The following is a 56,898-nucleotide window of genomic DNA, read 5'->3' on the forward strand; positions in this document are numbered from 1 at the left end:
GATAACCGTCTTGACTGACTGAATAGAGAGAATCGAGACTCTATTCGGCTGGATATTGTGGATACGTTCTCGGGCCGAACTGTGATTCGACGCGGCGGGGTCACTTGCTCAAAATACTTCTGCCGCGCAGACCCCTAGAGCTGGAACACCCCAGATAACCACTGTTCTCAGTGCCCGATAAACCCACGTTCGGTAAAGGCTTCCTGATAGAGGGAGTTGTCTGATCAACATGACTGCCGCCCCCTAGCCTTCGCTAAGCGGTGGCACGGTAATCTATCCACATCGATCTTCCCCAGTTCCAGTTTTCTGAAATCTTTAAATCGCGCCAAACCAGACAGCTTACCCAAGGCTGACGCAATACCAAGATTTGAAACCAGACTGGTTGCAACGATGCCATCAATCGAATCCTCAATGCGCGCGGGGGAACCCGCATTCCAGCTTTCGGTGAGGAGCGTATTTGTGCTGCTGCTCGAAATAGCTTGCCAGCCGAAATCCAGTGCAGGAATCCAATCATGCTTCCAGGTTAATGTGGATGTCTGGAGCCCTTTTTCATTGAGATCCAAACCGAAGGCGACAACTTTGCCGAGTGCCCCTGCGACGCCACCACTGGCAGCTTTGGCGTCACTGAACGAAAAAGCCTGTAGAGCGCCAGACTCCTCCTTGAAGACCGGTCGCCGAATGCCTGCCCCCATATTTACACTCAACATAGGGTCAAGTTGACGGCCGCTTGGGGCAACCGTTCGGCCATCTTCACGACTATCGATGGGGCGTTCGGGCTCGCCCAAAACTCGCGCAACCGTCTCGTTCAGAACAACAGTGTTCACTTTTTGATGTGGGCTATTTCCAGCCGGCGACCATACTGTACGCTCCCAGGCAGCGTATCGAGCCGCTTCCTGCATCTCGTGCTGGGTATTGCCGATTTTCATCAGGAAAACGGTTCCAAGGGCCAGGGGCACTAGTACAAAACCTGCCACAACAAGAAACTCGGCCAAGGCCTGCCCTGATTGATCCCTATGCCCTCGGCATTCTGTTGTTTTCATCGATGTCACTCCCTGACATTGAAGATTCTCAAAAACTATAGAAGGGTTGCCGCCAGCCGTAACATCCGGTTCTTATCCTCAAGCTTAGACAGGCGTGGCTGCCAAAACGGATTGTAGAGGTTGCCGTATTCCCTCAAACGATCTGATCGGCGAAAAACGTTTATGCCATTCGGCCGAGAAAAGTAAGGGACGGCCTGACTCAATGCAGACAATCTGTTTTTATGCAATCCACCAGCGCCCTCAACATCGAGATTGCTGGAGCCGCTGCCAAAGTCGGTGTACTTGGACGTCCTGACGCCACTGTTTCCGTGAGGTTTCGTCAATAGTACTGCGACGCCTGGTGCTTCACTGATCAGACCGTCCTCTTTGATATCGTAGAAAGCACGCAAGCCATTAAAGACACCAGTCGATCCATTTCGATTGAACTCCAATGCCGCCAAACGAGAGGCCCAACGGTTCACTCTATAGGAGTTCGCGTAGCGGTTTCGGCCACCCAATCCCCTGAAAAAATCAAATGGTCGCTCCCCACCAGTGGCCGCAGCCCCCCAGGCGACAGGCAAGAATTCTCGCCAGGAGCGCCAACCGCATCCACTTGTCCAACTGCAACGATAATAGCTTCCATGAAAAGCCATAGTATCCATCGCTGACCAAGTGTAATAGTTGCCGTGTTCATCCGGCTTCCTGGAGCTCCCGGTCAGTTCACTGCCACCGGTTTTCTGTATCTTGACTCGGAAATCAAACGGAATGTAGACCGTTCCCATCCAATTGTAGGTTCTGTTTCTGGAGAACCCGTCCCTTGAACGCAAAGTCACCGAACGAAACTCATCCATACGGTTTTTATTTTCGGTGTACTTCTGCCGGCTGCGAGATCTCAATGTCCTTGTGACTTTTTCCGGGCTGTACCTCTGAGTGAAAGACTCATGGTTCTTAAGATATCTTTGAATAAACAATGAGTGCTGAAGGGTAATTGACCGATCAACATCGGGATCATTTTTTTTAACAACATTAGTAAATATTTCTCGCGCCATTAGTACTGTGCCGAGATGATGTATTTGTTGAGCGTTGCTGAGTTGTTGCTCTAGAAAATTGATACCGAAAATAACTACGTTGATCGCGCTATCCAACCCTCGAACTGCCGATGAAACAGCGCTTGAGATCCCCGCGAAAACTGCCCGAAGAGGCGGGAAAAAACTTGTTATATGAGACAGGTTGCTCACAAATCGATCAATAAACCTGGCCCAAGAAACTATGCTGATCGATTGCGCGATGGCGACCTGATTGGCAACCATAGCCCTATTGGTGTAAGCCTTAAAGTTAAGATCTCTGGACTCAACCGTTGCCACACTGAATGCCGCAGCATCGGATGTATTTTGCAACCGAGTCTTCTCTGAAGAAATACGACTAGCATTGAACGAGTAACTAATAATGAGCGCCAATAAAGCCAACAACGAGAGATAATAAACGAGGATACTCCCGCGTTGTTTCAAAGAATTTATGTTAGCTAAAGATCGGTTCTTGAGGCTTTTTTTTTCACATAACAACACATCAGACATCGCATGCTTTTCCATCTTCTGATTGATAGTTCACATGGATCAAAGTGCTGCCATTAATAACAAAAAGTGGATCTGTACTCTCGAAAACCCAGACTCCGGCACCATTTTTTACATCCCCGTGTTCATAAATGGCACAACTGGGATGCCCTTCGATCTCCAGATCTTCAACTCTCTGATAGATTGATGAATCTAATACTGAGCGATAGAAAGTACATACTTGTTCAACTGATTGCTTGCTTCTGATTCCGATCGTGCAGTCGGAATCTCCACCACCGCCAACAAATACGCCACCTGGTGCGAGTGGGATCGGAACATCCGAGGCTGAGGGCATTTTAACGCTCGCATCGATTTCCGAGAGTGGCGTGCCATCAGCAAAAACACCCCACTGCGCATACGGCTCTGCCACAGCAGATGATGAAACCAAGATGCCAATGGCGATCAGTAATCGCGCAGCCTTCATAATAAATCCCCGAAGAAGTTTTATGATGGTCGGGGACTGCCTTGACAGCCCCGAATATATCGCAGCAGCCTCTACTTTTGATTCCCGTCGTAGTAATTGGACAGATCTTTTTTGGTCTTGGCTGCCGTCTCCGCATTATCTGCAGAGGTTTTTGCCGCGTCCCTGGCACTCTTACCAGATTCGCCCGAAAGCTCATTGGCCAAACCGGCCATTTGCTGACGGACGGTATCGCCGAACAGACGATAAACGCCGATAGCCGCAACAGCGATGAGTGCCACGATGATGATGTATTCAGTCATGCCTTGACCGCGAATGCGGCGAATTCTTACCGATTGCATAAAAATCTCCCTGAAAAACCATTAGTCCATTAGGCAGCCAGTCAGTAGCAGCGGTATTACGGATCCATTGCCAAGGCTTTGCGGCCGACATAATCCGTGACACACGAGGGGCTATTGGGGGAACAGTGCGAAGAGAAAACCGTAAGGTAAGATACCCTAATCCGTAAGGGCAAAACTCGACTCACTTCCATGTGTTAGCCTGCTGACGTCCTGATCAGCTTGGAAGAAGACTACTCTGCCATCTCTAAACCGTCAATATTCCGTTCACGTTTATTAAAAAACCGAGAACTTAACCACATTAGCCAGTTCTTCGGCGTGCTTGCTGTTTTGGCCCGAGGGCGCAACATCATTAAAGCCTGCGAACCAGCTCGACACGCCGATTAAGACGTTTCCCTTCTTTCGACTCATTACCAGCCACCGGAGCATAAGGCCCAACGCCGGCCGCGGCCAGTCGTCCACTCTCTACCGAGTACTGGGCGGTGAGCACCTCGGCAACCGAAGCCGCCCGTCGGCCGGAAAGGCTCAGGTTATAGTCGCTTTCTCCAGTGTCATCCGTGTGCCCCACTACGTATAGATCCAGCTCGGGGTGGGAAGTCATCAGTTCCGAAATAGCCTCCAGGGCCTCAGCGGAGTTTTCCTTTACTTCAGCTGAATCCGTATCGAAATAGATTCCATAAACAAGCGCTTTACCTGATCGCTCGATTTCCTGGTAGAGCTGATCCGCATTGACCTCAATCAGGTCGTTCTCAGTGCCCGTCTCTTCAATGACAACCTGCTGCAGCCAGACTTCGCCTTCAAACCCACCCGCGTATATTCCGACCACAACGCGCCCTTCCGCAACCTCACGGCTGGCAATCAGGTAGTGAGGGTCTCGAAAATAATTCTCAACATCGCCGGTGACTGCAAGACGCTCGCCCAACGCTTCCGAAGCATCGTCTCCACCACATTCAGCCTTTTCACAGGCATACTCCAACGTAAAACCGAGCTTTTCGATCGCCTCGAGATAATTTTGAAACACCTTCAGCGTTGAAACGTTCTCTATCTGATAAGAGTGTTGAGTGATATCGCCAGTCAGGTCCAGGTTTTCAGACGCGACCCCCTCGGAGTTCAGAACGGTGAGAGGAAGCGACATTTTCTCGTACTCAACCGTTCGGGATCGGTAAAGTCGGGCGCCTGGGTATCGCGCCATCATGGGGTGATCCTGCTTCTTCTCTTCGGCTGTTCGCTGATCTCCAGTGGCCGCATCCTTGTGCGCGCGAGACAGGTACTCTTCGGAAACGGAAATCAGGGTGTTCTGGCGGGGCACCTCTTCTACAACGACCTGCTGCACCCTCACGTCACCGTCAAAACCTCCCACGAAAAGGCCGACATGCACCATGCCCTGCGCGCCAGAGAGGCTTGCCCGGAGGAAATACGGTTTACGATAAAAGTTACTGCCGAAGTAGCTGACACCAGCCACGCTCGCGGCAAGCTCATGCAGGCCTGAATCCTTATCTCCACACTCATCCAATTCACAAACCGATACCAACTGTGCACCCGATTCCTTGAGTGCACCTCTGTAGTTTTCGAATACCTTCAGCGTGGAAACACTCTCAATTTCGTAAACTATTCTTGTGAGATCACCAACCAGGGTATCGATGTGCAAATTGCCTCCAGCGTCTAGGGGCCCCGTTGGCAGGTCGACTTTCTCGTATTCGGTATAAAGCCACTCATCGATTTCTGCACCTGGATAGCGAGTCAGGAGCGGATGGTCTGGCTCTTCGGCGATCACTAATGGAGCAAAAAGAGAAAACGTCAGTAGGAAAAGCACTCTCAGAAACATGAACATTCCTTATTCAGCGTCAAGAAAGGCTGCCGATCCGGGCAGCGGCACGGCACATCATGTCACCACGCTCCCATTCGAGCAAAGCAGTGATCTGGCTGGAGCAGAGTTCTGAGACATGGGGCGTGTTTAAGGAAGGGCCAGCTTTCTGGCGATGGGGAAATATTGTAGATTATCCTCTCGCGCCGGTTTTGCTCTCCGGCTCGTAAAGGACGAGAACTACACATCCACAGAAAGAAGGAACTTTCGATGCACACCCATGCACCTCGCACGGATATCCACCGCCGTTGCCTTCAACTTTCAATGGTATTTACGCTGTGGCTGCTGGTCATGCCAGCCATGGCCGACAGCCTCAAAAGCTCTACCATTAAATCGTTTATGGCCAGCCAGCAAGAAGTCACTAATCTTCTTGACCAAATTGCGGGAAACCAGGCAACAGACTTCTCAGACGATGATGAAGACTGGAATATGGATTTCACCAGCGTATATTCGGGTTTCGTAGACGAACTCAGCAACCATCCACCCACTCTCAAAAAGGTCAGTAACGTGGTTGAGAGTCACGGCTTCGAGAACCTCGAACAGTGGAGCCGGATTGGCGACCGTATTTTCACGGCGTACATGGCAATCGACATGGAAGGCCAGCCAGCAGTTGATACAGGAGCAATGGAAAGCTACATGGCTTCACTTGAAGAGGGTCTGCCTGAAGCCGACATGCGAAACATCCGTACAATGATGGAAGGTGCCATCAGCTCCAGTGAAATGGCTCGCAACGCCCCCGTCAGGGATATTGAGGCAGTGCGGCCCCACATCGCTGAGGTGAGGGCACTTTATGAAACAGAAGCCAGATAGAGGAATCGGATATGAGTGACCTGAAAACCCGCTTCGACGAAGCCGTCAACTACATCCAGACTGCCGAGGGCGATTTCAAACCCTCCAACGAGATGAAACTGGAATTCTATGCCCTCTACAAACAGGCCACCGAGGGCGATGTGTCCGGCAAGCGTCCGGGCATGATGGATTTTGTCGGCCGCGCCAAGTTTGATGCCTGGGAGAAGCTGAAAGGCATGTCCAGCGATGAGGCCATGCAGAAGTACATCGACAAACTCGAAGCCGTGAAGTAATCGTGTTTCCAGCCCAGACTCTGGTCATAAAATGACCAGAGTCAATCTTCCTGAATTTTGCTTTGCGCTCGTAAATTGCCTGTCATAAGATGCGCGCAAAATAACAATACAAATTCATCAGGAAGAGTAATTTATGGACATCACCGAGGCGCTGGAACAATCCCAGCCAGGCCTTGTGGGCCGGGTCAAGGACGCAATCCACAAGCACAAGCTCAATCACCGCTCAGAGCAAACCTACCTCCACTGGATCACCCGATTCGTGCTGTTTAGCGATCTGAAAGATCCGGATGCGCTTGCCAACGAAGACCGCCAGCGGTTTCTGGAGTACCTCACCAATGGTATGCGAGTATCCCGGGCGCGGTTTAATCAGGCCAGCCAGGCCCTGACATTTTTCTATGAGGATGTACTGGGTAAGACGTCCGCCGGGGACAACGGCTGCGCCGCAGCCTGATAATCTGCCTCAGCGCTCGTTCATATTGATGTTCAGAGCGTCGTAGGTGCGGTTCTCGGGTGGACGGATCACGTAGTTGTTGCTGTGGGTCTGCCCGGGAATGGATTTGGGATTGCTGAACCGGAACTCCACCGGAATCTGGGAACGGCCAAGGTCGGTACGGCTGTCACCGGGGCGAAGGCCCAGCGGATCCAGGTAAAAATCGTCCTCAACCCGGGGCTTCAGCGGCACACCCGCAGCCGGGGCCGTCAAACCACCTTCGATCACCGTGTTGGCCAGGGTCTCCTCTTCCATGGAACTCAGGGGGATGGTGTCGATGGTCGAGCGCTCCTCGTACTGAAACGCACTGTCCTCACCGTCGCCCTGCGCAAACGCGCCGCCCGTATAAACCGGAACCACTAGCAGCCCCGCCAACACCAGCGGTGTGCCCACCCTGCTCTGAACGCTCCTGGCGTTTCCACGCATACCCATGGCTTTTCCCCAACAGACTATCCTGTCTGCGTACAGTTTTGACAAATTTTGATCAGTCTATCGACAAATCACACAACCTGCCCGGGCACTCGCCAATTTTGTGACATTATTCACTTGTGGTCGGCCGGTGCCTGATAGCGGATACCAACCACGAACACCGACTTCCATCCTTCCGGGGTGCGAACGCTCACTTCATCGTCCAGGCGTTTGCCAATCAGGGCCCGGGCCAGGGGTGAGTTGATGCTGAGGTAGCCTTTGTTCAGATCAAACTCGTCCGCGCCGACCAGCCGATAGGTCTGCTCATCACCGTCCTCGTCTTCCACCGTCACCCAGGCGCCAAAAAACACCTTGTCCCGGTCATCCGGCAAACGGTCAACCACGGTAAGCTCTTCCAGGCGTTTGCTGAGGAAACGCACCCGCCGGTCGATTTCCCGTAACTGCTTCTTGCCGTAGATGTACTCGGCATTCTCGGACCGATCGCCAAGGGCGGCGGCTTCACGCACGGCCTGGGTGACTTTCGGGCGCTTTACCTTCCAGAGATACTGCAATTCATCACGCAAGGCCCGCTCGCCTTCCGGCGTGATGTATCGCGGGCGGGGGCCGCCATTACCGGGAACCTGGGTCATTGGTTTTGCAACGTCCTCTGCCAGATGGGAATCAGAAATGGGAAGGGCATAAAAAAACCCCGTAAAAACGGGGTAAGGCTAGCGCTGTGCTGGAGGGAGAAGCAAGCAACAAATCGTGCAGGCTTCCAAAGCTACAGTTTCCATTATGCACAGCCTGGATTACACCGGAGTGGCCGAGGAATTACCTTTTGGTCAGGGAATATGAAGACCCGCGAAGTCGGAATTAGGTTGCACACTCTAGGTCCTGAGCATAGCGTTAGCGTCATACAGATTTTTACCGCTTCCATTCACGGAGATACCAATATGAACACTCAGACCCTGCTGAACTTGGCGCTTAATGGCGTGGATGCCATAGGCTACCGGCTGGACCAGTACGGGATTACCGGCAAGATCAACCGCCACAACATTGCGGCTTTTCTGGCGGTAGAGCAGAAGCACCTGGAAGGTGAATGGGACAGCATTCAGGTACGCGTGAACCGTCGCCGCTCCCAGGTTGAAAGGATTACTCACGAAATCGAGTCGCGCAGAGATGCATTGGTTGCCCCGGTGCTGTCGAGGATCAACCGGTTTCGCGCCAGTCAGTGAGTATTTACGCCGGTTGATTGAGAGGCGGCCCGGGTTTCCCCGGCCGCTGAATCTGCCGGCTGTTCCGCCTGGGCCGCGCGAATGCGTTTGCGGGCTTCGGTAAAGGCGGGAATCTTCACAGCCACGGTCAGCCCCGGCGACGCCTCTCCGGGATGCGTATCGCTCAGGACAATCCGGCCCTGATGTATTTCCGCAACAGCGCTCACAAGGCTCAGGCCCAGACCATTACCCGGTAAAGAACGGCTCTTGCCTACCCGGTAAAACCGCTGGAAGACCTGGTCTTTCTCGGCATCGGGAATACCGATTCCACTGTCCCGGACTTCAAACACCGCATCGGCACCCTCGCGCCGAACAGATACGCCTATAACGCCATGCTCCGGCGTATATTTGATAGCGTTATCAATCAGGTTGCTGACCATCTGGAACAGAAGGTCGCGGTCGCCCTCGATCATCACTCCGCTTTCCAGGCCCTGCTCGAACGACTGGTCCTTATCCTCAGCCAAGGCCTCATAGAGCTCACAGGCATCGGTGACCAACTCATCCAGCGGCACAGGTTTCATGTCGGCGGTATTACCACGGGTTTCCAGGCGGGCGATGCGCAACAATGCGTTGAAGGTGGCCAGCAGCTGATCGGCCTCCGCCACGGCGCGGCCGGCCTGCTCCCTCGCCTCGTCGTTATCCACCGACATCAGCGTGTTTTCAAGCTGGTTGCGGAGTCGGGTCAGGGGCGTGCGCAAATCGTGGGCAATACTGTCGGAAACGTGCCGGATGCCCTCCATCAGATACACAATCCGGTCCAGCATCTGATTGAGGTTTTCCGCCAGCTGGTCGAAATCATCGTCGGTGCCACGGGTTGGTATCCGCAGGGAAAGGTGGCCGTTCATGATCCGACGTGATGTGTTGTTGATAACCTCGATACGCCGGGTCGTACTGCGGCTCATCAGGAAGCCACCAAGCAGCGCAAGGGCAAGGGTGATCCCCATACCCCAGTTGATGGCGGTTTCAATTACCCGCTTGAGGTTAGTGAGTTCGTCGACATCCCGCCCGACCAGCAGGCGCAAGCCACCCTGAACCTCAAAGATCCGGGCACGGGCGAGGCGTTCGGGCCCGGTCCAGCCGACGGATTCGTTCAGGGTGAAGTTGATCCAGCCGCTCTCTGAACGGCTGCCTTCCGGCCAGGTCTCTATGTTGCCGGCCAGCTTCAGAAAGTCGTCGGTGGTCAGCAGATAGATGGATTTGGCGTTGGGGTCGCGGGCAACACGTTCACGGATGATGGTGATGAGGCCATTTACGCCACGGCCACGATACTGCTCCGCCAGACCGGCGATTTCCGCTTCAATGGTTTCGTCGGTCTGGGCGGTCATGAAGCCCGCCGTACGCCAGTAGATAAAGGCCAGTAACAGAAATACCGAGGTGGCGAACACCACCATGTACAGCAGGGCTAGCTGGAAGGACGAGGTCCTGAGCTGGCTAAGCAGTTTCACGTAACATGTACCCTGCACCCCGGATGGTCTGCAGTAAGGGTGTATCGAATTCCTTATCGATCTTGGCTCGCAGCCGGCTGATGTGTACGTCGATAACGTTGGTCTGGGGATCGAAATGGTAATCCCAGACTTTCTCCAGCAACATGGTCCGGGTGACCACCTGGCCGGCATTACGCATCAGGTACTCCAGCAGACGGAACTCCCGCGGCTGGACATCAATATTCTGGCCGGCCCGCTTTACCGTGCGTGCAAGCAGATCCATTTCGAGATCGGCGACCCGCAGTACGGTCTCGGTTTCCGCCGACTGCCGATTTCTGCGCACCAGGGATTCGATACGGGCCAACAATTCGGTGAATGAAAACGGCTTGGTGAGGTAGTCATCGCCGCCGCCACGCAAACCTTCCACGCGGTCGTCCACATCACCCAGGGCGCTGAGAATCAGAACCGGCACCTGGTTTCCGGTCGCACGCACGGTTTTGATAATGGACAGACCGTCCATTCCCGGCAGCATGCGATCTACAATCATGATGTCGTAATCCTCGCTGGCCGCCATCATCATGCCTTCCTTGCCATCGGCTGCATGGTCGACCACGAAGTCGGATTCCTTCAGCCCTTTGACAAGATAATTTGCAACGTCCTGATCGTCTTCGATTACCAGCGCTTTCACCGGCTCTCCTCCCGATAGCGGATTACAGTAACGACAAGGGTACGAAGAAGTTGGCAACCCGGCCAGTTACGATCTTGTAAGAGGGTGTCGCCAATGGCGACGGTCAGGCTTTCCCCGGAAACCAGCCTAGACTGTCACCGGTTGCCCCGGTAGGCCGGTATTCCGCGCTTACCCAGCCGTCATATCCCATGGCATCGATGGCCGCAAAAACATTCGAAAAGTTAATCTCCCCCGTGCCGGGTTCATGTCGCCCCGGGTTGTCCGCAAACTGAATGTGGCCGATCCAGGGCAAAAGACACTCCATGGAGCGCACCAGATCCCCTTCCATGATTTGCATATGGTAAAGGTCGTACTGCAGGCGCACGTTGTCCGCGTCGATTTCCTCGATCAGTGCGAGCACCTTGCCGGAGGTATCCAGTACGAAGCCTGGCATATCCACGCGCGAGTTAATGGCTTCCAGGCACAGGGTGATACCCTCGTCAGCCAGCCTGCCCGCTGCCCAGGCGACATTACTCACCAACGTCTGCCAGGCAATGTCATCGGAAACGTTCGCCGGCTTCAGCCCCGCAAGGCAGTTCAGCTGCCGGCAGCCAAGGGCTTTGGCATAGTCGATCGCCTGATCCACGCCGGCCTGGAACTCCTCAACCCGGTCCGGCAGGCAGGCGATGCCCCGTTCACCGGCGTCCCAGTTACCGGGCGGCAGATTGAACAGCACCTGAGTCAGCTGATTATCGCTCAGCATCTGGCCGAGTCGCTCTTTGGGGTAGGCATAGGGGAACAGGTATTCCACGCCCTCAAAACCCGCGGCCCGGGCCATGGCAAAGCGCTCGGGAAAGTCCACTTCCGTGAACAGCATGGACAGATTGGCAGCAAAACGGGGCATGGCGTGTTTACTCCTTCGGTCCGCGGCCAAGGGAGCCAAGCAGGGCACCGTTCAGATGCTCCAGCTCCAGCAACAGGCCACTGTGGTCGACATCACTGTGGCCATTGGCCACCAGCGACAGGTATTCATTGTGCGTCTGTTGAGCCAGGGGCAGGGTCAACCCTTCCGCACGGGCCTCATCCAGAATCATCCGCATGTCCTTTAGCTGGATCCGAGCCGGCGCGCCGGGTGCAAATTCCCGGTCGATCATCCGCTGGCCATGGAGCTCCAGAATCCGGCTACCGGCAAACCCGCCCAGCAACGCTTCCCGCACAGCGGCAGGATCGGCACCGCCTTTCGCCGCCAGCAAAAGCGCCTCGGACACAGCACCAATGGTGATACCAACAATAGCCTGATTGGCCAGCTTCGCCAGTTGCCCCGCGCCAACAGGACCAATCCGCGTGCACTTGCCGAGCGCCTCGAACACCGGCCGGGCGCGATCCACATCCGCTTCCGAGCCACCCGCCATGATACTCAGGCGGGCTTCAGCCGCGCCCACAGTCCCCCCGGACACCGGCGCATCCACATACCCAGCGCCCTGCTCTGCAACCAACTCGCCATGCCGCCGGGCCACGGAAGGTTGAATTGAACTCATATCAATCACCAGCGCGCCCGGCTTCAGGGCATCAATCGCGCCCTGGGCGACCAGCACCTGCTCCACCACATCGCTGTTCTCCAGCATGGTGATCACCACATCGGCATTGGCAACCGCTTCCGCCGGGGATTCGGCGATCACCGCCTCAGAGGCAAACGGCTCGCACTTGCTGGACGTGCGGTTCCACAGAGTCATTGGAAAACCCGCGTTCAGGAGGTTACGGGTCATGGGCGCGCCCATCAGGCCGATGCCAAGGAATGCGATATGAAGGTGTTTATGAGTCATTTTTCAGGCCTTGTACGAAGGTTGGAGAAGGGATTGGGTGGGCCTTTCCAGAACCGTGCGGAGCCATGGATGGCGGAGCCGAGCGTACATGGATGTATTCACAGCGTGTTTTGGAAAGGCCCACCCAATCGCTTCTGCACCCAGGTCAAGTTTCCGATTATACAAACAAAAACGCCACCAACCGGAACCGGTGGTGGCGTTTTTACGACTCAAGTATTCAGTGGCTAGCCAATAACTCAGGCCACCTCTGACATCTGCATGCGAATCTTCTTCATCGCATTTTTCTCCAGCTGCCGGATACGCTCGGCCGAGACGCCGTACCTGTCGGCCAGCTCGTGCAGGGTCGACTTGCTTTCAGACAACCAGCGCTCCCGGAGAATATCCTGGCTGCGCTCATCCAATTGCCCCAGAGCCTGCATCAGCCGGCCATTGGAATCGTCCGACCAATCCGCGTTCTCAAGCTGGGTCGCCGGGTTGCTGCGAGCGTCTTCCAGATAGTACGCAGGCGCCTGATAGGCGTTGTCGTCATCGTCGTCCTGAGGACCGTCAAAGGCGGTATCCTGAGACGCCAGCCGGCCTTCCATTTCGCGGACGACCCTGGGCTCGACACCCAGATCCTCGGCAACAGCGTTCAGCTCATCATGGCTGAGCCACGCAAGCTTCTTCTTCTGGCTGCGAAGGTTAAAGAACAGCTTACGCTGGGCCTTGGTGGTGGCCACTTTAACAATCCGCCAGTTACGCAGGATAAACTCGTGAATCTCTGCCTTGATCCAGTGCACCGCAAAAGACACCAGCCGCACACCGTACTCAGGATTGAAGCGCTTGACCGCCTTCATCAGGCCAACGTTGCCTTCCTGGATCAAATCCGCCTGAGCGAGGCCATAGCCGGAATAGCTCCGGGCAATGTGAATCACGAAGCGCAGGTGGGACATAACCAGCTGACGGGCGGCTTCCACATCGCCCTCGTAATGGAGCCGTTCAGCCAGCTCCCGCTCTTCGTCAACTGTGAGCACCGGGATGCGGCTCGCAGCCTGAATATAAGACTCGAGATTCTGACCCGGAACCAGTCTGTCAACCAGTTGTAAACTCGTACCCATGCTCTAACCTCCGAACCCAACGGCCCTAAATATATCAATTACTCTTTAGACCGCCAAGAACCCTGAAAGTTCCCGAAATTCCCAGTAAAACGTTATAAAACAACTATCTGGGAAATTCACCGTGGCTTTACTATCTAACAACTTACGCCAATAGAAGCTGTCTCTTCAATACGGTTTTCCCGTTATTCGGATCATGCTCCTCCGGCAATATCACCCGGCTCCATGTCATCCAGATGACGCTTCACGGCCACCCAAGCGCCTAGCCAGCCTAGCAGCATCGAAACAATTATCAACGCCAGGGCGCCATCAATGTGCAGCCCATCCAGGGAAAAGTCGCTCCTGTACAGGCCTGCCAGCCGCTCTATGGGCCCGCTGAGCCACCAAAGTGACAATTGCAGTAATATCAGGGCAACAATCCCACCACCGAGCCCGAACCAGGCGCCGGTGTACAGAAAGGGCCTGCGAACGAAGCTGTCTGTTCCGCCCACCAGCTTCGCAACCAGAATCTCGTCCCGACGGCTCTCGATTGAAAGCCGTACGGTATTGCCGATCACCAGCACAACCGCCGCCGCAAGCAGGATCGCCAACGCCCAGACAGCACGGGCAAGAAGATCCGTCATGGCGTTCAGCCGCTGCAACCAGCCCAGGTCTACCTGAACCCGCTCTATGCCTTCCATGCCCTCGATAAACCGCACCAACCCCTCAACACCCTCAGTGGACCGGGCGCCCTCTTCCGGGGTAATCAGCAGGGTATGTGGCAGCGGATTATCCTCGAGATAGTCCAGAGCATCTTCCAGGCCCGATGAAGCGCGGAACTCCGCAAGCGCCTGGTCGCGATCCACCAGCTCAACACCTGCCACCCGGCCGTCTCCGGAAATCTCGTTACCCAGCACTCGGGCTCGTTCGAGAGGCACATCCAACTCGATATAGGCGGTCACCCGGGCGCTGCTCTCCCAGCCTGCGCTGACTCCCTGAAGACTGGTCAGCAGCAACAGCAATGCCACTGGCAGCGCCAGGGCAACCCCCATGACCGTCCACGTCATCAGACTCGCCACCGGTGTATGCAAAAGGCGGTTGGCACTGTCCCTGGCGACCTTGCGGTGATGGATGAAATAACTTTCTGCCTGCTCACGCCAGGGCGCGCGAGCCTGGTTGGCGCCGCGGGTAGGCTGTGCTTTCTTGCGGGGATCAGCGGCCATGGACACCTCCCCCGAGAACTGGCGTGCCGCCGGCCACCAGACGGCCATGATCCAGCTTCAGTGTTCGACGCCCCATCTCGTTGATCAGGGCGATGTCGTGGGTTGCGATCAACACGGTCACACCCACTTGGCTGAACTGCCCGAACAGATTCATGATGTCCGCAGACAGAGCCGGGTCCAGGTTACCCGTGGGCTCATCCGCCAGCAGCACCGGGGGTTTGTTCACCACCGCCCGGGCAATACCCACGCGCTGCTGCTCCCCGCCAGAGAGCTGCATCGGGTTCATTTTTTCCTTCTGCAGCAAACCCACCTTGTCCAGGGCCGCGCGCACGCGGCGACCCGTATCTCTGGGGGAGGCGCCCATGACTTCCAGTGGCATGGCGACGTTGTCGAACACCGTGCGATCAAACAACAGTTGGTGGTTCTGGAAGACCACGCCAATGTGACGACGAATGTAGGGAATCTGGCGTCGGGGCAAACGGTTCAGAACCTGCCCCCCAACCACCACTTCACCGGCACTGGGGCGCTCCATCACCATGATCAGCTTCAGAAGGGTACTCTTGCCGGCGCCGGAATGGCCGGTCAGGAACGCCAGCTCGCCGCGTTCCAGGCCAAAATTGACCTGTCGCAGAGCGGTGTGATCACTGTCGTAACGCTTGGTGACCTGGCGAAACTCAATCATGGGCGGCTTCCGCGCGGCTGGATTCCGGGCTATTCGTCAAACAGGGCGTCCACAAAGGTTTCGGCATCAAAACTGCGCAGGTCGTCCACCTGCTCGCCGACACCAATAAACCGGATGGGCAACTGCAACTGACGGGCGATGGCAAACACGATACCGCCTTTGGCCGTGCCGTCCAGTTTCGTTAACGTAATGCCACTGACGCCGACGGCCTGCTGGAACACCTGCGCCTGGCTCAGGGCGTTCTGGCCGGTGCCTGCATCCAGCACCAGCATGACCTCGTGGGGTGCGGATTCGTCCAGCTTCTTCATAACCCGGACCACCTTTTCCAGCTCCTGCATCAGGTTGTCCTTGTTCTGCAGGCGGCCGGCAGTATCGGCAATCACCACATCAACACCACGGGACTTGGCCGACTGGATGGCATCGAAAATCACCGAGGCACTGTCAGCGCCGGTGTGTTGCGCCACCACCGGAACCTTGTTGCGCTCGCCCCAGACCTGCAGCTGCTCAACCGCAGCGGCACGGAAGGTATCGCCGGCGGCCAGCATGACCGATTTTCCTTCGTTCTGGAATTTCTTGGTGAGCTTGCCGATGGTGGTGGTCTTGCCCACCCCATTTACGCCCACCATGAGAATCACGTAAGGCGTCTTGCCGGAGTCGATCTGCAGTGGCTTGGTGACATCCTTCAGCAGACCATGCAGTTCATCCCTCAGAGCCTTACGCAGGGCCTCGCCGTCTTTGAGCTGATTGCGCTCAAGTTTGTCGGTGAGTGAGTCGATGATTTCAGAAGTGGCGGTTACGCCGACGTCTGCCATCAGCAGCGTAGTCTCGATTTCCTCCAGCAGTTCCTCATCGATTTTCTTGCCAAGCGAGAACATGTCGGACAAGCCACCGGTCAGGCTTGCCCGGGTTTTGCCCAACCCCTTTTTGATGCGCTCGAAAACGCTGACCTGAGGCTCCGGTTCCGGTGCTTTCTGCGGTTCTTCCGCGGGCTCGGGCTCTGGGGTCGGTTCCGGCTCAGCCACCGGCTCTGGTTGTGGCTCTGCGGCAGGCGCTTCAATCTCGCCCTCTTCCGGCTCTGGTGCCGGCCCTTTGGAAACCTCGGGCTTGCGCTGCGGCACCGGCTTGGGGCGTGGTGCCCGGCTACGGTTGCCGACGATATCCAGGACAAATACGAGCACAAGAAGGGCCAGGAGGCCGATTGAAATCCACTCTGCCGTCATAAAAATCAATCCATCAGTCTGAATGGGCGGGACAAAGAAAGCCGGTATTCTAGCAGACTGTCCCGGTGAAGTGAGGGTCGCTCCGATTATCGCGACCGTAAACGTTTCCGGTAAGATGCAGGCACATATCCTGAACCGAATATTTCCGTGGAGCGGCGGCTATGGCGCGCAGACAATCCGCAAGCAGGTCTCACCAGACGAGATCCCCAGCCGGTCGCGAGGCGGCTCCGGCTGGCAAAGGCAGCGGCACAGGTGAGCTGCGAATCATTGGCGGCGACTGGCGCAGCCGGAAACTGCGCTTTCCGGACGCCGGTGGCGTTCGACCCACCCCCGCGCGCACCCGGGAAACCCTGTTCAACTGGCTTGCCTTCCACCTTGCCGGCAGTGACTGCCTCGATTTGTTCGCCGGCTCCGGCGCGCTTGGGCTAGAGGCTCTTTCCCGGGGTGCCGGGCAGGCCACCCTCGTGGACCACACGCCAGCTCTGGCCAAAGCACTGCGGGACAACCTCCGGTTGTTGAAATCCGACAACGGCGAAGTGGTGTGTTCGGACGTCGAAAGCTATCTGGCCCAGAGAAACCGGCCGCCATTCGATATCGTGTTCATGGATCCGCCGTTTCGCCAGGGCTGGCTCGAAAAGCTGTTTCCGTTGCTGGAACAACAGGCGTGGATCAAACCCGGCGGCTGGGTTTACATGGAACACGAGAGCGAGCTGCCAACGCCTTCTGTGCCCGTTTCCTGGCAGCTGCACAGGCAAAAGAGTGCGGGACAGGTCACCTACTCCCTGTTCCGGGTTGTTTCCGGGCCAGAATAAAAAAGGGCCAGATGAACGCTTTCATCTGGCCCCGGATTCCCCGCCGAAGCAGGTTTACGTCGATTCTCTACCCGGCATCAGGTTGAGGGGCGCAGCGAGTAGGCCCGGAGGTGCTCGGCGAACTCTTCCAGATAGCGGATACCGCTGGCTTCCGCCTCACGGCACCACTCCATCAGCGCGTTCAGCTTGTCCTGGGGTTTGAGCCCACGCTGGCGCCAGAGGGCCTGCAGCTCGTGGCTCTTCTCATAGATCTGGCGCAGCACCGCATTGCGCTCCAGCACAGACTCGAGGGTTTCCTTCTCCTTCGGCTGAATCAGTGTGATCTCACGGGAGAGCAGTTGCTTGAGCTTCCGGTAACGGGGACGGATCTCATCGTCCATCAGCGACTTCTGCTGGCGCAGGACCGGCTCCATGACACGTTTACGGTACTGGCGCATGATATCGAACCGGTTGTTGGCGATGGCCTGAACCGTTTCCACATCCACCTCCAGTTTACCCGGCACATGGTGGGCAATGGGTCGATAACCCTTGGGCTTGGCCAGTCCGAACAACTGGAACAGGCGGATGTAGCCCCAGCCGATATCCACCTCGAACCAGCGGCGAGACAGCTTGGAGGAGTTGGGATAGGTATGGTGGTTGTTGTGCAACTCTTCACCGCCAATCAGAAAACCCAGTGGGCTGATATTGCGGGCGTTATCGGCACATTCGTAGTTCCGGTAACCCATCCAGTGGCCGATACCGTTGACCACTCCGGCAGCCCAGACTGGAATCCACATCATCTGCACCGCCCAGATCCAGATACCGTGAACGCCAAACAGGGCCAGGTTGATTACCGCCATCAACGCGATGCCGAGCATCTTGTAGCGGCTGTAAACATTGCGCTCCACCCAGTCTTCCGGTGTCCGCTGGCCATAGCGCTCGAGCGTTTCGGGCGTCGCCGATTCCGCATAGAGTTCGGCGCCCTGGAACAGTACCTTGCGAATACCCAAGACGACCGGGCTGTGGGGATCTTCCTCGGTTTCGCACTTGGCGTGGTGTTTACGATGGATGGCGGTCCATTCCTTGGTGTTCTGCGCAGTGGTTAACCAGAGCCAGAACCGGAAGAAGTGTTTCAAGGCCGGATGCAGGTCCAGCGAGTTATGCGCCGAATGGCGATGCAGGTAGAGCGTTACACTGACAATCGTGACGTGTGTCATTCCGAGGGTGACCAGAATGACCTGCATCACCGACAGGTCAAGAAGACCATTAAACCACATAGCAAATCCTCAAAATCAATATCTTTGGCGCGAGGCCAACCTTCACACTTTAGCGTACAGCTGTAAGCCACAACAACAGCATTTGGATGCAAAATTGTTACTGATTACACTTAGTCGTTTTCCACCGGAGATTCCCGCCCGTGCCTGAACTGCCCGAAGTAGAAACGACCCGACGGGGTATAGCACCCCACTGCGAAGGCGAGACAATAACCCGAGTGACAGTCCGCAACGGCAGTCTGCGCTGGCCTGTTCCGGCCGATCTGGGCGAGAAACTGGAAGGTCAGGTGATTAAAAGTGTAGACCGCCGGGCCAAGTATTTGTTCCTGAACATGGACCGGGGCACGGTGATTGTTCACCTTGGCATGTCCGGCAGCCTGCGCATCATCACTGACAATACCCCTCCCCTGACCCATGATCATATCGACGTGGCATTACAGTCTGGCGTCATCCTTCGATTCAACGACCCACGCCGGTTCGGCTGCTGGCTGTGGGCTGATTCCGCCGAAGAGCACCCGCTGATCACCCACCTGGGTCCAGAACCCCTGGCCCCGGAATTCAATGGCGCGCACCTGTTCCGGCTCTCCCGCGGCAAAAACACACCGGTGAAATCGTTCATCATGGACAATCAGGTGGTCGTGGGTGCCGGTAACATCTATGCCAATGAAGCGCTGTTCAAATCGGGCATTCATCCCCGGCGCAAAGCCGGGAGAATCAGCCTCGACCGCTATCACAGGCTGGCCGAAGCCATCCGGGAAACGCTCAGCGCCGCCATTCTGACGGGAGGAACCACCCTCCGGGACTTCGTGAACAGCGATGGCAAGCCCGGCTATTTTGCCCAGTCCCTGCTGGTGTACGGCCGGGGCGGCCAGCCCTGCAAGGAATGCGGGGCGCCACTGAAGGAAATCCGGATGAACAATCGCTCAACGGTTTACTGTCCCCGTTGCCAGCGCTGAACGCTTACCAGATCGCACATTCTGCAACGAAAAATCGTTTGAAAATGCGCAAATATGATTCATAGTTAACAGAGGATTAACGCCCACGGTTTACAATAGGATGGTATCCGGTTGATACGATCCGGGTTTGCTTTTCTTTAAAGCAGTACCCTTTCAGGGCCACTAAAGCTCAGGAGACAGTAAGATGACCCGCAAGATTTCCCGCACCCTGGTAGCCACTGTGGCGGCCTGCCTGTTGGCATTCTCATCCCTCGGGCACGCCCAGGCCGTGGACGAAACCCCGTCGGCACTGGCAATGACCGGTGATGCGATTTTTGTTCGCCCGGCCTTGCTGGCTACCACCATCGTGGGCAGCGCTGTCTACCTGGTCTCCCTGCCCTTCTCCCTGCTGGGCGGCAACGCTGATGAAGCAGGGGAAGTTCTGGTAATGGGCCCGGCCAAGGCGACCTTCGTGCGCTGCCTGGGCTGCACCCGTACCGGCAAGAAACCCGAGACGGTCCAGACCAGCAACTGATCCGGCTCCATCGGGCGCGCCTCCGTACTATCACGGCTTGCCCCGACGAGCGAACTCCGGCAGCCTGAAGAAAATTCTTCAGGCTGTTTTTCTCTATGGTTGACTGGTCCTCGCTTAACACGGTGTTCCTGGATATGGACGGGACACTGCTGGATCTGCATTTCGATAACCACTTCTGGCTCGAGCATCTGCCGGCAAGGTACGCCGAGCACTACGACCTCCACCCCCAGGAAGCGAAAGACCGCCTGATTCCGATGATCATGGCCGAGCGCGGCTCACTGAACTGGTATTGCACCGATTACTGGAGCGAGCGGCTGTCCCTCGACATCACGGGGCTGAAAGCAGAGGTAGGTGACCGGATCGGTTACCGCCCCCACGTCACGGATTTTCTCGATGCCCTCCGACAAGTCGGGCTTCACTCGGTGATTGTCACCAACTGTCACCCCGACCCCCTGGCCCTGAAGCTGAAACGAACCGGCCTTGATACACGGGTGGATGCCATTGTTTCCAGCCACCAGTTGGGCAAGCCCAAGGAAGATCCCTCGTTCTGGCAGGACCTCCAGCGAGTAACGCCTTACCAGGCCGAAAGCACCCTGATGGTCGACGACAGTTTTCCGGTGCTGGAAAGTGCGCTGGAGGCCGGCATTGCCCAATGTCTGGCCGTATTGGCGCCGGACAGCCAGCAGGAAGCCCGGGAGCAGCACCCGGAAATACCCTGTATTCATCACTTCGATGAAATTCTCCCCGCGCTTCGCCAGCGGTCGCCCCTGCCATCCGGCCGATGACAGGGTTATAATTGGGCTACAAGCCCATCAGGTGAGGAGACATGACGGCATCAACCGCTGACGACCAACGTGTAAGACTCGATAAATGGCTCTGGGCCGCCCGATTCTACAAGACCCGCTCCCTGGCCAAGGAAGCGATCGAGGGTGGCAAGGTCCACTACAACAGCCAGAGATGCAAACCCGGCAGGCTGGTGGAAGCCGGCGCAAAGCTGACGTTGCGCCTGGGCTGGCAGGAAAAAATCATTATTGTTGATGACATCAGCGACCGGCGCCGTGGTGCACCCGAAGCTCAGAAGCTCTACCACGAAACCGAAGACAGCGTTAAGAAACGCGAGGAAATGGCCTGGCAGCGTAAAACTATGCAGGCAGCGCAGCTTCCTCCGGCCAGACGCCCCTCAAAGAAAGACCGAAGGGACATTCAGCGCTTTCGCGAACAGAACGGCCTCTGAACCCTTTATTACATCCCCGCCCTCAGTCAAACGTGCAACGACCGGCATTCAGCATTCAGGAGACACAACATGGCAGCCCGCGACCAGTTCCAGCGCTTTATCTTTGAACACAGCCAGGTGCGGGGAGCCTGGGTTCAGCTAGCGGACAGCTATCAGGAAATCGGCAGCCAGGCGCCCTACCCGGACACGGTCCGGGAACTCCTCGGAGAAGCACTGGTGGCGAGCATCCTGATGAGCAGCACCCTGAAGTTTGAGGGTACATTGTCGGTACAGGCCCAGGGGGAAGGGCCTCTGCGCACATTAATGGCCGAGTGCAGCCACGACAGACACATCCGCGGCCTGGCCCGCTTTGATGAGCATGCGGTCAGCGAAGACAGCTTCCACGATCTGCTCGGCGAGGGTCGGATGGCTATTACCATCACGCCCAACCGCGGCAACCGTTATCAGGGCGTTGTACCCCGGGATCAGGAGACACTCGCCGGCTGCCTTGAGGAATACTTTGATCGCTCGGAGCAGATTCCCACCAGCCTGTTCCTGTTTGCCGACGAAAACGGCGCCGCCGGCTTGATGCTACAGCGCCTGCCGGGCGCCACAGAGGAGGATGAAGACCTCTGGGACCGGGTAAACCATCTGGCCCGAACCGTGGAAGCCTCCGAATTACTGGAGCTGGACAGCGAAACCCTGCTTCACCGCCTGTTCCATGAGGAGACCGTACGCCTGTTTGACTCCGAACCGGTCGCCTTCCAGTGCAGCTGCTCACGGGAGCGTACCCTCGGTGCCCTGGAAGCCATCGGCCGCGAGGAGTGTTACAGCATCCTCGAGGAAGAGGGCTCTATCGAAATGGACTGCCAGTTCTGTCATGCTCACTATCGCTTCGATAGAAATGATATTGATCATCTTTTCACCGGTCATACGCTACACTAGAAACACGTTCGATTAGCCGGGAACCCGCTGATAGCAAGGCTTCCCGGGCAGTCGTTTTTTACCGGCGTCTCTGGCATAATAGCGCGCCTGAATTGACCCGATTGCTCAGATTTCCGTCAATTTTAGGAAGCGGCCTGAGCAATCACTAAGACATCCCGAGGGCGAGGTCGAAGTGAGCAACACTTATAGTGATCTGAGTACAGCACGACTGGTTGAGGTGGCACTGGCGCGTGAAGAAGGCCAGCTGGCATCCAACGGTTCCCTGGTCGTAAAAACCGGTGAGCGCACGGGCCGGTCTCCCAAGGACCGTTATATTGTCGAGGAGCCCAGCACCTCGGACGATATCCACTGGGGTCCGATCAACCGTCCTTTCGACGCTGAAAAATTCGACGCCCTCTGGGATCGTGTTGAAGCCTACATCGCCGAGAAAGACCAGTTCGTGTCTCACGTTCATGTTGGTTCCGACCCGGAGCACTACCTGCCGGTCAAAATGACGACCGAGACCGCCTGGCAGAATCTGTTCGGCCGAAACCTGTTTATCCGTCCGGACAGCTATAACCCGGCCGACAAGCAGGAATGGCAGATCCTGAACGCCGCCAACTTCGAGTGCGATCCCGAGCGCGATGGCACCAACAGCAACGGCTGCGTGATGATCAACTTTGCCAAGCGCAAGGTTCTGCTGGCTGGCATGCACTACGCCGGCGAGATGAAAAAAGCCATGTTCTCCGTGCAGAACTTCCTGCTGCCGGAAAAAGACGTGCTGCCCATGCACTGCTCGGCCAACGTCGGTGAAGACGGCGAAACCTGCCTGTTCTTCGGCCTGTCCGGCACTGGCAAGACTACCCTCTCCGCCGATCCGCACCGCTTCCTCATCGGTGACGACGAGCACGGTTGGGGCCCGGGCACCGTATTCAACATCGAAGGTGGCTGCTACGCGAAGTGCATCGACCTGACCCGGAAAAATGAACCGATCATCTGGGACGCCATCCGTTTCGGTGCCATTGTCGAGAACGTGACCATCGACCCTGAGACCCGTGAGCCGGATTACACCGACGTATCCCTCACCGAAAACTCCCGCTGCGCCTACCCGCTTGAGCACGTTGAAAAGCGCGTGATCGAGAACCGCGCCGGTGAGCCATCTCACATCGTGTTCCTGACCTGCGACATGACCGGCGTCCTGCCGCCCGTGTCCATCCTGAGCCGCGAAGGCGCCGCTTACCACTTCCTGAGTGGCTATACCGCTCTGGTTGGCTCCACCGAGATGGGCTCCTCCTCAAAGCTGAAGTCCACCTTCTCAACCTGCTTCGGTGCGCCCTTCTTCCCCCGTCCGGCCGGCGTTTACGCCGAGCTTCTGATGAAGCGGATGGACGAGTTTGGCAGCAAGGTCTTCCTGGTCAACACCGGCTGGACCGGCGGTCCTTACGGTGAAGGCCAGCGATTCAGCATTCCGACCACCCGCGCCATCATCGCCTCAATCCAGAATGGCGACCTGGACGACGTGGAAACCGAACACCTGCCAACCCTGAACCTGGACGTGCCCAAGCATGTTCCGGGCGTGGACACCGAGCTGCTGAACCCGCGCAACACATGGGTAAGCCCGGACTACTACGATGGCAAGGCCCAGGAACTGATCGCCCAGTTCGTCGAGAACTTCAAGAAGTTCGACGTGGCAGATTCGATCGTCGAAGCCGGTCCGAAGCTGAGCTGAGTCGATTACGGCAAGTAAGGAAAGCGCCCTGCGAAAGCACGGCGCTTTTTTTGTATGATAGCCCAACACACTCTAGGAAACGGCTTCATGAAACAGCGTCTACGCCAGCTCTTTTCGTTTATTCTCAAACCACTGGAATCCGGAAAGGTTGGGCCCAGCTACAAAGATTCGCACCGCACCGTGCTGAATGTGGTGGGCGTCCTGTTCCTCGTTCTGGCGACGGTGTCGACGGCGATGCTCGTTTACACCGGTAAGGCAGGCGCCTTGATTCCCGTGCTTGTTTTCTTCGGTATTGGTGGCGTGTCCCTGGTGGTCGGGACGTTGGGCTCGGATGCCGCGGTGTCGAAGATGTGGGGCAATCGGTGAGCTGAACCGGTTCCAACAAGGAGGTTATTCATGGGGAAGCATTCATGGAACTGAAGCGCAGTCTTCTCGATCAAGCCGCAGGCAAAGATATCATAACGGACGAACAGGCTGACCAACTCTGGACGTTCCTCTCAGAACAGCAGCAACAAACACCCTCTTTCCGTTTCACCCACATCCTCTATTACTTCGGCGGGCTGATTGCAATCGGGGCCATGAGCCTGTTCATGACCCTCTCGTGGGAAAGCCTTGGTGGATGGGGTCTGCTACTGATTGTCCTGATCTACGCCGGCGCAGGCCTGTGGCTCACCGAGTTTTTCCTGAAGCGGCTGAACCTGAAAATTCCTGCCGGGATCACTGCCACTTTTGTCGTTGTCCTTACTCCACTCGCGGTTTTCGGGTTTCAGGCCGGCATGGGCTGGTGGTCGGGCGGCCATGAATACCGGGACTACCACCGCTACATCGACTGGAGCTGGTTATTCATGGAACTGGCTACACTGGCCTCAGGCGCAGTCATGCTGTGGCGCTACCGATTGCCCTTCCTGGTCATGCCGGTGGCCGCCACGCTCTGGTACATGAGTATGGATCTGGCTCCCTTCCTGTTCGGTGAGGAGTACGTTGCCTGGGAACTCAGGAAATGGGTCTCCCTGTGGTTCGGACTCCTGATCGCCCTGCTGGCTTTCTGGGTGGATATCCGAAATCAGAGCAGCCGCGACTTTGCGTTCTGGTTATACATATTCGGTGTCACGGCTTTCTGGAGCGGACTTTCCCTGATGGAGTCTGAGAGCGAGTGGAGCAAGCTGCTCTACTGCATGGTGAATATTGCCATGATTTTCACCGGGGCCATTCTGGGCCGGCGGGTATTCGTGGTCTTCGGCGGTCTGGGAGTCGCCGGGTACCTTGGCTATCTTGCCTACGAGGTTTTCGAGAACAGCCTTCTGTTTCCAATTGCGCTTACGTTGATTGGTCTGGCGATCGTGTGGTTGGGCATTCTGTGGCAACGGCACGAACAGCCCGTTTCAGACCGGTTGCGACGCCTTCTTCCCACACCGCTCAGGGAACTGATCGAGCGTCGCCATTAGACAGAGAGCCAACACCAAAACCTCAGGCGTAAAAGATAAGGGGTATGAAGGCCACCAGCACCAGCGAAATCCCCATGGCAATCAGCGGCATAATGATACGCTCATGGCGTTGATAGAAAGTCCCCGTTTCCTGTTGCGCCGCCAGCACTTCCGCTTCACCAACCACCTGCCGCGTCAGCAGATGGTTCAGGGCCACCGGCGGGCTCAGGTAGCCCAGCTCGAATGCCACCAGGGTCACCATCCAGAAATGGATCGGATGAATCCCGCTGGAGTAGGCAATCGTGGCGACGGTGGCCGTCACCAGGATCACCGCACCGAACGCGTCCATGATCATGCCCAGGATCACCAGGATCACCACCATCAGCAACATTGCCGACCAGGCACTGTCAAACGACTGCGGGAAAGCCTCCATCAGGTGAGCCCGTTCGATCACCCCACCGATGCTCACCGACAGACCCAGTAACAGAAGTAGCGCGCCAATTTCCGCCGTCGTATCGTTGGTGGCGCCACGAAGACTTCGCTCCAGGCCCTGGTGATTGATCTCCCCCGAGGCTTTTCCTTTCCGGTTTTTCAGGCTGACATGCTCGTACACAAGAATTGCCAGCATGATCACTGGCAGCAATCTTGGCGCCGAAAACTCATCCATGCTCACGTCCAGTGCCAGACGATAGAACAGCACCACGGCAGCGATTACCAGAACATAGGGAATCAAGGGTTTTAACGCCTGCGTCATGGCCGGAAAGGCCTCTGCAGAAGGCGCCAGGTTGAACTGGCTCTGGCGGTTCACACTCAGGGCCACAATCGCGAACATAGTGGCGGTCAGCACGAACACCCAGATACCCCAGCCAAACAGTTCGTCTGTGGTGACCTCCCGGTTCAGGTAGGCAATCACAACGACCAGCAAACAGGGCCGCAACACCACGCCCAGGGAGCCGGACATGGCGGTGGCAGCCAGAGCCAGATGGCGGCGGGCACCGGCCGCGCGCAGTTCACTGTAGATCACTGCGCCGGCCGCGATCACAAAGATGCCGGAGGCACCGGTGTAGGCCGTGGGTACGGCAGCAACCAGAACCGCCACAACCGCCAGCATTTCCGGGGGCATGCGCCAGGGCCGGAAGACATTGAACACCAGGGTGGCCAGGCGGGTCTGCTTCAGCATCATGCCCACCCACACGTACAGACCGACATTCAGGAACATGTCGGACAGCTCCATCATCTTGCCAAGGTAGATACCAATACCGGAGGCGTGTCCGATCAGGGCGAAATAGGTGCCAGAGATCAGACACATCACGGTATAGAGCGGTACGGCCAGAAAGGCCTTGTTCAGACTGCCACCTTGCTGGAGGTCATCCGGCACCCGGAACAGACGGTACAGGCTGGCCAGCGTCAGGCAGGCGAAACCGACAATCCAGAAATTGTGCAGCAACAGCTCTTCCGATGAGACAGCAGTGTCCGAGCCCAGACTGGACTGCCGGAAGATGGCGCTTGAGCCCAGCAGCATGGCATTGGCGATGGTTTGCAGGGTATGGGAGACGGTGTAATCCAGCCGGGTCTCCATGGCACGCATGGCGATGTGGTGACGGGTCAGGGTCGCGGTCACCGCACACAGCATGACCAGGATCACCAGAATGAAACGCTGGGACTCCAGGCCAAACGCAATGAGGTCGGCAATGAACAGTTCAACGGCCCGATAGGCTTTTACACCCGGCGTCAGCTGGTCCCGGAGGTTCTCGAAATTCTGGTGGGCCTCGCGGCAGTCAGCAACGGCCCGTTCGATGGCGAGCCGAACATCGGCCGGATCTTTTTCCTCGGCCCCCAGCAGGGCCGCCATGGGGTCATCCGCCTCGTCATCGGTCGCCATTTCCGCCGCGACCGCCGCCTCAATATCCCGGTTCGGGTCGCAGGTGGGCTGAACCGGATCCATCCGTAATTTGTAGTAGCCACTCCAGAGCTGTTCGCCTCCGCGCAACATCTGGTTGTGGATGTCACTGCTCGTGGAGAAGATGACCACCGCCAGCAACAGCAGACAGGCCGGCAGCGATGAAAACCACTCCAGCCCGCTACGATGAAAACTGCCCTTCGACATAACTGATTACTCTGGGTAGGGAGTGGTTACAGCAGATCGTCCAGATCCATGGTTTCGACCTCTTCCTGCTGGTCATCCCAGAAGGTGCCGAGCTGGCCCATGGGCGTGCGATGCCCGGTATTCTCGACCCAAAGACGGTCAGACACTGCGACGATCATGTCGGTTGCCATGGCGTCCACGAATCGCCAGTCCTCATTCGCCGGAGTAGTCTCGATCGATTCAGCGTGTTCCCGAATCACGTTCCGTATCATCACCTCGTCGCCCTTGTTCAGGGCCGCGATGGCATGGAAGACGTGAGGCAGGCGAACGCCGGCAGCATCACCCTGCTCGCCGGCAATGGCCAGCCGCTCAAACGCATCCTCGCCTTCTGGCTGGGCGCCAGGGATCATGGCCCAGACCGTTGCTCTCAGAGCCATAGGCGCACCCCACCATTTCTCATTATCAAGACAGCTGGTGGCCCGGGCGGCAATGGAACCAACGTTGGCCGGCACGCCAATGGAGGAGGTGGACTGGATCTGGGCGTTCAGGGCCTGCAGACCGGACAGCAGTCCGGCCATGTAGATGAATTCGTCCATGTCGTCGTCGAAATCCGGGCACTCGCCATCGGCGGGGTTGCCGTAATGGGCATTGTGGTGCTGCCAGGCGGTGTAATAACGCCGGGCGGCAACCGTATGGGCCCGCTTCTGGCGGATCATGGCGTCTTCGGCGGCATTGCCGTTCATGGCGTTCAGGGCGGCAAGAGCCGCCAGCTCATGTTCCCGGGCCTCTTCTTCGGCACAGCCCCCGGCTGAGAGGTAGAGCATGACTGCCAGCTGGTCCGGCTCATTGGTGACCCTGCCGAAGGACATCAGCAAGGGCGCAGTTGCCTCGCTCATGGCGCAGCCCATGGCCAGGTCATTGCTCTCCATCAGAAACGGCAACGTGTGATCCCTGGAGAAGCCCTGCATTACATCCCCGGTGGTCTTGTACATCACGTGATTCACCGCGCCACAGCCACTCAGGACCACACTGGCCATAAAAGCCGCCATGAGGTTACATACACGGCACCCGGGAAAAAGCGCCTTGCGGGAGGGATTCCGGACATGGGTCATACCTTCTTCACCTTTTCGTTTTTTGTTCTGATGCAGTCCTGCTGCGATCGCACAGGCCAGACTCCGGCGGACAAACCGGTTTGTTACAGACTGTAACCAGGCACGCATTATGGCGTACGACGCCCGGTTTTTATGCGACCGATGCCGCAAATGACGCCGAATGACACACACTTCCGCCGCCCGGGGGTTTGCACAATGAGCCCGGAGCCACTATAGATTGGAGCAACCGTGAGTCGTTGTGATTCCGGCCAGGACCAGACTGAACCAATAGAAATACAAAAAAGGAGTATCCGATGCGCAAACCTGAACTCGCCGCGGCCATTGCCGACCGCACAGGCCTGACCCGGGACAAGGCCAGTGAAGTAATCAACGCGTTTACCGACCAGGTGTCGGCCGCTGCCTCCCGGGGCGAAGACATCACCCTGATCGGCTTTGGCACCTTCAACATCCGCAGCCGAGAGGCGCGGGACGGGCGTAACCCTCAAACCGGCGAGACCATTCGCATCCCTGCCAGCAAGACCGTCGGATTCAAGGCCGGCAAGGCTCTGAAAGACGAAATCCGCTAGTCAGGCACAGGCCCGCAGACGCGGGCCTGCTTCACCCCGGCCTCAGCTTCCAGCAACGGAGGCGCACTCGGAACGAGTGGCATCTACCCGGCACCGAATCGCTTTCATCAACTTGATGGCGCGCTCATCGTAAATACCGTCCTCCAGTAACGACAGGCGAACCTTGCGAAGCATCTTGTCGTATTCGGCGGTATCCTCCCGGGGCAACTGCATCCAGACATCTTCCGGAATCTCAGCCTCTGCCTGGGCGATGATTTCGTAAGCCTCGTCAATGCGCTTGATGGCCTGGTCACGCACCATCTGGCCGGCGGAATCCGGGAACCGGTCACGGTGGATGATCACCTGGAAATTCATGTAGCCGAGAGCATATTTGACCACCGCACCGTTGGGCTGAACGCCCTTGTACAGTTCCAGTGGGGTGTAGGCGACGGCCGGGGCATAGGCCAGGTCAACGCTGCCGTTGTTGAACTTGCCGGCAAAGTTCGCGGAATTGGAACCCACCACGGAGGCGCCCACATGGCGAACCATCCGCACGGACGCCTGATCGTAGTCCAGGGTGGCAATCCGTTTGCCCTGTAGCTGCTCGACTGAATCGATAGCGCGGTCACGGGTGTGCAGGTATATGGCACCCCCCGGGAACACACCGGCCACTTCGTAGGGGCCATCAATCAGGAACGGCCGGGCCTTGGGCTGGCTCAGGGTGTTGTACAACAGCCGCATTTCCTCTTCGCCAGGCACTGCGCCCATGGCTTCGAGGCTGCCCGTGAACTTGTTGAATTCCCGGGCCCGGGTGCCGGTGAGCAGAACGGCGTCGCACTGGCCCGCCTTGAAGTCCTCGGCGGCCACCTTCTCATCGGTGTAGGCGCGAAGATCCAGCTTGATGCCGTTTTTCAGGGCAACCGGCTGGAAGGTCTTGGTGATGGCAAACAGGGGACCATTGGCACCAACCGGATCAAAAACGCAAAAACTGCGTTCCAGAGGCTCGTTCTGTGCCTGTGCCTGACCCATTGAGGGCAGGATCAGACTGGCACAGAGGGCAGCCGCCATGGCTACCCGCTGGGGGAGGTTTGCTGATTTCACGGGATGACTCCTGGTTATTATTGTCGGGCGCCGGTCTCTATAAATGCACCGGCCAGGCCACGCTTTCCTTGGTCGACCATAGGGCGACGGCTACAAGAATACGTTGGCACAGGTGCCTGCCATCAAGGGTTTTTCAGCAACCGGGGGAGATTCTGTGATGGTGTCGACAGAGGTTCCGCAACCTCTGCCGCACTTTGAGACAGTATGACTGGATCAGATTGCTGACTGGGGCCAGGCCTTTCGACCCTCACTCAGGGTGAGTCGGATAACACCCGGCAGTTCGCGGTCGGTCACCGGCGCATGACGACCGGCCGAAACCAGTGTTTTCGAGTCCGGAGTCCAGAAGGCATCGGGATCGAACAGGCAGATATCGGCCGTTTCGCCCTCCGCGAGCCGGGCCGTCCGGCCAAGCACGGAGGCCGGACCGGTGGTCAGCGCCCGGATCAGGTCAGGCAGCGCCAGTCCGTTCATTTCCACCAGCTCCAGACCCAGCGACAGCACACTCTCGATGCTGGACAGGCCCGGCTCGGTGGCTGCCATGGGCGCCTGCTTGGCGGCAGTATCATGGGGTTGATGCTGGCTGACGATGGCATCAATGACGCCTTCCCGGACACCGGCAATCAGCGCCTTGCGATCGCTCTCGCCTCGCAGTGGTGGCCGGACATGGAAACGACTGTCGAACCCGGCCAGGGCATCCTCGGTGAACACCAGCTGGTGCATGGCCACATCGGCGGTTACCGCAATACCGCGGCTACGGGCATCGGCCAGCATTTCAACACTGCGACCGCAGGACAACTGGCTCAGGTGCAAACGAACCCCGGTTTCCTCCGCCAGCAACAGCATCTCCATCACCGCCGCTGTTTCCGCCACTTCCGGAATCCCCAGCAAACCCAGCCGCGAGGTCACCAGCCCGTCGTGGGCGTAGCCGTCTGCGGCCAGGGCCTGGTTCTCGGGGCTGAACATCACCGTCAAGCCAAAGGTCTGGGCGTAGGCCATGCACCGGCGCAGAATGCGGGCATTGCGCACACCCCGGGAACCATTGCCCACGGCGACACAACCCGCTGAGGCCAGACCCGCCATATCGCTGAGCAGATCGCCCTCGAGGCCCCGGGTAATGGCACCAATGGGCAAAACCCGGATGGGCGAGCGGCTGGCAGCACCATCACGGATCAGGTGGGTGACAGCACTGGAATCGTTCACTGGTGACGTCTCCGGTGACGCGCACACCGTGGTATAGCCGCCATGGGCCGCCGCCAGCGTCTCGGAGGCGATGTTTCCTTTCTGGCCATTGCCCGGCTCACGGAGGTTACAGCACAGGTCCACAAAGCCGGGTGTGATGACGCCGTTTTCGGCGCTGATGGTCTCGTCGGCCTCTTCCCGGGCGGCGGCTTCGCCGATGGCGGCAATGCGGCCGTCCCGAATCAGCAGTGCGGTATTTTCCTGTTCTGCGCCCTGACCATCGAACAGCCGGCCTCCGGTAATTTTCAGACTGCGTCCGGATGTGTTGACGCTGCTCATGCCTGGTCCCTCTCACTCAGTTTCTGCTGACGCGCGGCCACCTGACCACCCATGGCCATGGACATGACCGCCATCCGGATGGCAATGCCGTTGGTAACCTGGTTCAGAATCACCGATTGCGGCCCGTCGGCCACCGCGGATTCGATTTCAACGCCCCGGTTTATGGGCCCCGGGTGCATAACGATGCATTCCGGATGGGCCAGCGCCAGTTTCTGCTGGTTGAGGCCGTATAACCGGTAGAACTCTCGCTCACTGGGTAGCAGGGCCCCTTCCATACGCTCTTTCTGGAGTCGCAGCATGATGACCACATCCAGATCCTTCATCCCCCGGGCCATATCGTATTCAACCGTGCAGCCCAGGCTTTCCACGTCTTTGGGAAGCAGGGTACCCGGGGCAATGACCCGGACTTCCTCGGCACCCAGTTCGTTCAGAGCCCGGATCTGGGAGCGGGCTACCCGGGAGTGCAGCACATCGCCGACGATGGCGACTTTCAGCCCCTCGAACTGCCCCTTGTGCTGGCGAATGGTGAGCATATCCAGCATGGCCTGGGTCGGGTGCGCATGACGGCCGTCACCGGCGTTGATAATGGCCACCCCCGGGGTCACGCTCTCGGCGATGAAATGCGGCGCACCACTCTGGGAATGGCGGACCACGAACATGTCGCTGGCCATGGCTTCGAGGTTCAGCAGGGTGTCCGACAGGGATTCGCCCTTGGAGGTGGCCGAGGTGCTGATGTCCAGGTTAAGCACATCCGCAGACAGTCGCTTGGCCGCCAGCTCGAAGGTGCTGCGGGTGCGGGTGCTGGACTCGAAAAACAGGTTTACCACGGTCCGGCCACGAAGCAGTGGCACTTTCTTGATGGTGCGCTCACCGACCTCGATAAAGGAATCTGCTGTATCCAGAATGTCGGTCAGCAAGGCGCGATCAAGGCCGTCGAGGGTAAGAAAGTGCCGCAACTGACCATCCCGGGTCAGCTGCAAGTGGTGCGGGGAAGAGTCGTTCGCGGTCATGGGTCGCCTGTTATCTGATTCGGAGGTTTATTTTCCGGCTTCCTGAAACTCAATACGGAGCGGGTCGGGGCCACGCAACTTGACGCGCTGGTGGGATTCCAGCGCCATTGTCCTGCCAGCCACGTCAGGCTGAATGGGCAGTTCCCGGGCACCAAGGTCAATCAGGGTGGCCAGTATGATACTGGCTGGACGGCCATAATCGAAGATCTCATTCATCGCGGCCCGGATGGTCCGGCCGCTCATGATGACATCGTCAATCAGGATGATGTCCCGGCCTTCGGTATCAAAGGGCAGGCTTGAGGGTTTGACCCGGGGGTTCAGGCCGATGCGGCTGAAGTCATCGCGGTAGAAGGAGATGTCCAGTTCGCCGAACGGCTCCTCGATACCCAGGCGCTTGCTGAGCACATCCGCCAGCCAGACACCGCCGGTACGGATACCGATCAGCACCGGAAATTCCACGCCCCGCTGTTCAAGCGCCTGACGCAGCCCGCTTTCCATCTGGTCCAGCAACTGATCAATATCAAGCAATGCCGTCATTAGGTCCTCACTGTGTAAAAAACGTTTCCAGTATCAGCACCGCGGCCCGGTCATCCACCCCGTGACGGCCAAAATCCCGGCTGCCTCCGGCGGCCATGACCTCACCTTTGGCCTCGAAACTGGTGAGCCGCTCATCGACCATTTCAACCGGCACATGGTAGCGGCCATGCAGACGCTTGCCGAACTTCCGCGCCCGGGCACACATCTCGTTCTCGGTGTCGTCCATATTCAGCGGCAGGCCAACCACCACCAGGTCGGGGCGCCACTCCTGGAGCAGGGATTCAATCAGTTGCCAGTCCGGGATACCGTCCCGGGCGGGTATCAGCGCCACCGGCTGCCCGGTTCCCAGTAATTCCTGACCGACGGCAACACCAATCCGTCGGGTTCCGAAATCAAACGCCATCACACGACGGCTGGCAGCCTCAGGCATGACCGATCGATTCGCTGAGCTGGTTCAGATCAATACCGATCAGGGCGAGCACCGCCTTGTAGCGTTCTTCCCAGGGAGTGCGGAACAGAATGTCCAGGGTGGCCGGACAGGTCAGCCAGGCGTTGCTGCCCAGCTCCTCTTCCAGTTGCCCCTCACCCCAGCCGGAGTATCCGAGCGCCAGCAGATAGTCATCGGGGCCTTCGCCACGGCCAATGCCGGCCAATACGTCACGGGATGTGGTCAGCAGAACGTCTTCGGTCACCTTGGCCGTATTCTGCCAGCTGGTTCCGGGGGGATGTAGTACAAAACCCCGCTCCGGCTGCACCGGGCCACCGCTGAATACTGGCAGGTCCAGCTCACCGCCTGGCAGATCCAGTTGTTCCAGAATCTCGCCCAGATGGATGTCCAGCGGCTGATTGATCATGAGCCCCAGGGCACCGTCGTCGGAATGCTCACAGATATAGATGACGCCGCCGTGGAAACGCGGATCAGCAAGATAGGGTGATGCCACCAGGAAATGGTGACGCAAGCTATGGGGAGAGTGTTTCGATGCTGTCATCCGGATGTCAGCCCCCGACGCTGGAAGGACCAGGTACGTATGATTTCGAGTTCATCCACCTCTTGCCGCATTTCGTCCGGAAACGGTGCAAAAGGTGCGGCCATCCTGACAATGCGTATGGCCGCATCGTCCAGCACGGTACTGCCGGAAGACTGCAGGATAGCCACCTCTTTAATGGTGCCGTCTTTCTTCAGCGACACCAGCATTCTCAGTGTGCCATAGATTCCGGCATTGCGCGCCTCGGTCGGGTAATTGATATTACCCACCCGGGTTACCTTGCTCACCCAGTTCTGGACATACCAGGCGTTGGTGGACTTGAGCGTGGACGCGGCGGTAACGCGCATTACCCTGGGCTTGCGGGCATAGGCCTGCTGCTGGGCATCGAAGCGGGCTTCCAGGCTGGCAATCTCGAGGCTGCGCTCCATCAGGCTCTTTTTCTCCCGCACCGGCAAAGGCTCCTCTTCCGGTTTGGTTCGCTCCTCAGGCTGTTGAACCTTCTGAGCGGACGCACTCTCGGTCTGCACCACCTGTTTTTCCTGGCGCGGCTGGGGTTCGGTCTGGGCCGGCGGCTCGGGCTGAACCTGAGCCACCTCAGGCTGGCTGACTTCTGCCGGTTGAGGCGTGGTCATTTCCCGAACCTCTTCCTGGCTACCGCTGCCCTTCTGGCTGGTCTGGGCCAGAAAGTCCGCTTTCTCCGGGGCTTCCTCGTCGTCAAACTGGGACAGGGTGATTTCCATGGTCTGGGCCGAGGAACGGGGCGGTTCGGGCGCAAAGGTAATTCCCAGCACCACGATGGCGTGCACCGCCAGCGCCATAAAGAGGGTGAAGGAAAACCGGTCGAAGTCGCTTACCTGAACTGCCATTCCTGATACGGATCCTGTCGTTAAACCTGCCCGGTTGCCAACACCGGATTATGCCTGATCCAGGCGTTTTGCAATCGCCTCCATCAAGAGGCCACCAATATCGATCCCGAAGGCCGAATCGAGTTCCCGGATACAGGTCGGGCTGGTGACATTGATTTCGGTAAGATAGTCACCGATCACATCCAGGCCGACAAAAATGAGCCCTTTCTCTTTAATCACCGGTGCAACGCGCTCGCAGATTTCCCGATCCCGGGCGGTCAGCTCGCGGCCTTCACCCCGGCCGCCAGCAGCAAGGTTTCCCCGATTCTCGCCGTGAGAGGGTATCCTCGCAAGGGAATAGGGTACCGGCTCACCGTCGATCAGCAGGATACGCTTGTCGCCATCGCTGATTTCCGGGATGTATTTCTGGGCCATGGCCTGGTGGGTGCCATAGTTGGTGAGGGTTTCGATAATGACCCCCAGGTTGAAATCGTTTTCCCGGATGCGGAAGATCGAATGCCCGCCCATGCCGTCCACCGGCTTCATGATGACGTCGCCGTGTTTGGCATAGAACTCGCGGAACCGGCTTGCCGAACGGCTGACCAGTAGCGGTGGTGTCAGGTCCTCGAACTGGGTGGCAAACAGCTTCTCGTTACAGTCGCGAAGGGTGGACGCCGGATTGACCACCAGCGCGCCCTGCTGCTCGGCCGATTCCAGTATATAGGTGGCCATCAGGAACTCCCGGTCCACCGGCGGATCCTTGCGCATAAGGATGACATCCAGATCGCCCAGCGCCCGGTCCTGGCTCGGACCAAAGCTGTACCAGTTCTCGGGGTCCATGTGGACCGTCAGGTCGCGGGTGTGGGCCATGGCCCGGCCGCCGTCGAGATACATGTCCGGCAGCTCCATATACTCGATTTCCCAACCACGGTTCTGGGCCGCCAGCAACATGGCCAGTGAGCTGTCTTTCTTGAAGTGGATATCTTCAATCGGATCCATCACGATCCCGAGTCTGACGGTCATGGGCTTTCCTGCACTCCTGAGGGTTAAAAACACGAACCGGTCTGCAGAGCGGACCGGGCATTAAGTGCTATGCTTTGCAATCAGATGGTATTGTACCCGAGCTGCAAATGCATCCGGAGAAATCCTCAGTCCGTTACGTGACGTTGCGGGCAGAAGTACATTTGGTCACAAACTAATACTTTTTATCCGGCCATTGATAATCTATAAATGAGCGGGGTTTATAGAAGAACCTTAAGGTTTGTGTTAAAACCCCCGTTTTAAAATAACGACAGTCGCTGAGCGCAAGGCAGTTGGACAATGGATGACAACTTCGAGAACTTGAAGATCATGGTGATCGACGACAGTAAAACCATACGTCGCACCGCAGAAACCCTTCTGAAAAAGGTCGGCTGTGAGGTCATCACCGCGACTGACGGCTTTGACGCTCTTGCCAAGATTGCCGATTCCCAGCCGGACATCATTTTTGTGGATATCATGATGCCCCGCCTGGACGGCTACCAGACCTGCGCACTTATCAAGAACAATTCCTCCTTCAAAAAGACGCCGGTTATCATGCTCTCCAGCAAGGACGGGCTGTTCGACAAGGCCAAGGGCCGGATCGTCGGCTCGGACCAGTACCTGACCAAACCGTTCAGTAAGGATGAGCTGCTCAACACCATCCGCCAGTATGTCCCACAGGCGGAACAGTAAACCTGCTGACCCCAAGAACCATCGAGGAAACCATGGCCCGCATTCTGATTGTTGACGATTCCCCTACCGAGGTTAAGAAAATTTCCACGATCCTGGAAAAACACAACCACGAAGTGCTGACCGCCGACAACGGCGCAGACGGTGTTGCCAAGGCCCGTGCCGAAACCCCGGATCTGGTCCTGATGGATGTGGTTATGCCCGGCCTGAACGGCTTCCAGGCAACCCGCCAACTGACCCGCGCACCGGAAACCGCTTCTATCCCTGTGGTCATCGTAACCACCAAGGATCAGGAAACTGACCGCGTATGGGGCACCCGCCAGGGCGCCAAGGGTTACCTGGTCAAGCCGGTAAACGAAGACGACCTGATCAAAACAATCAACAGTCTGATTGCCTGATCCCCAACCGTGGAGTACGCATGTCCGCCCAGGCCGCCCCTTTTGCCGTACTGACGGATATCGCCGAGCGCAGCCGGTCCATGGCCGCCGGCCTGCCGGAACAACAGGAAGCCGTTGAACTGTGGAACGGCATCGGCTTCGTTCTCGCAGGTGAACGCTACGTCGCCCCCATGGGCGAAGTCACTGAAATCCTTCATGTTCCCCGGTTTACCCACATACCGGGGGTTCGCCCGTTTCTGCTTGGTGCCGCCAATGTCCGCGGCCGCCTCCTGCCCCTGGTTGATCTCGCCGGCTTTTTTGATATTCCCCGCTCTTCCCGAAGCCAACGGGAGCGGCGGGTGCTGGTTGTTGAACAGGGCGATATTTTCAGCGGGCTGGTGGTCGACAGTGTGTTGGGCATGCAGTACTTCGCGACTGACAGTTTCAAGGATTCGCCCGAGGGCGTACCTGAAAACGTTCGACCGTTTGTCTCAGGCGGTTACGAACGCAACGAGGAAGTCTGGAAAGTGTTTTCGGCCGTCGACCTGCTCGAGGACGAACGATTTCTGGACGTCGCACAGTGGTAAGGGTGGTGACAATGGCAGGAACATCACCCTGACCGCCTGAAACCCGAAAAAACAAACTTGCCAATTTCTTGAAGAGGCCGGGAGCCAGAAAATGAAGAACAGAGCCGGAAGACTCAGTATGGGACAGGGAGGCAACAAGCTGGTTGCCGGCCTGATCGCCGCGCTGATCGCACTCACCATCCTGCTCGTTGTCGTGCTGTTCATTATCAACACAGACAGCCAGAACGATCAGGAATACATCGCCAACACCGCCGAGCTGAGGGTGCTCTCTCAGGAGATTGCGAAAAACGCGACAGAGGCTGCCGGCGGTACCGCCGAGGCCTTCAACCAGCTGCGCCGCTCCCGTGACGAATTCCAGCAGCTCTGGACCAACGTAACCGAGGGCAATCCGGAAACCGGTCTGCCGCCGAGTGAACTGGCCCAGCAGAGTGGCGTTCAGGAAAACTGGAACACCGTGCGGGAAAACGCCGACAGCATCCTCTCGACCCAGGATGCGGTACTCGGCCTGCACGAGGTGGCCCGGACCCTGAACGAAACCATCCCGCAGCTGCAGGTTGAGTATGACGATATCGTACAGATCCTGCTCGACAACGACGCACCCGCCGAACAGATCGCACTGGCCCAGCGCCAGTCTCTGCTGGCGGAGCGGATTGTTCGCTCGGTCAACAACGTACTCTCCGGTGACGAAGACGCGGTTATTGCCGCCGACCGTTTCGGTCGTGACGCAAGCCTGTTCGGGCGAGTGCTCGAGGGCCAGCTGAACGGCAACCCGGCCATGGGCATCTCCCAGGTAAATGACGAAGACGCCATTTACGGCCTCGAAGCCGTCGATGAGCTGTTCCAGTTCGTCTCCCAGAACGTAGACGCGATCCTTGAGGCCTCTCCCGACCTCTTCAAGGTTCGTACTGCTGCCAGCGACATCTTCCAGAATTCCGAGATCCTGCTTTCCGAACTCTCTGTGCTGGCCGAGAACTTCCGGACCCAGTCCGGCTCACGCCTGGTCAGCCCGACCCTGGCCTTTGCCATCCTGGCCGCCATGGTTGCCATTGTTGTGTTTATCGGTCTGGCCCTTTACCGCGAAGCCCAGGCCCGACTGGCTACTACGCAAGAGCAGAACGAGCAGAACCAGAACGCGATCCTGCGACTGCTGGACGAACTGGCCGACCTGGCTGATGGTGACCTGACCACGGAGGCCACGGTAACCGAGGACTTCACCGGTGCCATCGCTGACTCCATCAACTATGCGATCGACCAGATGCGCGGCCTGGTACAGGCGATTCGTGGTACTGCCGTACGGGTAGCGTCAGCGGCCCAGGAAACCCAGGCCACTGCGATGCACCTTGCCGATGCTTCCGAGCACCAGGCACAGGAAATCGCCGGCGCCTCCGCTGCGGTTAACGAGATGGCGGTGTCCATCGATCAGGTATCCTCGAACGCCGCGGAATCCTCCGCGGTTGCGGAGCGGTCGGTTGCGATCGCGAAGAAAGGCGCGGAAGTGGTACAGAACACCATCCGCGGCATGGACAACATCCGTGAACAGATCCAGGAAACCTCCAAGCGGATCAAGCGTCTGGGTGAGTCTTCCCAGGAAATCGGTGACATCGTATCCCTGATCAACGACATCGCCGACCAGACCAACATCCTGTCTCTGAACGCCGCGATCCAGGCATCCATGGCCGGTGACGCGGGCCGGGGCTTCGCGGTTGTTGCCGACGAAGTTCAGCGACTGGCAGAACGCTCCTCCGCGGCCACCAAGCAGATTGAAGCGCTGGTTAAGACGATCCAGTCGGACACCAACGAAGCGGTTATCTCGATGGAACACACCACCGCCGAGGTGGTCCGTGGTGCCCGTCTGGCCCAGGACGCGGGTATCGCACTCGAGGAAATCGAGAACGTATCCATGTCTCTGGCGGAACTGATCCAGAACATCTCCAACGCCGCACGTCAGCAGTCCTCGTCGGCCGCGCACATTTCCAACACCATGAACGTTATCCAGGAAATCACGTCCCAGACTTCCTCTGGTACCAATGCGACCGCGAAGTCCATCGGTAACCTGGCAGAAATGGCGTCCGAGCTGCGGTCTTCCGTTGCCGGCTTCACCCTGCCGGAAGAAGACGTGGCGGATCACGAAGAAGAGGAAGACAGCGACGTTCCGGTGGTGGGCTGATTTCCGCTCCAGGGCTGTTGACGGTTTATGGCGCAAATGCATAACAACCTGTCACCTGCCGAGGGCATCTGGTCACTGCGCCGACTCCCGGATATGGACGAGGCGCAGTTCAGCCAGTGGCAAACCCTGCTGGAACACCGAACCGGCATAACCCTGTCGGCCGAGCGCCGTTCGTTTCTGGAAACCAATCTTGGCATCCGGATGCGGGAAATCGGCTGCAGCAGCTATCAGGCCTACTACGAAAAAATCGTATCCGGGCCCGATGCGATCAGGGAATGGTCAACGCTGGTGGATCGGCTCACGGTTCAGGAAACCCGGTTTTTCCGGGATCCCGACGCCTTCCGGCTGGTGTCCGACTATGTCCTGACCCGGCCAAGGGAACAGCTGAAAAAGCGCCCCCTGGAGGCCTGGAGCGTTGGGTGTTCCACCGGTGAAGAGCCTTACACCCTGGCCATGGTGCTGAATGAATGCATGAGCCAGCTGGCGTTGCAGCCGCTGTTTGGTGTTACCGGCTCTGATATCAGCAAGCCGGTGATCGAGAAGGCCCGGAACGGCCAGTTCAATCCCCGCAAACTGCTGGGAATGGACGAAGACATGAAAGCACGGTATTTCCGCCCGGCCGAGCGGAATACCGTAGAAATTGTGAACAGCATCCGGGACAGGGTGTGCTTTACCAGACTGAATGTTCTGGATCTCGACAAGGCACCCATGCACGGGATGAGCATTATTTTCTGCCAGAATCTGCTGATTTATTTCCGTCGCTGGCGCCGGCGGGAAATTGTCAAGCGACTTGCAGAGCGGCTGGCGCCCGGGGGGTTGCTGGTTCTGGGCCAGGGAGAGCTGACCGACTGGCAGCCTCCCGGGTTACAGAGAGTCCCCTCGGAACATGTGCTGGCGTGGATCAAACGCCAGACTGACGAAGAATAACCGGAGTGGTTATGGGCAATCACCATGACAGCATCGCCCTCGACTGGGTTCGGGGAGAGATACAGGACACGCTGACCCAGGGTCAGCATGCACTGGAAGCGTATGTCGAGAATCGTGACGACACCGCGCGCCTGCGCTTCTGCCTGAATTATCTCCATCAGGTACACGGCACCCTGCAAATGGTCGAGCTCTACGGTGCAGCCCAGCTCACCGAGGAAATGGAAAAGCTCACCCAGGCCGTGCTCAACGAAACCGTTGCCAATACCGACGAAGCCGTTGAAGTCCTGATGCAGGCCATCCTGCAGCTGCCCCAGTACCTTGAGCATCTGGCCAGCAGCCAGGACGATTTTCCGATGGTGCTGCTACCACTGCTCAACGACCTTCGGGCCGCCCGTGGCGAATCCCTGCTGTCTGATACCTCACTGTTCAAACCGGACCTGGCCCCCTCGCGAATCACCGTGACCGGCAAGGTATCCCAGCGCCTGCAAGACCCGACAGTTCTGGGCCACATCCGCAAACTGCGCCAGATGTACCAGTTTGCGCTGGCCGGCGTCATCCGTGAAGCGGATCTCGATGCCCATTTCGAGTACATGCAGAAGGTGCTGCAACGACTGATCCGTTTGTGCCAGAAAACGCCCCGTGGCGAACTCTGGAAAGCGGCCAGTGCGTTCGTGGAAACATTGCAGGCACACGTCAATCCGGTGAACGCAGCCGTAAAATCCCTGCTCAGGGAGCTGGACAGTGAAATCCGCCGACTGACCGATGAGCATGCGGATATCCTTCAGCAACCAGCGCCGGAAGCGCTGCTCAAACACCTGCTTTACTATGTCGCCCGTGCCCGGGATCTGGATTCGCCCCAGGTAAGTGCCTTGCGGGATGCCTACCAGCTGAACCAGGCACTGCCTTCGGAAGACGACGTTGATGCCGCCCGAACCCGGGTATCCGGCCCGGGTCGGGATGCCATTCATTCGGTTGTCGGCGCACTCAACGAAGAGCTGGCCAAACTCAAGGATCAGCTCGACCTCTTTGTTCGCTCGGAGTTGCGTCAGAACAGAGAACTTGAGGACCTGTTACCGGGTCTGCGCCAGGTGGCCAATACCCTGGCGGTGCTGGGTCTGGGCATACCGCGGAAAGTGGTTACCGAGCAGGTCGAGCTGGTTGAGAAACTCAGCGCCCAGACCGAACAGGTCGATGATGGCACCCTGATGGATATCGCCGGCGCGCTGCTTTATGTGGAAGCCAGTCTCGCCGGCCTGGATAGCGAAGGCCAGCGGGAGTCGTCCGCAGACGAAGCTTCCGATGCCCCTGTGAACCTGGGCTCGAGGGAGCTGGGTGAAGCCAGTGGCGCGCTGCTCCGTGAATCCCGGAACACCCTGGAGCAGGTGAAATCCGCCATCGTCAATTTCATTGCCTCGCAATGGGATACCCGGGAAATCGAGCATGTCCCCGGCCTGCTGCACAGCATTCGCGGCGGCCTCAGCCTGATTCCGCTGGACCGGGTTGCAAGCATGCTGGCCTCGGCAGAGCGCTACATCAGCGATGTGCTGCTGGACGGCAAGCAGGTTCCTGACTGGAAGCAGCTCGACATCCTGGCCGATGCGGTTACCAGCATCGAGTATTACCTGGAGCGCCTCGCTGAGGGGATTGGTGAAAACGATTCGATTCTGCGGGTGGCCGAGGACAGTCTCGCTTCCCTCGGCTTCCCGGTCGGGGCTGAGCCCACCTGGACTGAAACCACGGCCTATGAAGAGACCGTCGCTGAACCGTCTTACGAGCAGGACGAAGCCAGCGTTTCGACCGCCCCGGAAGAGGCCAAAAGCTCGGATTCGGAGCTCCTGGACGACGAAATTCTTGGCATTTTCGTTGAGGAAGCCGAAGAGGTTCTCGAGACCATTCATGAATTCCATCCCCGTCTGCGCCAGAATCACGACGACCGTGAGGCTCTGACCGAAGTTCGTCGTGCTTTCCATACGCTCAAGGGCAGCGGACGACTTGTGGGCGCGACCAGTATCGGCGAGCTGGCATGGTCTGTGGAAAACCTGCTGAATCGCGTGATTGATCAGACCATTCGCCCCACCGAAGACATGTTCACCCTGGTGGACGAGGTCAATGCCCGCATTCCGTCACTGATCCGTGAATTCAAGGACGGCCAGACCGCAGGCGACGTGGAGGAGCTCATCAACCGGGCCGAGGCCATGGCAACCACCCGTCGCACCGACGACGATGCCGTGACGGCGCAGGACATTCCCGAGGTCGAAGACACCGTCGCCGACTCGGGAGAAGAAGAGCAGGAAACCCCGGAATCCATCGTTGAAGAAGCCACCGTTGAGGCCGTGTCGGATGAGTCCGCCGATGACGATGACCTGATTGACGATGAAATACTTGAAATATTCGTCGAAGAAGCCGGTGAGGTGCTGGACACCATTCGCGAATACCTGCCAATGCTTTTGCGCCAGCACGATGACCGCAGCGCTCTGTCAGAAGTTCGCCGTGCCTTCCACACGCTGAAAGGCAGTGGCCGTATGGTCGGCGCGCTGGTTGTTGGCGAATTGGCCTGGTCCGTGGAAAACATGCTGAACCGCGTTATCGACGGCAGCATCTTCATGAACGATGACATCGCCAGTCTTCTGGAGGATGTCACTGCCAGCCTGCCGGCCCTGGTCGACGATTTCGAGAAGCGCAGTGCGGCTTCCTTCGATACCGCCAACCTCGAAGCCCGCGCCAACGCCCTGGCCAGCGGTGAGATTCCCGATGCCAGCATGATGCCGGCGGCCGGATCGGACGGCTCCGAAACCGTAGCGGAAGATGAGATCACCGCTGCAGGCGCAGAGATCGAGACGACTGAAGAGGATGCGGTCGACCCGGTATTGCTGGATATTTTTGAAAGTGAAACCGAGACCCATCTGCAGACGCTGAAGGAATTCCTGTCAGCAGCCGGAGACAAGACCACGGTTACCTACACCGATGATCTTTCCCGGGCCCTGCATACACTCAAAGGCAGCGCCCATACCGCCGGCATCGCACCCATTGCTGCTGTAATCACACCACTGGAACGCTTCGTCAAGGAATCCCGGGCACAGAACAAGCGGGCCAACCGCGACGTGCTCTCGCTGATCGAATCCGCCTGCGATTTCCTGACCCAGGGCCTGGCCCAGATCCGTGAAAATCCACAGGCCTCGCTGCCGGGCACCGAAGCCTTCCTCGAGAAGCTGGACCAACTGACGGAAGAGACACTCCGCGGCCACAGCGAGGAAGCTCCGCGCCAGCATCCGCAGCAGGCACCGTCACGGCTGGTTCAGTTGTTCCTGAACGAAGGCCTCGACATCGTTCTGGATGCTGACCGGATTCTCGACCACTGGGCGGACAATCCCGGCGAGATGGAGTCGTTGAACCCGTTGCGTTCCGAGCTGGAGCAGTTGACCTCCGGCGCCTCAGAAGCCGGGCTCAGCGACGTTGCCGCGCTCTCAAGCGCGTTGAAAGACACCTACGACGAAGCCGCCAGACACGATGAAGCGCCGGACGAAACCTTTTTCGAGACCGTTCGGGCAGCTCACGAACAGCTGATCAACATGATGGATCAGGTGGCTGCCGGGCTTGCCACGGAATCCAGCGACGACATGGTTACCGCGCTCGAAAACCTGAAACGGGCTCCGAGCACAGAAATCCAGGAGCCCGACGCCTTCGAGCAGGAATTCACCGGTGAACTCGAGGAAATCGATCTCAGCTTTGAGATGGATGAAACCGAAGTACCGGCAAATGAAGAACCAGCGGCGGCCGAACAACCGCCGCTGCCGGAAATGTCCGAATCCGATGATGACATGGACGAAGAGCTTGCGGAGATCTTCCTGGAAGAGGCCCGCGACCTCATCGACAGCACCGCCGAAGCGCTGCAGAGCTGGAGCGAAAATACCGGAAACCTGGATATCCTTCGGTTGCTGCAGCGGGATCTGCATACCCTTAAGGGTGGTGCACGCCTGGCCGACATTCCTGCCGTAGGCGATCTTTCCCACGAGTTGGAAAACCTGTTTGAGGGACTGACCGAGCAGCGGCTATCGATCAATGATGAGCTCTCAGATCTGCTGTTCCGCTGCCACGATCGGCTTGCGGGCATGGTCGAGAACCTTGAAGCCAAGGAGCCACCGCGCCCTGCGCCGGATCTGATTGGCGAAATCCAGGCGTACATCGACAGCGCCACCGGAACACGCCCGGTCACCAATGTTGCGAGCCCTGAAGAAGAAGCAGAACCGGATTTCAACGACGAAGAGCAGGCCCCGCTCCCGGAAGTCGAGGAACCCGTCGATTCCGATTCAGAAACCGCGGAAACCGGCGAGGTGGAAGACGGTGTTGCCGATCTCTCGCACCTGGATCCGGAGCTGGTCGGCATTTTCCTGGAAGAAGCCTACGACCTGATCAACTCTACCGGCAGCGCCCTGCACACCTGGACCGAAGACCCGTCGGACCGGAGCATTGCCGCGGAACTGCAACGGGATGTTCACACGCTCAAGGGTGGCGCCCGGATGGCTGGCGTTGAGGCCATTGGCGACCTGACCCACGTGCTCGAAGACCTGTTTGAAAAGGTTGCGGAGGGGCAGCTGGAAGCCAGCGACGCCATGAACGACCTCTTGTTCGCCTGCCATGACCGGCTGGCGCAAATGGTTGAGCAGGTGGCGACGCAGAAGCCTTGCCCACCGGCGGAGGAGCTGGTCGCTCGCGTCCAGTCCATCCTTCGGGGCGAGTCGGCGCCGTCCGATGATCGTGTACAAGAGCCGGAACAGCCGGCAGGGGCCGAAATTGCCGAGGCGCCCCCCGAGGAGTCAGCAGATGCCCCCGACCTCAGCGAGACTCTGACACAGGCCAGCGATGATGACCTGATCGGCATCTTCCTGGACGAAGGCCTGGAAATCTACGACGCCATTAGCGAGTGTCTGGACCAGTGGCGCGACGAGCCGGAGGAACTGACCGGACTGACCCAGCTGCAGCAGGAACTGCATACCCTCAAGGGTGGCGCACGGCTTTCTGACGTCGATCCGATTGCCAACCTGGCAGAAGCCTGGTCCGACGCTCTGGATCCCCTCATCTCCGGGTCCAATAACCAGAAGACGTTGCTGAAGCTCAGCGACCGGGCATTGGGCAGCCTGAAGACCATGCTCAACAGCCTGGAACAGGGCAGCAAGCCCGAGCCCGATGCGGACCTGATTGAGGACTTCCGGGTGGCCCACGAAGTGGCCGCCGAAAAGACCGCTGCTCCCCGAGAAGAGTCCCAACAGGAAGCGATCGATCCGGAAGTACTGGAAATCTTCCTGGAGGAAGCCGGTGAAATCATGGACCAGCTGGAGCAGCTGCTCGATGACTGGCGCAAGGAGCCGGCAAACCACACCTTCAACCAGGAAGCCCAGCGTGCATTGCATACGCTGAAAGGCGGCGCCCGCCTCTCCCAGCTGACCCAGCTTGGGGACAGGGCCCACGCCTTTGAGACCCGTCTGATCGACCTTGGCGGCAATGCCCCGGATGAGTCCCAGTGGCAGGCCATTACCGAAGATCACGACGCCATCATCGCCCTGGTTGCCGACATCCGTAAGGGTTATGAGTCCGGCATGGGTGTGCCCTCGGCAAAGGCCGAACAGCCTGCGCCAGCCCCGGCCGCGCCGGAACCGAAAAAGCCTGAAGAGCCGACGCCTCCCGCCCAGGCAGAAAAACCGGTAGCACCGGCACCCAAGCCCGGGAAATCGCCGGCCAAGGTTCGCAAACAGGCGGCCGAGGCACAGCGGGCGGCCCAGGAGACCATTCGGGTGTCCGCGCCGCTTTTGGATGAGCTGGTCAATCTGGCGGGTGAAACCAGTATTACCCGTGGCCGGCTTGAGCAGCAGACCAGCGATTTTGGCCATACCCTGGACGAAATGGCCGCAACCATCGAGCGTCTGCGTGAGCAGCTACGCCGGATGGAAATCGAGACCGAAGCCCAGATCCTGTTCAGTGCCGAGAAAGAACACGGACCGGATTACGGCGACGACTTCGACCCGCTGGAGATGGACCGCTACTCCTCCATCCAGCAGCTGTCCCGGGCTCTGACCGAGTCCTCCTCGGACCTTGCAGACCTGCGGGAAACCCTGTCTGACCGGGTACGGGACACTGAAACCCTGCTGGTGCAGCAGTCCCGGATCAACACGGAACTCCAGGAGGGTCTGATGAAGACCCGGATGATTCCGTTCGCCTCCATGGTGCCCCGTCTACGGCGCATCGTTCGCCAGATCAGCGGCGAACTTGGCAAGAAAGTCGACTTCGATGTCCGCAACGCCGAAGGCGAAATGGACCGGAACATCCTGGAGCGCATGATCGCGCCCCTGGAGCACATGCTCCGGAACGCCCTGGACCATGGCATTGAAAGCCCGGCGGACCGTAAGCAAGCCGGAAAGCCGGAGACCGGCGAAGTCACACTGTCACTGACCCGCGAAGGTGGCGACGTTGTCCTGAGGATGATCGACGATGGCGCCGGCATTCCCTCTTCGGTCATTCGCGACAAGGCGATCCGTCAGGGCATGCTGCGGGAAGACGAGGATCTGTCCGAGCGGGAAATCCTGCAGTTTATCCTGCAACCCGGCTTCTCCACCGCCCAACAAGTGACCCAGATTTCCGGCCGCGGCGTGGGCATGGACGTCGTTGCCAGCGAGATCAAACAGCTTGGCGGCAGCCTCGACATCGATTCCGCCGTTGGCCGCGGAACCACCTTTACGGTTCGCCTGCCGTTCACGGTTTCCGTCAACCGGGCGCTGATGGTGTCCACCGGCGAGGATTTCTACGCGATCCCGCTGAACACCATCGAGGGTATTGTCCGGGTCAGCACCTACGAGCTTGAGGAATACTACAAGCCGGACGCGCCGATGTACGAATACGCCGGCCAGGAATACCGGCTCCAATATTTGGGCAGCCTGCTGAACAGCGATCACCATCCGAAGCTGCAGGGGCAGGCCCTGCCGCTGCCGGTGATTCTGGTGCGCGGCGCTGAGCAGCCCATGGCCCTGCAGGTGGACAACCTGATGGGCAGCCGGGAGATCGTTGTTAAATCCCTTGGCCCGCAGTTCAGTTCGGTGCGCGGTGTGTCCGGTGCCACCATCCTGGGTGACGGGAACGTGGTGGTGATTCTCGACCTGCCTGCGATGATCCGTTCCGACATCCTGTCCGAGCGCCAGCGCCTGGCCAATCTCGAGAAAGCCCGGGAGTCTGCACGGTACGAGGAGCAGGCTACCGTGGTCATGGTGGTGGACGACTCGGTTACCGTACGGAAGGTTACCTCACGACTGCTGGAGCGCAACGGCATGGAAGTCATCACTGCCAAAGACGGCCTGGACGCGGTCGCACAATTGCAGGATCACAAACCGGACATCATCCTGCTGGATATCGAAATGCCGAGGATGGATGGTTTCGAGGTTGCCAGCTTCGTGCGCCACGACGACAGCCTGCGGGAAATTCCGATCTGCATGATCACCTCACGGACCGGCGAGAAACACCGAGAACGCGCGCTGGCTATTGGTGTGAACGAGTATCTCGGCAAGCCGTTCCAGGAAACCGAGTTGCTTGAGACTATTGAGCGGCTGACCGGACGTCAGTGATGGCCGGCCAGACTGGCCGGCCAAGGGTCGGGATCGTCTCGGATGTGGTTCTGCAGCGACACCGACTGCAGGCCGCGACATCAAAGTTCGGTCTGGAGGTGCGTTTTTCCGGGGATCCCGAGCGTTTGCTGGGCTACCCGGAGTTCCCGGATGCCAGCCTCTGGCTGGTTACCCTCGAAGACGAGGCAGATCACCCGTTACTGTTCGATCACCTGCTTGAAAATACCGACGCACCGGTACTGTTCGGATTGGATGAAGCACCCAAGCCGGGAAGTACCGAGTATTTTCGCTGGGAACGACGTTTACTGGGCAAACTTGAGCAGCAACTGGGACATCTGGAAGAGCTGGACTCAGAAGCCACTCTGACAGAACTGGAGCAGGAAACGCCGGCACCAGCACCATCGCCGGGACTTCCTCACTGGATAACGCCTGCCGTACCCGGTTCGGTGGCCGAGGAAGTCTGGATTCTGGGCGCTTCACTGGGAGGGCCGGCGGCGGTTAAGACGTTTCTGGACCACCTGCCGCCGAATCTGCCCGTGGGCTTCATCTACGCCCAGCACATAGATGGTAACTTTACAGAGGTTCTTACGCGGGTACTGGGTCGCCACGCCCATTACCAGCTCAAGCGAGCCGAGGAAGGTTATCGGGTCAAGAATGGTGATGTGGTGCTGATGCCGGTGGAGCACGAATGGAAGCTGAAAGAGCACGGAGCCCTCACCGAAACCAGCAATGCCTGGCCGGGGCCCTATGGCCCTTCCATTGATCAGGTCCTGCTTAACGTCGCGGATCATTACGGCCAGCGCTGCCATGCTATTCTTTTTTCCGGCATGGGTAATGATGGCGCTATTGCAGCGCCTTTACTGAAAGCCTACGGTAGCCGGATCTGGGTCCAGGAGAGCACAAGCTGCGGCAACAGCTCTATGCCCGAATCCGTCGCCGCCACCGGTTGCAGCGGTTTCTGTGGCACCCCGGAGCAGCTGGCACGGGAACTGGTAAAAACCATCGAAGAATCCTGCCTGCTCAAGAGCCGGCAGAAACGGGACTCCGCCTGAGGTAACACGCAATGAATGACAACAGCCAATCCCTCTCCTGCGTCATGATTCCCATGAGCGGACGGCAACTGTTGCTGCCCAACGTCTCGATTGCGGAAGTGGTCGACTATGCCAGCGCTGATGCCGGCGCGAACACGCCGGAATGGCTGGTTGGCTACCTTGACTGGCGGGGCCTGCAACTTCCGGTGATTTCATACGACGCGGCTAACGGCGGAGCCCTCACCGTTCCGGGCGATAATCGGGGCCGCATCGTGGTCCTTAATACCATCGGCGATCACCACAAGGAAGTCCCGTTTATGGCACTGGTTACCCAGGGCATTCCCAGCCAGGCCCGTTTGGCGGAAGACCAGGTCAGGAAGCTGGAGGGTGAACCGGGGCCGGCGGATCTGATGCAGGTCGAGGTTGAAGGTGAGCATGCCTGGATCCCGAATCTGGAATTTCTGGAATCCCTGGTTGTAAAGTCCCGACACTGACCCGTGCCACTGCCGGACATGGCAGACAGCCCTGCAAATGTTATAATGTTTCAAATTTTGCAGGATTGCGACCATGTCTGCCCGTGCTATTCCCTACCGGCCTCACAACCACGATGCCTGTGTCAGTCAGGCCCTGACTGACGCCCGGACCATTTGCCAGCGGCAGAATGCCCGACTGACGCCCATCCGGGAACGGGTTCTGGAGCTGATCTGGCAATCCCACAAGCCGCTGGGCGCCTACGACGTGCTGGCGGAGCTGTCGTCCGATGGTCATAACGCTGCGCCGCCCACCGTTTACCGCGCACTGGATTTCCTTCAGCAGCATGGGCTGGTGCACCGCATCGCGTCGCTCAACGCCTTTATCGGCTGTACCCACGCGGGTGAAAGCCACACCGGTATGTTTCTGATCTGTCGCGCCTGCGGCAATGTGCTCGAACTGACCGCTCCAGAGGTGTCAACAGAGGTTCGTAAAGCCGCATCCGGCGAAGGCTTCCGGCCCGAGACCACGACGCTTGAAATTGCCGGCCTTTGCCCCCGATGCCAGTCGGAGCCCGGCCATGACTGATCCTCTGGTCAACCTGGAGAACCTCACTGTCCGGTTTGACGAACGCCCCGTGGTTGATCAGGTCAACCTGAAGATTCACCGTGGCGATATCATCACCATCATTGGTCCAAACGGGGCAGGCAAGACGACACTGATCAAGGCCGTACTCGGCATCCAGAAAGTGTCTGAGGGTCAGGTGTCCCTGAAAAAGAACCTGGTGATCGGGTACGTCCCGCAGCATCTGACGCTGGAGGCCACACTGCCCCTGAGCGTTAAACGGTTCATGCTGCTCAGCGGCCGATCCCTCGCGGAATGTGAGTCTGCCCTTGCCCGCACCGGCGTCGGACACCTGCTGCATTCCTCTGTACACCACCTCTCCGGGGGAGAGAAGCAGAGGCTGTTGCTGGCTCGGGCCCTGGCCCGCAAACCGGACCTTCTGGTCCTTGATGAGCCCGCCCAGGGCGTCGACATCAATGGCCAGGCGTCATTGTATGATCTGATACGCCAGCTAAGGGATGACCTGAACTGCGGTGTTATCATGATCTCCCACGACTTGCACCTGGTCATGGCAGCAACCGACAAGGTTATCTGCCTGAATCAGCATGTCTGCTGCAGCGGTTACCCTGCGGACATCTCCCACGACCCGGCTTTCATCGAGACATTCGGTCGCCCCGTGGCAGAGTCCCTCGCGGTCTATCACCATCACCACAACCACAGCCACGATCTGCACGGGGATGTTGTCGAGGGCGAACACACGGAGTGTGACCATGCCCATCATTGACGCGATTCTGGACGATTTCTTCTGGCGCGCCCTGATCGGTGGACTCGGCGTGGCCCTGGTAGCGGGGCCATTGGGCTGTTTCGTGGTCTGGCGACGAATGGCCTATTTTGGCGATACCCTTGCACACTCGGCGCTGCTCGGCATCGCCCTGAGCTTCCTGATCAGCGTGCCGCTGAACCTCGGTGTGATCATCACCTGTGTGGTGCTGGCCATGGCGCTGGTACTCCTGTCACGGACCCGGACTCTGGCAACCGATACCCTGCTGGGCATACTGGCCCACAGCGCCCTGGCCATAGGCCTGGTAACCCTGAGCTTCATGCCGGATGTCCGCGTCGATCTGACCGGCCTTCTGTTCGGGGATCTGCTGGCCATGAGCCGTGAAGACCTGCTGTGGATCTACGGCGGCGCGGCACTGATCATTATCCTACTTGCCGTGCTCTGGCAGGGGTTGCTGATGAGCACGATTCACGAAGAACTCGCCCGGGTGGAGGGTGTTGCCGTAGAGCGGCTTCGCCTGGTTCTGATGCTGATGTTCTCACTGGTCATCGCGGTAGCCATGAAAATCGTCGGCGTGCTGCTGATTACCGCACTGCTGATCATTCCTGCGGCAACCGCCAGGCGCCTGGCCCACAATCCGGAAATCATGGCAGCCATGGCCGTCGGATTCGGGTTTGTCGCGGTGAGCGGCGGTCTGAGTCTGTCCTGGCACCTGGACACACCGGCCGGCCCTTCCGTTGTTGTCACGGCTTTTGCCGTATTCCTGCTGGTCTACGGCGCAGCTGGCAAAGTCCGGACCTGAGCATTTCCCTCTCTTCATGAGCTGGACTAGAGTATAGGAGTAACGTCGGTCTGTTCTGAGGGTACAGACCCAGCCGCAAAGGACGCCCGGCATGGAAAGCTCGACTCCAGCCCGTTTCCGCAGACCGGTCTTATGGCCAGGAATCTGGATTCCCCTGCTTCTGGTCGCCGCCGGCCTGCTGGTAACCGGAATTACTGCAAACATTGAAGCGCGTCGGGCCATGGCGCTTGCCGAAGCGCGATATCACGCCCAGCATCAGGCCCTGGTGAATCATCTGCTGGCCAACGTTCCGGACCAGTCGATGGTGGGCGACCACAACCAACCCGTGTCGGCCTGGCTCCAGGCCCTGTTCAGTGACACCCTGCCGGATTCTCTCGGACTGCGCATCGACACCCTCGAACGACATACCAAGATGCCGCTGTTGGAACTGGGCACCAACGGTTCGGTGGACCCGACACGGGCGCTGCGTACCGAAGTTTCGCCAATGGATCAGAACTGGATACTCACGACCGTGCCGTCTCCAGAGGGACTTGAAGCGGTCGCCCAAGCCTCCCGACGAACCGTCTGGATCGCCGGTGCAGCCCTGTCGGTGTTCGCGGCCGCCCTCACCCTGGTGCTGAACCGACGGCTACACCGGCAAACACTTCACATTCGTGGTCTGGAACAGAGAGAAATTGGTGCTGACCATCAGATCGCCAACTTTCAGGTCGAAAAATCGATACTTCGGCGGGCACTGAACGATAGTGAGCAACGGAGCCGGGATCTGGTGGCCCTGTCCGGTGCGGTCATATGGGAACTGGACGAAAGAGGCAGGATCGGTTTTGTTTCACCGCAAATCGCCGAACTTCTGGACCAGGCACCCGCTGACCTGGTCAACCAGCCCCTGGAGGAACTTGTTGCACCGGCGTCCCGGGACAATTTCCGGCGAGCTCTCGCAGCCGCCCGCAGTGACAGTTCCATTGAACGCGTTGATCTTTCCCTGGTCCATCGTGACCAGGAGACGGAGATTCCAGTAGTACTCAGGGTTCGGGCGCTGAAAGACCCGGTTCACGGCCTCTCGGGCTTCAGGGTGAGTACCCTGCAGCGAATGGCGCTCTACTCGAGCGCTTTGTGACTGCCATCGCAGAGAGGGGCGTTACCGGTTTGCTTGCACCCGCAGAACCACACCCACTCTTTCTTCTCCGCCTCGTATTTGATCGGGGTTATCCCGGTCCCCTTGTGGGAACCGTCACAGAATGGCTGGCTACTACTGCGGCCACAGGCACACCAGAAGTAGTTCTTGCCCGCCTCAACCATCACAGAGAACGGTGTCTTGCTGGCGACCACCGGTTTTTCATCCGACATAACATATCCCCCGATTCGTGACTTTACTGCACCAGTATAGTCACTCTTTCGGAAGCCCTGTGTTCAGAGCGGCCTGATGACATCGGGCAGGCGCCGGGTTTCGGTGAGTTCCATAAACTCATCGCCAAGGCGATCACTCTCGGCAATCGCCGAACGCCAGGCCCGTTCCCGGCCGGCATCGTCACCGGCATAGCGCTCGAAATCCTTCCGGTCCGGGAGCTTGCGGTCAGGCAGGGACTCCAGATAGCTTCTTGATGGCGCAACCAGCAGCACGTCCTGCAACCGGGAGGCGTCGCCCCGCCGCCAGGGCAGGGACTTGTCGAACCAGCCGGGAACCACCTTATCGGTGAAATGCGGGTAGAGCACCACGCCAGGCTGCTGGTAAGGCAGATCCAGGTGGTAGTCCAGCAAACCACCGTCTCGATAGACACCCTCGGGCGCGCCGGGGATATTGCGGACACCGGCCATCACCAGGGGAATGGACGCAGAAGCCAGAAGGGCAGGCAGCAGGTTCTCGCGGGATAACGCCACTTCGTGACTCGGGAAATCCACCAGCTTCGCCAAAGGCGCTTTCAGGCGGGCGTCGTGGATGATGCCCCGCTCCATGAACCTGCCCAGATGACGACGACTGACCATGTTGGCGCTGATCGCGCCCATAAGGCCGAGCCCCAGCCGGCCCCGGGCGTCTTCCGCCAGCATGCCAAGGCTGCGAACGACCACAACGTTCAGTCGGTACCATGGGTGGTTCAGAATGGCGTCTTCCCGCCCACCGAGCAGCTCTTCCAGAAACAGCACGCTCTTGCGGCTCACTTCCTCAGCGCTGACACCCTTGGCAAAGCGTTGTGCGGTATAAAGTTCCGCCAGCCGGGCAAGCTGGGCTTTCGGGTCATCGGAGGAAGCCACGGCGGCAAAACGCCAGCTGCCGATCGACGAGCCGATCAATGATCGCTCCTGGGGAACCCTTGGCAACCAGTCACCGAAAATGGCTTTATCCAGGCCACTTATTCCCAGAGCCTTGGGGCCACCGGCAGCACCCGGAATGACATGCACATCCTCGGGCGACAGCGGCGTTTCCCTGAGGCGCTGCATCGCGCGCCGGCCTGCCCGGATCGTCAGAGCCGGTTCTCGGATGTGAATAGCAGTCATAGGATGGTCCCTGGGCGTGTCCCTGAATCAGTCCCGCGGAGTTTAACGAAGTGGACAAGGCGCGGCCAACTGAACAAAACTAATGGTGGTCATAAACGGCGCTGTCTGCTTCATTAAATGAACGGCCATGCTAGACTTCAAGACTGTCCCGGCACCGGACGCGGGCGGATACGACTCAAACAGCGGGAGTATGCTGTGAATTTTTCGGTACCACCCTCCACCCTTGCCACCAACCCCACACTCGCGGTGCTGGGGTTCAAGCGCCAGTTGGTTTATCACCTGCATTTCTGGGCATTTATCGCCGTAGCGCCCCTGGTTCTGGTGCAATGGCAGCAATCCCATTATCTGCTTTCCGCGGTACTGGTCCTGTTCTGCACGAACGCCCTTCTGGTTATCGCATTCCTGAGGTTCCGGGGCACCTACTTCCTCAAAGGCCGTCTGTTTCCACTGCTCGCCGTGGTCAGTGCCGCCTACTCGACACACATCAATGGCCATGCCGGCCTTTACTGGGCCTACCCGGCTGCCACGGCCCTGTTCTTTTTACTACCGCTCAGGGAGGCGATTGGAAGCAACATTGTTTTCGTTGTTGTTATGGCCGTCGTGTCCTTTTTACGATTTCCCGAGGCCGACTTCTGGCGGATAACCTTTTCGCTGGGTCTCACGTGCCTGTTTGCCATGATTTTCGCCTCGCTGGTGGGCAAGCTTCAGCAGGAACTCACGCGACTGGCAACCACCGATCCCCTGACCGGCTGTCTAAACCGTTCGCAACTGGCTGACATCCTCAACGGTCAGATTCAGATGCGGGAGCGGTATGAGCGGGTCTCCAGCCTGATTCTGCTGGACCTTGACTACTTCAAGACGATCAACGATCAGTGGGGTCATCTGGCCGGCGACAAGGTGCTCACGGAAATGGCACTGCGCCTGAGATCCCGCCTGCGCGAGAGCGATCAGCTGTTCCGGATTGGTGGTGAGGAGTTCATGATCGTTCTGCCGGAAACCCGCCAGAAAGATGCCGATGTGCTGGCAAATCAGCTTCTGACCAGCATCAGCGCACGGCCATTTCTGGAAGATATCAAGGTAACCGCCAGTGCCAGTGTCGCAGAGGTCAGCAAGGGTGAGACCTGGTCAGTCTGGCTGAACCGGGCGGACCAGGCGCTTTACGAAGCAAAATCCCGAGGTCGCAACCAGGTCGTCAACGCGGCCCGGCCGCTACCGGTTGTAGGCCGGGGTGCCGAGGATATGCCCGATTCCGCATCGGGCTGAGGAAAGCCCGCCCCGGGGGTTATCCCTCGCAGCGCTTGCGAAACTCCCGATAGGCACTGAAAACCTCCCAGGGGCACTCCAGATGGGGGTAGTGCCCGATATTCCTGAGGGTGACCACATCACCATCGGGCATCAGTTCCCTGTAGCGTCTGACCATGCCGGCACCCGAGACCGGATCGGCGGTACCCGAAATCAATCGCATCGGCTGCGTTGCCTTCTGCAGCGCGCCAACCCACCGGTTGCGGTGACAGCGCCGTTCTTCCATGAACTGGATCAGATGATGCAGGATGCCCCGGCCGTTGTTATAGGTCAGCAGGTGCCAGAAATCCTCCATATCCTGCCGATCAGGCGGATTCTGGTTTCCGAATAACCGGCGGAAGTTTCGCTCGAAACTGCGTCGGGTCAGGCCCCGGCTGATCAGCCCGCCAAAGGGGCTCCCCAGCAGCTTCTGAATAAGCAGGGGATTGTGGACCTCGGGAAAAAGGGCGCCGTTGAGGAAACAGACACTCGCAATCCGGAAGGGCAGCAGGTCCTCTTGCTCCCTCGCCAGAAGCTCCTGGGCAACACTGCACCCGTAGTCATGAACCAGCAGGTGCACGGACGGCAGACCCAAACCCTCAATCCAGCCCTGAAACAGATCCGCCTGGTCTTCAATGCTGTAATCGTAATCGGCGGGTTTATCGGAAAAGCCAAAGCCCAGCATGTCCAGGGCCAGCACGTTGTGCTGCTGAACCAGCATCGGCCAGAGCCGATTCCAGTCCCAGCTGGCAGTGGGAAATCCATGGATCAGCACCAGCGGTTCTCCCGAGCCTGCCATCCGGCTGAAGATGGCATGTCCCCCGAAACTGAACCACTTACCTCCATGTTGCCACCCTTCCAGGGTGCCTTCCTCGCGCCCCGCGGCGGAAACCCCACCAACGGTCGGCATCACCTCATCC

Annotated in this window: 56 protein-coding genes (1 of these 56 only partly in view); 27 read left to right on the top strand and 29 right to left on the bottom strand. The window is 58.4% G+C overall.

From position 1 onward, the window contains the following. Window positions 1-224: 224 nt before the first annotated feature. From AC13DD_RS05060 to AC13DD_RS05080, 5 genes are all read right to left on the bottom strand, one after another. The gene (locus AC13DD_RS05060) at window positions 225-1,040 is read right to left on the bottom strand and encodes a TadE/TadG family type IV pilus assembly protein (protein ID WP_104270909.1); all 816 of its coding nucleotides are present in this window, start codon (window positions 1,038-1,040) and stop codon (window positions 225-227) included. Between the two features lie 35 nt (window positions 1,041-1,075). Further along, window positions 1,076-2,593: a pilus assembly protein TadG-related protein gene (locus AC13DD_RS05065; RefSeq protein WP_158254286.1), complete on the bottom strand. Its 1,518-nt coding sequence runs from the start codon at window positions 2,591-2,593 to the stop codon at window positions 1,076-1,078. Then, on the bottom strand, window positions 2,586-3,053 hold the full coding sequence (locus tag AC13DD_RS05070; RefSeq protein ID WP_146083414.1) for a hypothetical protein: 468 nt from the start codon (window positions 3,051-3,053) through the stop codon (window positions 2,586-2,588). The genes AC13DD_RS05065 and AC13DD_RS05070 overlap by 8 nt, the downstream gene beginning before the upstream one ends. A gap of 71 nt (window positions 3,054-3,124) precedes the next feature. Further along, window positions 3,125-3,391 (bottom strand): Flp family type IVb pilin, encoded by a 267-nt coding sequence (locus AC13DD_RS05075; protein ID WP_104270911.1) that lies wholly within the window; start codon window positions 3,389-3,391, stop codon window positions 3,125-3,127. A 349-nt stretch (window positions 3,392-3,740) separates the two neighbouring features. Next, entirely contained in the window at window positions 3,741-5,213 is a 1,473-nt protein-coding gene (locus AC13DD_RS05080) for an OmpA family protein (RefSeq protein ID WP_158254287.1), read from the bottom strand. Window positions 5,214-5,462: 249 nt separating this feature from the next. On the opposite strand from AC13DD_RS05080, the gene AC13DD_RS05085 reads away from it, so the two are divergent. The 3 genes from AC13DD_RS05085 to AC13DD_RS05095 all read left to right on the top strand — a co-directional run bounded on the left by AC13DD_RS05085 (window position 5,463) and on the right by AC13DD_RS05095 (window position 6,785). Next, window positions 5,463-6,062, top strand: coding sequence for a hypothetical protein (locus tag AC13DD_RS05085; RefSeq protein ID WP_104270913.1), 600 nt, complete (start codon window positions 5,463-5,465; stop codon window positions 6,060-6,062). 11 nt (window positions 6,063-6,073) lie between these two features. After that, complete coding sequence (locus AC13DD_RS05090) at window positions 6,074-6,334, top strand: acyl-CoA-binding protein (RefSeq protein WP_053113256.1); 261 nt, start codon at window positions 6,074-6,076, stop codon at window positions 6,332-6,334. Between the two features lie 133 nt (window positions 6,335-6,467). Then, window positions 6,468-6,785, top strand: a complete 318-nt coding sequence (locus AC13DD_RS05095) for a site-specific integrase (RefSeq protein ID WP_053113257.1) — start codon at window positions 6,468-6,470, stop codon at window positions 6,783-6,785. Window positions 6,786-6,794: 9 nt separating this feature from the next. Here AC13DD_RS05095 and AC13DD_RS05100 read toward each other — a convergent pair whose 3' ends face one another. Then, entirely contained in the window at window positions 6,795-7,256 is a 462-nt protein-coding gene (locus AC13DD_RS05100; protein ID WP_053113258.1) for a hypothetical protein, read from the bottom strand. Between the two features lie 110 nt (window positions 7,257-7,366). Next, complete coding sequence (gene greB, locus AC13DD_RS05105) at window positions 7,367-7,882, bottom strand: transcription elongation factor GreB (protein ID WP_053113259.1); 516 nt, start codon at window positions 7,880-7,882, stop codon at window positions 7,367-7,369. Between the two features lie 303 nt (window positions 7,883-8,185). On the opposite strand from greB, the gene AC13DD_RS05110 reads away from it, so the two are divergent. Beyond that, the gene (locus AC13DD_RS05110; RefSeq protein WP_008175698.1) at window positions 8,186-8,467 is read left to right on the top strand and encodes a hypothetical protein; all 282 of its coding nucleotides are present in this window, start codon (window positions 8,186-8,188) and stop codon (window positions 8,465-8,467) included. Here AC13DD_RS05110 and AC13DD_RS05115 read toward each other — a convergent pair. From AC13DD_RS05115 to ftsY, 8 genes are all read right to left on the bottom strand, one after another. Continuing rightward, window positions 8,461-9,951: a HAMP domain-containing sensor histidine kinase gene (locus AC13DD_RS05115; protein ID WP_053113260.1), complete on the bottom strand. Its 1,491-nt coding sequence runs from the start codon at window positions 9,949-9,951 to the stop codon at window positions 8,461-8,463. The two genes, AC13DD_RS05110 and AC13DD_RS05115, sit on opposite strands and share 7 nt — an antisense overlap. Further along, window positions 9,938-10,618, bottom strand: coding sequence for a winged helix-turn-helix domain-containing protein (locus AC13DD_RS05120; RefSeq protein WP_008175694.1), 681 nt, complete (start codon window positions 10,616-10,618; stop codon window positions 9,938-9,940). Before AC13DD_RS05120 ends, AC13DD_RS05115 begins: the two co-directional genes overlap by 14 nt. A 103-nt stretch (window positions 10,619-10,721) precedes the next feature. Beyond that, window positions 10,722-11,501: a hydroxypyruvate isomerase gene (gene hyi / locus AC13DD_RS05125; RefSeq protein WP_008175692.1), complete on the bottom strand. Its 780-nt coding sequence runs from the start codon at window positions 11,499-11,501 to the stop codon at window positions 10,722-10,724. Between the two features lie 7 nt (window positions 11,502-11,508). Further along, window positions 11,509-12,420: an NAD(P)-dependent oxidoreductase gene (locus tag AC13DD_RS05130; protein WP_053113261.1), complete on the bottom strand. Its 912-nt coding sequence runs from the start codon at window positions 12,418-12,420 to the stop codon at window positions 11,509-11,511. 236 nt (window positions 12,421-12,656) lie between these two features. Next, the gene (rpoH, locus tag AC13DD_RS05135) at window positions 12,657-13,517 is read right to left on the bottom strand and encodes an RNA polymerase sigma factor RpoH (protein WP_008175688.1); all 861 of its coding nucleotides are present in this window, start codon (window positions 13,515-13,517) and stop codon (window positions 12,657-12,659) included. Window positions 13,518-13,708: 191 nt separating this feature from the next. After that, window positions 13,709-14,716 carry a permease-like cell division protein FtsX gene (gene ftsX / locus AC13DD_RS05140; protein WP_008175686.1) on the bottom strand — a complete coding sequence of 336 codons (1,008 nt, stop codon included), beginning with the start codon at window positions 14,714-14,716 and terminating at the stop codon, window positions 13,709-13,711. Continuing rightward, on the bottom strand, window positions 14,706-15,398 hold the full coding sequence (gene ftsE / locus AC13DD_RS05145) for a cell division ATP-binding protein FtsE (protein WP_008175683.1): 693 nt from the start codon (window positions 15,396-15,398) through the stop codon (window positions 14,706-14,708). The genes ftsX and ftsE overlap by 11 nt, the downstream gene beginning before the upstream one ends. A 29-nt stretch (window positions 15,399-15,427) precedes the next feature. Continuing rightward, on the bottom strand, window positions 15,428-16,618 hold the full coding sequence (gene ftsY, locus AC13DD_RS05150) for a signal recognition particle-docking protein FtsY (protein WP_008175681.1): 1,191 nt from the start codon (window positions 16,616-16,618) through the stop codon (window positions 15,428-15,430). A gap of 161 nt (window positions 16,619-16,779) precedes the next feature. On the opposite strand from ftsY, the gene rsmD reads away from it, so the two are divergent. Next, window positions 16,780-17,430 carry a 16S rRNA (guanine(966)-N(2))-methyltransferase RsmD gene (gene rsmD, locus AC13DD_RS05155; RefSeq protein WP_008175679.1) on the top strand — a complete coding sequence of 217 codons (651 nt, stop codon included), beginning with the start codon at window positions 16,780-16,782 and terminating at the stop codon, window positions 17,428-17,430. Window positions 17,431-17,507: 77 nt separating this feature from the next. On the opposite strand, the gene AC13DD_RS05160 is transcribed toward rsmD, so the two are convergent. Continuing rightward, window positions 17,508-18,686, bottom strand: coding sequence for a DesA family fatty acid desaturase (locus AC13DD_RS05160; RefSeq protein WP_482930930.1), 1,179 nt, complete (start codon window positions 18,684-18,686; stop codon window positions 17,508-17,510). 140 nt (window positions 18,687-18,826) lie between these two features. On the opposite strand from AC13DD_RS05160, the gene mutM reads away from it, so the two are divergent. The 8 genes from mutM to AC13DD_RS05200 all read left to right on the top strand — a co-directional run bounded on the left by mutM (window position 18,827) and on the right by AC13DD_RS05200 (window position 25,464). Further along, complete coding sequence (gene mutM / locus AC13DD_RS05165; protein ID WP_482930931.1) at window positions 18,827-19,639, top strand: bifunctional DNA-formamidopyrimidine glycosylase/DNA-(apurinic or apyrimidinic site) lyase; 813 nt, start codon at window positions 18,827-18,829, stop codon at window positions 19,637-19,639. A gap of 184 nt (window positions 19,640-19,823) precedes the next feature. Next, complete coding sequence (locus AC13DD_RS05170; protein WP_008175672.1) at window positions 19,824-20,153, top strand: hypothetical protein; 330 nt, start codon at window positions 19,824-19,826, stop codon at window positions 20,151-20,153. Window positions 20,154-20,248: 95 nt separating this feature from the next. After that, window positions 20,249-20,938 carry a GMP/IMP nucleotidase gene (gene yrfG, locus AC13DD_RS05175; RefSeq protein ID WP_273017516.1) on the top strand — a complete coding sequence of 230 codons (690 nt, stop codon included), beginning with the start codon at window positions 20,249-20,251 and terminating at the stop codon, window positions 20,936-20,938. A gap of 41 nt (window positions 20,939-20,979) precedes the next feature. After that, window positions 20,980-21,387, top strand: coding sequence for a ribosome-associated heat shock protein Hsp15 (gene hslR / locus AC13DD_RS05180; RefSeq protein ID WP_008175667.1), 408 nt, complete (start codon window positions 20,980-20,982; stop codon window positions 21,385-21,387). A gap of 69 nt (window positions 21,388-21,456) precedes the next feature. Continuing rightward, the gene (hslO, locus tag AC13DD_RS05185) at window positions 21,457-22,311 is read left to right on the top strand and encodes an Hsp33 family molecular chaperone HslO (protein ID WP_008175666.1); all 855 of its coding nucleotides are present in this window, start codon (window positions 21,457-21,459) and stop codon (window positions 22,309-22,311) included. A 172-nt stretch (window positions 22,312-22,483) separates the two neighbouring features. Then, the gene (locus tag AC13DD_RS05190; protein WP_008175663.1) at window positions 22,484-24,019 is read left to right on the top strand and encodes a phosphoenolpyruvate carboxykinase; all 1,536 of its coding nucleotides are present in this window, start codon (window positions 22,484-22,486) and stop codon (window positions 24,017-24,019) included. Between the two features lie 87 nt (window positions 24,020-24,106). Continuing rightward, window positions 24,107-24,385, top strand: a complete 279-nt coding sequence (locus AC13DD_RS05195; protein WP_088558734.1) for a hypothetical protein — start codon at window positions 24,107-24,109, stop codon at window positions 24,383-24,385. 44 nt (window positions 24,386-24,429) lie between these two features. After that, complete coding sequence (locus AC13DD_RS05200) at window positions 24,430-25,464, top strand: DUF2157 domain-containing protein (RefSeq protein WP_482930932.1); 1,035 nt, start codon at window positions 24,430-24,432, stop codon at window positions 25,462-25,464. A 22-nt stretch (window positions 25,465-25,486) separates the two neighbouring features. On the opposite strand, the gene AC13DD_RS05205 is transcribed toward AC13DD_RS05200, so the two are convergent. Then, window positions 25,487-27,550 (bottom strand): TRAP transporter large permease subunit, encoded by a 2,064-nt coding sequence (locus AC13DD_RS05205; RefSeq protein WP_482930933.1) that lies wholly within the window; start codon window positions 27,548-27,550, stop codon window positions 25,487-25,489. Between the two features lie 26 nt (window positions 27,551-27,576). Next, window positions 27,577-28,641, bottom strand: coding sequence for a hypothetical protein (locus AC13DD_RS05210; RefSeq protein WP_482930934.1), 1,065 nt, complete (start codon window positions 28,639-28,641; stop codon window positions 27,577-27,579). A 293-nt stretch (window positions 28,642-28,934) separates the two neighbouring features. On the opposite strand from AC13DD_RS05210, the gene AC13DD_RS05215 reads away from it, so the two are divergent. After that, on the top strand, window positions 28,935-29,207 hold the full coding sequence (locus AC13DD_RS05215) for an HU family DNA-binding protein (protein ID WP_482930935.1): 273 nt from the start codon (window positions 28,935-28,937) through the stop codon (window positions 29,205-29,207). A gap of 42 nt (window positions 29,208-29,249) precedes the next feature. Here the strand turns inward: AC13DD_RS05215 and AC13DD_RS05220 are convergent, their stop codons facing one another. From AC13DD_RS05220 to gshB, 8 genes are all read right to left on the bottom strand, one after another. Beyond that, a complete protein-coding gene (locus tag AC13DD_RS05220; RefSeq protein WP_482930954.1) occupies window positions 29,250-30,215 on the bottom strand; it encodes a putative solute-binding protein in 966 nt (321 codons plus the stop codon). Window positions 30,216-30,500: 285 nt separating this feature from the next. After that, entirely contained in the window at window positions 30,501-31,805 is a 1,305-nt protein-coding gene (locus AC13DD_RS05225) for a dihydroorotase (RefSeq protein ID WP_482930936.1), read from the bottom strand. Further along, complete coding sequence (locus AC13DD_RS05230) at window positions 31,802-32,815, bottom strand: aspartate carbamoyltransferase catalytic subunit (protein WP_482930937.1); 1,014 nt, start codon at window positions 32,813-32,815, stop codon at window positions 31,802-31,804. The genes AC13DD_RS05225 and AC13DD_RS05230 overlap by 4 nt, the downstream gene beginning before the upstream one ends. 27 nt (window positions 32,816-32,842) lie before the next feature. After that, on the bottom strand, window positions 32,843-33,352 hold the full coding sequence (gene pyrR / locus AC13DD_RS05235; protein WP_482930938.1) for a bifunctional pyr operon transcriptional regulator/uracil phosphoribosyltransferase PyrR: 510 nt from the start codon (window positions 33,350-33,352) through the stop codon (window positions 32,843-32,845). Between the two features lie 7 nt (window positions 33,353-33,359). Further along, a complete protein-coding gene (gene ruvX / locus AC13DD_RS05240) occupies window positions 33,360-33,782 on the bottom strand; it encodes a Holliday junction resolvase RuvX (RefSeq protein ID WP_482930939.1) in 423 nt (140 codons plus the stop codon). Further along, window positions 33,775-34,341 (bottom strand): YqgE/AlgH family protein, encoded by a 567-nt coding sequence (locus AC13DD_RS05245; RefSeq protein ID WP_482930940.1) that lies wholly within the window; start codon window positions 34,339-34,341, stop codon window positions 33,775-33,777. The genes ruvX and AC13DD_RS05245 overlap by 8 nt, the downstream gene beginning before the upstream one ends. Beyond that, window positions 34,338-35,204, bottom strand: a complete 867-nt coding sequence (locus AC13DD_RS05250) for a TonB family protein (RefSeq protein ID WP_482930941.1) — start codon at window positions 35,202-35,204, stop codon at window positions 34,338-34,340. The genes AC13DD_RS05245 and AC13DD_RS05250 overlap by 4 nt, the downstream gene beginning before the upstream one ends. A 48-nt stretch (window positions 35,205-35,252) precedes the next feature. After that, window positions 35,253-36,206 (bottom strand): glutathione synthase, encoded by a 954-nt coding sequence (gene gshB / locus AC13DD_RS05255; RefSeq protein WP_482930942.1) that lies wholly within the window; start codon window positions 36,204-36,206, stop codon window positions 35,253-35,255. A gap of 297 nt (window positions 36,207-36,503) precedes the next feature. Between gshB and pilG the strand changes: the two genes are divergently transcribed. From pilG to AC13DD_RS05315, 12 genes are all read left to right on the top strand, one after another. Continuing rightward, window positions 36,504-36,896 carry a twitching motility response regulator PilG gene (gene pilG, locus AC13DD_RS05260; protein ID WP_008175635.1) on the top strand — a complete coding sequence of 131 codons (393 nt, stop codon included), beginning with the start codon at window positions 36,504-36,506 and terminating at the stop codon, window positions 36,894-36,896. Between the two features lie 32 nt (window positions 36,897-36,928). Next, window positions 36,929-37,291, top strand: coding sequence for a twitching motility response regulator PilH (pilH, locus tag AC13DD_RS05265; protein ID WP_303289778.1), 363 nt, complete (start codon window positions 36,929-36,931; stop codon window positions 37,289-37,291). Between the two features lie 20 nt (window positions 37,292-37,311). Next, entirely contained in the window at window positions 37,312-37,857 is a 546-nt protein-coding gene (locus tag AC13DD_RS05270; protein WP_482930943.1) for a chemotaxis protein CheW, read from the top strand. A gap of 91 nt (window positions 37,858-37,948) precedes the next feature. Beyond that, window positions 37,949-40,024, top strand: coding sequence for a methyl-accepting chemotaxis protein (locus AC13DD_RS05275; RefSeq protein ID WP_041645743.1), 2,076 nt, complete (start codon window positions 37,949-37,951; stop codon window positions 40,022-40,024). A gap of 27 nt (window positions 40,025-40,051) precedes the next feature. Further along, the gene (locus AC13DD_RS05280) at window positions 40,052-40,951 is read left to right on the top strand and encodes a CheR family methyltransferase (RefSeq protein WP_482930944.1); all 900 of its coding nucleotides are present in this window, start codon (window positions 40,052-40,054) and stop codon (window positions 40,949-40,951) included. Between the two features lie 11 nt (window positions 40,952-40,962). Further along, window positions 40,963-48,558, top strand: a complete 7,596-nt coding sequence (locus AC13DD_RS05285) for a hybrid sensor histidine kinase/response regulator (RefSeq protein WP_482930945.1) — start codon at window positions 40,963-40,965, stop codon at window positions 48,556-48,558. Continuing rightward, window positions 48,558-49,610, top strand: coding sequence for a chemotaxis protein CheB (locus AC13DD_RS05290; protein WP_092030771.1), 1,053 nt, complete (start codon window positions 48,558-48,560; stop codon window positions 49,608-49,610). Before AC13DD_RS05285 ends, AC13DD_RS05290 begins: the two co-directional genes overlap by 1 nt. A gap of 11 nt (window positions 49,611-49,621) precedes the next feature. Beyond that, window positions 49,622-50,083, top strand: a complete 462-nt coding sequence (locus AC13DD_RS05295; protein WP_008172769.1) for a chemotaxis protein CheW — start codon at window positions 49,622-49,624, stop codon at window positions 50,081-50,083. A 73-nt stretch (window positions 50,084-50,156) separates the two neighbouring features. Continuing rightward, window positions 50,157-50,648 (top strand): Fur family transcriptional regulator, encoded by a 492-nt coding sequence (locus AC13DD_RS05300; protein ID WP_008172768.1) that lies wholly within the window; start codon window positions 50,157-50,159, stop codon window positions 50,646-50,648. Beyond that, on the top strand, window positions 50,641-51,408 hold the full coding sequence (znuC, locus tag AC13DD_RS05305) for a zinc ABC transporter ATP-binding protein ZnuC (RefSeq protein ID WP_482930946.1): 768 nt from the start codon (window positions 50,641-50,643) through the stop codon (window positions 51,406-51,408). Before AC13DD_RS05300 ends, znuC begins: the two co-directional genes overlap by 8 nt. Continuing rightward, complete coding sequence (znuB, locus tag AC13DD_RS05310) at window positions 51,395-52,207, top strand: zinc ABC transporter permease subunit ZnuB (RefSeq protein ID WP_008172766.1); 813 nt, start codon at window positions 51,395-51,397, stop codon at window positions 52,205-52,207. Before znuC ends, znuB begins: the two co-directional genes overlap by 14 nt. A 91-nt stretch (window positions 52,208-52,298) precedes the next feature. Then, window positions 52,299-53,321: a PAS domain-containing protein gene (locus AC13DD_RS05315; RefSeq protein ID WP_008172765.1), complete on the top strand. Its 1,023-nt coding sequence runs from the start codon at window positions 52,299-52,301 to the stop codon at window positions 53,319-53,321. Here AC13DD_RS05315 and AC13DD_RS05320 read toward each other — a convergent pair. Together AC13DD_RS05320 and AC13DD_RS05325 are read right to left on the bottom strand one after the other, a co-directional pair. After that, window positions 53,303-53,551, bottom strand: a complete 249-nt coding sequence (locus AC13DD_RS05320) for a CDGSH iron-sulfur domain-containing protein (protein ID WP_092030765.1) — start codon at window positions 53,549-53,551, stop codon at window positions 53,303-53,305. The genes AC13DD_RS05315 and AC13DD_RS05320 overlap by 19 nt on opposite strands. Before the next feature lie 63 nt (window positions 53,552-53,614). Beyond that, a complete protein-coding gene (locus AC13DD_RS05325; RefSeq protein ID WP_273070362.1) occupies window positions 53,615-54,697 on the bottom strand; it encodes a patatin-like phospholipase family protein in 1,083 nt (360 codons plus the stop codon). Window positions 54,698-54,892: 195 nt separating this feature from the next. On the opposite strand from AC13DD_RS05325, the gene AC13DD_RS05330 reads away from it, so the two are divergent. Further along, the gene (locus tag AC13DD_RS05330; protein ID WP_273070364.1) at window positions 54,893-55,960 is read left to right on the top strand and encodes a GGDEF domain-containing protein; all 1,068 of its coding nucleotides are present in this window, start codon (window positions 54,893-54,895) and stop codon (window positions 55,958-55,960) included. Between the two features lie 19 nt (window positions 55,961-55,979). Here the strand turns inward: AC13DD_RS05330 and AC13DD_RS05335 are convergent, their stop codons facing one another. Then, a protein-coding gene (locus AC13DD_RS05335) for an alpha/beta fold hydrolase (RefSeq protein ID WP_482930955.1) crosses the window boundary here: on the bottom strand, window positions 55,980-56,898 show its 3' portion. The gene runs 2 nt beyond the window's last position; only the last 919 of its 921 coding nucleotides appear in the window; only part of the start codon is in view: it crosses the right edge, with 1 base visible at window position 56,898; it ends in the stop codon at window positions 55,980-55,982.

This window comes from Marinobacter sp. L-13 (genome assembly GCF_056857715.1).

Coding starts and splice junctions, on each gene's coding strand:
- AC13DD_RS05060 (WP_104270909.1), bottom strand. CDS start 1,040: ATGAAAACAACAGAATGCCGAGGGCATAGGGATCAATCAGGGCAGGCC.
- AC13DD_RS05065 (WP_158254286.1), bottom strand. CDS start 2,593: ATGTCTGATGTGTTGTTATGTGAAAAAAAAAGCCTCAAGAACCGATCT.
- AC13DD_RS05070 (WP_146083414.1), bottom strand. CDS start 3,053: ATGAAGGCTGCGCGATTACTGATCGCCATTGGCATCTTGGTTTCATCA.
- AC13DD_RS05075 (WP_104270911.1), bottom strand. CDS start 3,391: ATGCAATCGGTAAGAATTCGCCGCATTCGCGGTCAAGGCATGACTGAA.
- AC13DD_RS05080 (WP_158254287.1), bottom strand. CDS start 5,213: ATGTTTCTGAGAGTGCTTTTCCTACTGACGTTTTCTCTTTTTGCTCCA.
- AC13DD_RS05085 (WP_104270913.1), top strand. CDS start 5,463: ATGCACACCCATGCACCTCGCACGGATATCCACCGCCGTTGCCTTCAA.
- AC13DD_RS05090 (WP_053113256.1), top strand. CDS start 6,074: ATGAGTGACCTGAAAACCCGCTTCGACGAAGCCGTCAACTACATCCAG.
- AC13DD_RS05095 (WP_053113257.1), top strand. CDS start 6,468: ATGGACATCACCGAGGCGCTGGAACAATCCCAGCCAGGCCTTGTGGGC.
- AC13DD_RS05100 (WP_053113258.1), bottom strand. CDS start 7,256: ATGGGTATGCGTGGAAACGCCAGGAGCGTTCAGAGCAGGGTGGGCACA.
- greB (WP_053113259.1), bottom strand. CDS start 7,882: ATGACCCAGGTTCCCGGTAATGGCGGCCCCCGCCCGCGATACATCACG.
- AC13DD_RS05110 (WP_008175698.1), top strand. CDS start 8,186: ATGAACACTCAGACCCTGCTGAACTTGGCGCTTAATGGCGTGGATGCC.
- hyi (WP_008175692.1), bottom strand. CDS start 11,501: ATGCCCCGTTTTGCTGCCAATCTGTCCATGCTGTTCACGGAAGTGGAC.
- AC13DD_RS05130 (WP_053113261.1), bottom strand. CDS start 12,420: ATGACTCATAAACACCTTCATATCGCATTCCTTGGCATCGGCCTGATG.
- rpoH (WP_008175688.1), bottom strand. CDS start 13,517: ATGGGTACGAGTTTACAACTGGTTGACAGACTGGTTCCGGGTCAGAAT.
- ftsX (WP_008175686.1), bottom strand. CDS start 14,716: ATGGCCGCTGATCCCCGCAAGAAAGCACAGCCTACCCGCGGCGCCAAC.
- ftsE (WP_008175683.1), bottom strand. CDS start 15,398: ATGATTGAGTTTCGCCAGGTCACCAAGCGTTACGACAGTGATCACACC.
- ftsY (WP_008175681.1), bottom strand. CDS start 16,618: ATGACGGCAGAGTGGATTTCAATCGGCCTCCTGGCCCTTCTTGTGCTC.
- rsmD (WP_008175679.1), top strand. CDS start 16,780: ATGGCGCGCAGACAATCCGCAAGCAGGTCTCACCAGACGAGATCCCCA.
- AC13DD_RS05160 (WP_482930930.1), bottom strand. CDS start 18,686: ATGTGGTTTAATGGTCTTCTTGACCTGTCGGTGATGCAGGTCATTCTG.
- AC13DD_RS05170 (WP_008175672.1), top strand. CDS start 19,824: ATGACCCGCAAGATTTCCCGCACCCTGGTAGCCACTGTGGCGGCCTGC.
- yrfG (WP_273017516.1), top strand. CDS start 20,249: ATGGTTGACTGGTCCTCGCTTAACACGGTGTTCCTGGATATGGACGGG.
- hslR (WP_008175667.1), top strand. CDS start 20,980: ATGACGGCATCAACCGCTGACGACCAACGTGTAAGACTCGATAAATGG.
- hslO (WP_008175666.1), top strand. CDS start 21,457: ATGGCAGCCCGCGACCAGTTCCAGCGCTTTATCTTTGAACACAGCCAG.
- AC13DD_RS05195 (WP_088558734.1), top strand. CDS start 24,107: ATGAAACAGCGTCTACGCCAGCTCTTTTCGTTTATTCTCAAACCACTG.
- AC13DD_RS05200 (WP_482930932.1), top strand. CDS start 24,430: ATGGAACTGAAGCGCAGTCTTCTCGATCAAGCCGCAGGCAAAGATATC.
- AC13DD_RS05205 (WP_482930933.1), bottom strand. CDS start 27,550: ATGTCGAAGGGCAGTTTTCATCGTAGCGGGCTGGAGTGGTTTTCATCG.
- AC13DD_RS05210 (WP_482930934.1), bottom strand. CDS start 28,641: ATGACCCATGTCCGGAATCCCTCCCGCAAGGCGCTTTTTCCCGGGTGC.
- AC13DD_RS05215 (WP_482930935.1), top strand. CDS start 28,935: ATGCGCAAACCTGAACTCGCCGCGGCCATTGCCGACCGCACAGGCCTG.
- AC13DD_RS05220 (WP_482930954.1), bottom strand. CDS start 30,215: ATGGGTCAGGCACAGGCACAGAACGAGCCTCTGGAACGCAGTTTTTGC.
- AC13DD_RS05225 (WP_482930936.1), bottom strand. CDS start 31,805: ATGAGCAGCGTCAACACATCCGGACGCAGTCTGAAAATTACCGGAGGC.
- AC13DD_RS05230 (WP_482930937.1), bottom strand. CDS start 32,815: ATGACCGCGAACGACTCTTCCCCGCACCACTTGCAGCTGACCCGGGAT.
- pyrR (WP_482930938.1), bottom strand. CDS start 33,352: ATGACGGCATTGCTTGATATTGATCAGTTGCTGGACCAGATGGAAAGC.
- ruvX (WP_482930939.1), bottom strand. CDS start 33,782: ATGCCTGAGGCTGCCAGCCGTCGTGTGATGGCGTTTGATTTCGGAACC.
- AC13DD_RS05245 (WP_482930940.1), bottom strand. CDS start 34,341: ATGACAGCATCGAAACACTCTCCCCATAGCTTGCGTCACCATTTCCTG.
- AC13DD_RS05250 (WP_482930941.1), bottom strand. CDS start 35,204: ATGGCAGTTCAGGTAAGCGACTTCGACCGGTTTTCCTTCACCCTCTTT.
- gshB (WP_482930942.1), bottom strand. CDS start 36,206: ATGACCGTCAGACTCGGGATCGTGATGGATCCGATTGAAGATATCCAC.
- pilG (WP_008175635.1), top strand. CDS start 36,504: ATGGATGACAACTTCGAGAACTTGAAGATCATGGTGATCGACGACAGT.
- pilH (WP_303289778.1), top strand. CDS start 36,929: ATGGCCCGCATTCTGATTGTTGACGATTCCCCTACCGAGGTTAAGAAA.
- AC13DD_RS05270 (WP_482930943.1), top strand. CDS start 37,312: ATGTCCGCCCAGGCCGCCCCTTTTGCCGTACTGACGGATATCGCCGAG.
- AC13DD_RS05275 (WP_041645743.1), top strand. CDS start 37,949: ATGAAGAACAGAGCCGGAAGACTCAGTATGGGACAGGGAGGCAACAAG.
- AC13DD_RS05280 (WP_482930944.1), top strand. CDS start 40,052: ATGGCGCAAATGCATAACAACCTGTCACCTGCCGAGGGCATCTGGTCA.
- AC13DD_RS05285 (WP_482930945.1), top strand. CDS start 40,963: ATGGGCAATCACCATGACAGCATCGCCCTCGACTGGGTTCGGGGAGAG.
- AC13DD_RS05290 (WP_092030771.1), top strand. CDS start 48,558: ATGGCCGGCCAGACTGGCCGGCCAAGGGTCGGGATCGTCTCGGATGTG.
- AC13DD_RS05295 (WP_008172769.1), top strand. CDS start 49,622: ATGAATGACAACAGCCAATCCCTCTCCTGCGTCATGATTCCCATGAGC.
- AC13DD_RS05300 (WP_008172768.1), top strand. CDS start 50,157: ATGTCTGCCCGTGCTATTCCCTACCGGCCTCACAACCACGATGCCTGT.
- znuC (WP_482930946.1), top strand. CDS start 50,641: ATGACTGATCCTCTGGTCAACCTGGAGAACCTCACTGTCCGGTTTGAC.
- znuB (WP_008172766.1), top strand. CDS start 51,395: ATGCCCATCATTGACGCGATTCTGGACGATTTCTTCTGGCGCGCCCTG.
- AC13DD_RS05315 (WP_008172765.1), top strand. CDS start 52,299: ATGGAAAGCTCGACTCCAGCCCGTTTCCGCAGACCGGTCTTATGGCCA.
- AC13DD_RS05320 (WP_092030765.1), bottom strand. CDS start 53,551: ATGTCGGATGAAAAACCGGTGGTCGCCAGCAAGACACCGTTCTCTGTG.
- AC13DD_RS05325 (WP_273070362.1), bottom strand. CDS start 54,697: ATGACTGCTATTCACATCCGAGAACCGGCTCTGACGATCCGGGCAGGC.